Origin of the sequence: Micromonospora sp. HNM0581, from assembly GCF_012726175.1 — a bacterium.
Classification (GTDB): domain Bacteria; phylum Actinomycetota; class Actinomycetes; order Mycobacteriales; family Micromonosporaceae; genus Micromonospora.
Genome location: NZ_JAASAD010000015.1, coordinates 1 through 57,167, shown reverse-complemented (window position 1 = coordinate 57,167; position 57,167 = coordinate 1). Strand labels below are relative to the sequence as shown.

Genomic DNA, 57,167 nt, shown 5'->3' with positions numbered 1-57,167 from the left:
GACCTGACGCTCACCGAGCGAAAAATCCAGGGCGCGGAAGTACTCCGCGAGGGTGCCGGCGTCGAACGGCTCCCACCGGGCCGCCGACTCGGCGACCTGGTCCAGCTCGGCCAGACACAGGTCACGTGAGCGTAGGAACGCCTCGTGCACCTCCTTGACCAGGCCGGGGTGGCTGGCGGCGAAGTCACGACGAACCGCCCAGACGGCGAAGACCATCGGCAGCCCGGTCCACTCCCGCCACGCCTGGCCCAGGTCCGTCACGGTCAGCCCTTGACGTGGTGCCTCGTACATCGCCCGCAGCGCCACGTCGCCGATCAGCACCGCAGCGTCGGCCTCCAGCAGCATCTGGGTCAGGTCCGGCGGACACCTGAAGTACTCCGGGTCGACGCCGTACCGCTCACGTAGCAACAGCCGGGCGAGAAGAACCCCGGTCCGCGAGGTGGAACCCAACGCCACCCGGGCACCGTCGAGGTCCGCCAGTGGCCTGGTGCTCACCACGTTCACCGACAGCACCGGCCCGTCGCTGCCCACCGCCAGGTCGGGCAGGAGCAGCAACTCGTCGGCGTGCTTCAGGTACTCGACGAACGTGATCGGCCCGATGTCCAGGTCACCGGCAATGAGCTGGGCGCTGAGCCGGTCCGGCGAGTCCTTGCGCAGGTCGACGTCGAGCAGGGCACCGGAGCGCATCAGCCCCCAGTAGATCGGCAGACAGTTGAGGAACTGAATGTGCCCGACGCGGGGGCGGGCGAGGCGCTCGACCATGTGCCGACCGTATCTCCGCCGCCGGTGACCTGCTCGGGCGGACGACCCGGAAGTGGTGAACCTTGCACCGCAGAACCGTCGCACCGCGGGTCCCCGGCCAGGCGGCGAAACCGGTTGTCCACGGCACGCCCTCCAGTAGGCTCATCGTTCCGCCCGACGGCCGCGGTGAGTAGCACCGCAGCGGACGTCCCCGCGCCGACCCACGAGTCGGAAACGCGAGCGGCAGCCTTCTTCCCGTGTCGAGGAGTCCGTGGATGAGCCTGCACGCCAAGAAATTCTCCCAGCGAACCGCGCTGGACGACGAACTGGCCGCCGAGCGGGCACACCTGACCCGCTCACGGGCGGCGCTGCACCGGATGCGGGAACGCGCCGAAGCACTCTTCGCCACCGGCGACAAGGTGGCCGGGGACGCGTACACCGCCGAGCAGCTCGGCCGGCATCTTGCCCGGCGGGTCGCCGAACTGGCCGACGACCCGCGTACCCCGCTCTTCTTCGGCCGGCTCGACTTCGGCAACACGGATGCCGAACACGCTGGCCACCGCTACCACGTCGGCCGCCGGCACGTCACCGACGAGCAGGGCGAACCATTGGTGCTGGACTGGCGGGCACCGATCTCCCGCACGTTCTACCGGGCCAGTGCCCGCGATCCGCAGGGCCTGTCGGTACGCCGCCGGTTCGGGTTCGGCGACGGGAAGCTGACCAGCTTCGAGGACGAGCACCTCGACCGGGGTGAGGAACTCGGCACGGCCAGCCGGATCCTCACCGCCGAGATCGAACGTCCCCGGGTCGGGCCGATGCGGGACATCGTCGCCACCATCCAACCCGAGCAGGACGAACTCGTCCGGGCCGACCTGGCCGACTCGATCTGTGTGCAGGGCGCCCCCGGTACCGGCAAGACCGCCGTCGGCTTGCACCGGGCGGCGTACCTGCTCTACCTGCACCGGGAGCGACTTCGGCGGTCGAAGGTGCTGGTCGTGGGCCCGAACCGGGCCTTCCTCGGCTACATCGCGGCGGTGCTGCCCGCACTCGGTGAGGTCGAGGTGGAGCAGGCCACCGTGGAGGACCTGCTCGACCAGGTGCCGGTCCGCGCTGCGGACCCGCCAGCAGTGGCCACGCTCAAACACGACGCGCGGATGGCCGAGGTACTGCGGCGGGCGGTCGACGGGTACGTCGGTGAACCGGCGGAGCCGGTGCTCGTCTCCGACGGTTCGTTCCGCTGGCGGATCGGGCTGGAGCCGCTGCACCAGCTGGTCCAGGACACCCGCGCGGAGCGTCTGCCGTACGCCGTCGGCCGGGACCGGGTCCGGGCCCGGGCGGTCGGCCTGCTGCAACGGCAGGCCGAGGCGCGGCGGGCGGAGTCACCGGGCGACGCGTGGCTGCGCCGGATGAGCCGGTCGAAACCGGTCGCCGGGTTCCTGGACACCGTGTGGCCCGCACTCACCCCGGACGGCGTGCTGCACGCGCTGTACACCGAACCGGACCGGCTCGCACTGGCCGCTGACGGCCTGCTCAGTGCCGGCGAGCAGCGCCTGCTGACCAGCGCCGGGTCCAGCCGTCCCACCACCGGGACCGGGTTGGGGCGGACGGCGAAGGCGACCCGATGGACGGCCGCCGACGCCGTGCTGATCGACGAGGCGGCCGGCCTGCTCCAACGACCGGCCGGCTACGGACATGTCGTGGTGGACGAGGCCCAGGACCTCTCCCCGATGCAGTGCCGGGTCATCGCCCGACGCAGCGAGCACGGCTCACTCACGCTCCTCGGCGACCTGGCTCAGGCCACCGCACCGTGGGCGGCGAGCGACTGGCGGGACAGCCTGCGCCACCTGGGCAAGCCGGACGCGACGGTGGTGCCGTTGACCATCGGGTTCCGGGTGCCCGCCGCCGTACTTGCCTTCGCCAACCGGCTGCTACCGGCGCTGGCTGTCGACGTGCCGCCAGCCGAGTCGCTGCGCAGCGACGGTGTGCTCGTGGTGCGTACCGTCAGCGATCTCACGGCCGCGACCGTGGCCGAGGTGCGGACGGCGCTTACGCACGAAGGGTCGACCGCCGTGATCGCCGCCGACGACGCCGTCGATGGGTTGCGGGCAGCGCTGGCCGAGGCGGGGGTGGGAATCGCCACCGCCGACGGGCCGGCAGCCGGAGCGCGCGTCACGGTGATACCCGCGACCCTGGTCAAGGGTCTGGAGTACGACCACGTCATCGCGGTCGAACCGGCAGCCATCGCGACCGCCGAGCCACGCGGCCTGAACCGGCTGTACGTGGTGCTCACCCGGGCGGTGTCCCGGCTGTCCGTGCTGCACGTCGCGCCGCTGCCCGCACCGCTCGGCTGACCTCGACCGGCCAGATCGGGGAGTCGCCGGTTCAGTTGACGTTCCCCGGTTTCCACCCCGAACAGCGACGGGCCGGTGCCACCATGCCGAGAAGGGCGACCGACCGGTGGTCGCCGCAGGTCGTAGAGGGGTGGCCGTGGTCAGCGTCGCACCGGGTACGCCCTGTTGGGCCGACCTGGCGACCCCGGGGCTCGACGCGGCCCGACGGTTCTATCCGGAACTGTTCGGCTGGACCGGCCGGGTCGACCCCGAGCCGGAGGCCGGCGGGTACACGGTCTTCCTGCTGGACGGCCGGGCGGTGGCCGGGGCCGGCCCACCGGCCGTGCCGGATCAGGTGCCGATCTGGTCGACGTACGTGGCCACCGACGACGCCGATCTGGTCGCGGGCCGGGTGGAGCGGGCCGGTGGACAGGTGGTGGTACCGCCGTTCGAGGTCTTCGACCGGGGTCGGATGGCGGTCTTCACCGATCCCGCCGGGGCCGCGTTCAGTGTCTGGCAGCCGATGGTCTTCGCCGGGGCCGAGGTGTTCGACGTGCCCGGTGCGATGAGCTGGACCGAACTGGTGACCCCCGATCCGGACGGGGCCCGGACCTTCTACGAGCTGGTCTTCGGCTGGCAGCCGGAGGAGGAGCCGATGGGTCAGGTCGCCTACACCGGTTGGCGGCTCGGCGACCGGTTGGTGGCGGGGATGATGCCGCCGCTGGGCAACGGGTTCACCGCGGACGGGCCGGCGTACTGGTCGGTGTACTTCGCGGTGGCCGACGCGGACGCCTGCGCGACGCGCGCCGCCGAGCTGGGCGGCACGATCCTGGTACCGCCCCGCGACATCCCGGCCGGGCGCTTCGCCGCGCTCCGCGACCCCCACGGTGCCCTGTTCCACGTCATCGCTCTCGCCGGGACCGGCTGAACCGTCAGCGTTCTTCTCCATCCTCGGCCCGGTTTCCGCCCCCGCCTGACCTGCCCGGCGGGCGGACTACTGTCGCCTGGGGCGTACCGGCACCACGAGCGGGCCGTGCTCACCGTCGACGACGCGGACGCTGGCCCGGTAGTGCTCGGCGAGCAGCCGGTCGGTGAGCACCTCCCGGGGGCTGCCGACCGCGACCACCCGACCGGCGGCGAGGAGCACCATGCGGTCGGCGTACTCGCCGGCGATGGACAGGTCGTGCATGGTGGCCAGCACCGTCAGCCCGTGCGTCCGACGGAGCTGGTCGACGAGTTCGAGCACCTCCTGCTGGTGGCCGATGTCGAGAGCGCTGGTGGGCTCGTCGAGCAGCAGCAGGGTGGCGCCCTGGGCCAGCGCCCGAGCCAGGAAGACCCGCTGACGCTCGCCGCCGGAGAGGGTGGCCAACTCCCGTGCTCGGAAGCCGGCGAGGTCGAGCCGGTCGAGCACCGCGTGCACCACGGCCAGGTCGGCGGCGGACTCCCGACCCAGCGGCGGGATGTACGGGGTACGGCCGAGCAGCACGTAGTCCAGCACCGCCATGCCGGGCGGTACGACCGGCGACTGCGCGACCGTCGCCACCACCCGGGCCCGTTCCCGGCGAGGCAGTCCACCTATCGGCGTACCGAAGAGCCGGACGGCGTCCGGCGCGGGGAGCAGGCCGCCGACGGCGCGCAGCAGTGTCGACTTGCCCGCGCCGTTGGGACCGATCACCGTGACCCACTCGCCGGCGGCGACGGTCAGGTCGACGCCCGCGAGGATCGACGTACCGTCCAGACTTATCCGCAGGTCCCGCAGTTCGACGGCGGGCGCGGCCGGCGAGCCGGTCATGTCAGCACCCGCCTGGCCGAGCGCAGCACCACCACGAAGAACGGGCCACCCAGCAGCGCGGTGACCACCCCGATCGGGATCTCCTGCGGCGCGGCGGCGGTCCGTGCCACCACGTCGGTCAGTGCCAGGAAGGCCCCACCGAACAGCAGCGACAGCGGCAGGATCACCCGGTAGCTCGCGCCGGCCAGCATGCGGATGGTGTGCGGCACGATGATGCCGACGAAGCCGATCAGGCCGGAGGCGGAGACGGCGGCGGCGGTGCCCAGCGAGGCGGCGGCGATCAGCAGGTAGCGGGACCGCTGCGGGTGCAGGCCGAGGCTGGTCGCCTCGTCGTCGCCCACCGACAGCACGTCCAGCTCCCGCCGGTGCAGCAGGATGACCACACTGGTCAGCAGGAAGTACGGCAGCACCAGCCGGACGTCCTGCCAGCCGGCGGTGGCCAGCCGCCCGAGCAGCCAGGAGTACACCTGCTGGATGCTCTCCGCGTGTCGTTGCAGCAGGTACGTCTGACCGGCGCTGAGGAACGCGGAGACGGCCACCCCGGCCAGGATCAGGGTCGCTGGGGAGCGGCTGCGGCCACCGGCGGAGCCGAGCAGGTAGGTCATCGCCACCGCACCGAGGGAGCCGACGAAGGCGGCCAGCGGGATGGTGGCCGGCAGGCCGCTCAACGTTCCGCCCGCTCCGACCCCCAGGGTCAGCATCACGGTGACCGCCAGCCCGGCCCCGGCCGCGACGCCGAGCAGGTACGGGTCGGCCAGCGGGTTACGGAACACCCCTTGGTAGGCGCCGCCGGCCAGGGCGAGCAACCCGCCGACCAGCAGACCCAGCACCGTCCGCGGCAGCCGCAGCTCGGTGACGATGGCGATCTCCCGCTCGGTCAGCCCGCTGTCCAGGCGTACCCCGGGCAGCAGGTTGAGCAGTTCGATCGCGACGCTGCCGGGCGGCAGGCTGACCGGGCCGAGCGAGACCCCGGCCACCAGCGCGACGAGCACCGCGAGCGCCCCGGCGGCGAGCCAGCGTTTCCGCAGGCCCGCCGGCCGGGGTGGGGTGACCGCCCCGACCGGCGTGCCGAATCGGGCACGCTTCAGCACGTCGTGCACGATCCGTTCAGCGCTCGACGGTCAGCGTCACTCGGAGGCCTTGGCGGTGGCGTCCACGATGGCCCGCAGCAGGTCCACCACCCGCGGTCCCCACCGGGAGGCGATGTCGTCGTCGAGTTCCACGACCTGGTCGTTCTGCACCGCGCTGAGCGACGCCCAGCCGCTCCGGGCCTTGACCTTGTCGGCGGTCTGACCGGCCTGCCGCACGTCGCCGAGGAAGATGAAGTCCGGGTCGGCGTCGATGATCACTTCCTGGGACAGCTGCGGGTAGCCGCCGTTCTTGCCGTCGGCGTCCGCCGCGTCGGCGATGTTCTCCAGCCCGGCCAGGCTGTAGATCGAACCGATGAAGGTCTTGCTGGTGGCGGTGTACAGCTCCGGGCCCAGCTCATGGAAGTAGGTCGGTGCCTCGGCCCGCTGCGGCACCTCGGCCGCGATTTTCGTGATGTCGTCCTTCATCCGCTGCACCACGTCGGCCGCCGCGTCGGTGTTGCCGGTGAGCGTGCCCAGCTCGGTGAGCTGCCGGTACGAGTCGTCGAGGGTTTGCGCGGCGGGAGCCTGGTAAACCGGGATCTTGAGCGCGGTGAGCTGCTCGACGATCTTGTTGGTGTCGTTGGCGAGCACCACCAGGTCGGGGTTCTTCGCGGCGACCGCCTCCGCGTTCGGCTGGTAGCCGGAAAGGTCGGTCTTCGGCGCGTCGACCGGATGGTTGGACTGGTCGTCGACTGCGGTGACCTGCGATCCGGCACCGATCGCGAAGAGCATCTCGGTGCCGGTCGGCGACAGCGAGACGATCTTCTCGGGGCGCTGCTCAAGGGTGAGCTCGCCGACGGTCACGGGGAAGGTGGCGGCGCTCGGGCTACCGCCACCGGCGGGTGTCTCGGTGGTCGTCTCGGCGCAGGCGCCGAGCGTCAGGGCGGCCACCGCGAGGCTGGCGGCAAAGACCCGGGGGGTGTGTCTGAACATCGGTCCTCCTGTCGGTCGAGGAGTGCGGTGCTTCGCCGACAGGGGACCTGGGGCACCCGTCCGCGAGGCGCCCTTCCTCGAGAGCGCGGTTCGCGACCGCGCCCCAGGCGACCTGGCTCGTCCCCGTTTCGGGGCATCTCAGTTGCGGGACAGCGCCGGTGTCTCACCGGCTTCGCTGGGAACGGGTCGGTACGACCGTAGCGCACCACCGTCCCGGGTCCGCTGCGCAGGCGGCCTGGCTGGTGGAAGCCGGCCTGCGCGCTGCGGGACAACAACCCTTTTGGCCGTTTTGGTCCCTGGGAGGGGGCCCCGCGCGAGGGGTTGCGGGGCCCCCTCCGATTCAGGAGGAGGTGATGGTGACGTTGTCCACAGCCGCCTCGACGAGGCTGGCGGTCGAGGCGTCCGCCGCCTCCACCAGGATCCGGACCGACTGTCCGGCGTACGGGGTGAGGTTGAGGTTCGACACCGTCCAGGCACCGTTGCGGTTGCTGGCCGCGCCGGTCTGGGTGAGCAGTGCAGTGGTACCGCCGTTGTGTACCACGCTGACCCGGAAGTAGTCCGCCGACGACGAGTTCGAGGCGTGTGCCAGATACCACGCCAGCGACAGGGTCAACGTGCCGGTCGAGGGCAGGGTGACCGCCGGCGAGCGGGCGCTGGTGACACCACCGTCGATGTCGTGGTCACCCGCGCCGCTGCCGGCGAGCCGGCCGGTCACCAGGTCGTTGCTGCCCGCGTACGGGGTGAGTTGCTTGTCTCCGCTGAAGCTGGTGGCCTGCGCGGCACCCCGCTCCCACTGGCCGGTGGTCGCGGTGTCGGTGCCGTTGGGGTTCGTCGTCCAGCCGGTCGCGGTCTCGAACGTGTCCGACCAGACCGTGGTCCCCCCGCCACCGCTGCCGCAGTACTGCGCCTGCTTACCGATCGCCCGGTACGGGCAGTCGGCGTACTCGGACAGCAGCAGCACCGCCTCCCGGTTGCGCGAGGTCTGTGCGGGGATCACCTCGTCGGGCGGGTAGAACCCACCGCCGGAGGCCGAGCCCGGATACAGCTCGAAGGTGTACGCCCAGATGCCGTGCTCCGCCCACATCCAGTCGATGCTGCTGCCGTCGGTGACGTACAGGTCGCTTGACTGCTGGGGGGTGTAGCCGTTGGTCGCCGCCATCTGCTGACCGATGGTGGCGAAGGTGTTGTACTGGTCGCTGGTCATCCCCGGGGCGGTGTTGTTGTACGTGTAGCCGAACGGCCAGAGCACCAGCTCGGAGTAGGTATGGAAGTCGATGTTCGCCTTGATCTGCTGCACCCCGCCGACGACACGGCTGTTGACGAAGTTCCGCAGCGCCTGCGTCTCGGGAGCGGAGAACGCCGACGGACCCCGGTAGGTGTCCGAGGAGGTGGAGCCGGACGAGCCGCCGCAGCAACCCCAGTTGTAGCTCCAGTTCCGGTTCAGGTCGGTGCCGACGTAGGACGAGCCGCTGTTGGGTTGGCGGTTCTTGCGCCACGACCGGTAGGAGCCGGTGGCGATGTCGTACTCGCTGCCGTCCGGGTTGACCGAGGGCACCACCCAGATCTCCCGGCCGTTGACCAGACTGGTGACGCGGGAGTCGGAGCCGTAGTTGTCGGTGAAAAGGTTGAGTAGGTAGATCGCCATCTCGACGGTCAGGTGCTCGCGGGCGTGCTGCTGGGAGTTGAACAGGATCTCCGGCTCGTTCTCGTCGGTAGCGACGTTGTCGGAGATCTTCACCGCGACCAGGTCGCGTCCCTCGTACGAGGTGCCGATGCTGACCTTCCGGGCGATCGTCGGGTGGTCGGCGACCACCTTGTTGACCGCCGCGATCATCTCCGGGTAGTCGTGGTAGTTGGCGTCCGCCGCCGGGAAGCCGAGGAGGCCGACGTCGCTGGTGGCCTGCCCCCGGTCGGTGGGTAGCGCGGCGATCGCCTCGAGTCCGAAGCCGAGCTTGGTGATGGCGGCAGCCTCGGCCCGGGTGGCCGATACGTGCAGCACACCGTGCTCGGAGTAGTCGATGGCGGCGCCCGTGCGGGCGACCGCGTCGCGATCGGCGAGGGTTTTCGGGCCGAGCACCCGGTAGGGCACGGCAGCCGGTTGGGTTTCCCGGTCGGGTGCCGGCTCGGCGGACACCGGTGGCGCGGCGATGGTGAGCAGACCCAGCCCGGCGGCGATGATGAGCGCCAGTGCCCGGCGGACGGGGATGGAACGGAAGTCCATGGACAACCTCCTGGAGGTGCGGGTTTCACCCGCTCGGTAGCGGACAGCCCACCACCGGTCACATGGTCATATCAACATTGATTGTTGTTTGGTCCATCCCAGCCGGATCCTCCTGTCGGCGACATGGTCGCGCGACCGGTCCGGCGTGGACGCCGCCCGCTCAGCTCTTCTCGTCGGCGGGACGGTCGTCCGGCGCGCTGTCGGACTGATCGTCACCGGCCAGCGCGGACCGCAGGCGCTCCTTCTCCACCCGGCGACGCTCGGCGGCGGCGGCCATCTCCTCGGCCATCTCGTCACGCCAGCCTTTGAGCAGGAAGAAGGAAACAGCAGCGGAGAACAACAGCGCCAGGATCAGTTTGAGGAAGATGTCCATGTCGACCGGCCAGAGGGCCGCCACCACGACCACGAACAGACCGATCCGGCCGAGCGTGTACTTGACCGCCGCACTCACGTTCGTTCGCTCCACTCGCTCATGTCGTCACCCTGTTCAGCTGGTCCGGTTGTCCAGCCAGCGCACACCGGGGAACCAGATCATCGCGTACACCACGGTGAAGGTGGTCGCGGCGAGCACGCCGGAGAGCAGCGGCGGCAGCACCGTCGCCACACCGGCCACCAGTAGCCCGGAGACCACCGCCGTCGCGACCGCCACCAGGGCGGCCACCACCCGGGGGGCACCGAACTCCCAGGCCCGGAAGTCCTCCCAGAACAGCCAGGCCGGCAGGATCACGGCGAGCCAACCGTTGGCCTGACCGAACTCCCCGACTCCGAGCCACGCGAAGGCCACGTCGAAGAGCACCAGCACCAGCAGCCCGATGACCACCCCGGCCAGGCCGACCCCCAGCAGGTCGCTCAAGGTCCGGATCCGCCCCTCGGCATCGCGACGGGGGAACGCACTCTGCTGCTCGGTCATCGTCGTGCCAGGGTACGCGTCGGGTCAGGCCCAGACCTGTTGCGGCTCGGCCCGGCGCTCGGCCAGTGCCAGAGGGGCATCGTACTCGCGGACCATCTCGTAGCGGGTGTTGCGCTCGACCGGGCGGAACCCGGCGTCCCAGATGAGGTGCAGCAGGTCGTCGCGGTGCATGGTGTTGGGTGTGCCGTACGAGTCGGCGTCGTGGGTGATCTTGTATTCCACGACCGAGCCGTCCAGGTCGTCCACACCGAAGTTCAGCGAGAGCTGGGCCACCGACAGGCCGTGCATCACCCAGAAGCACTTGACGTGCGGCACATTGTCCAGCAGGAGGCGGGACACGGCGAACGTCTTCAGCGACTCGGCCGGCGAGGCCATCGTCGTGCGGGCCTGGATCCGGTTACGGATCTTGCCGTCCGCAGAGTCGACGAAGTCGTGCTGGTACCGCAGCGGGATGAAGACGAGGAAGCCGCCGGTCTCGTCCTGCAACTCGCGGAGCCGTAGGACGTGGTCGACCCGGTGCCGGGGCTGCTCGATGTGGCCGTAGAGCATCGTCGACGGCGTCTTCATGCCCTTGCTGTGCGCCAGCCGGTGAATCCGCGACCAGTCCTCCCAGTGGCAGGCGTGGTCGACGATGTGCTGACGGACCTCCCAGTCGAAGATCTCCGCACCGCCACCGGTGAGCGACTCCAGACCGGCGTCCATCAACTCGTCGAGGATCTCGCTGGCACCGAGCCCGCTGATCTTTTCGAACCACTGCACCTCGGTGGCGGTGAACGCCTTCAGCTTGACGTTCGGCAGTGCGGCTTTCAGCTCCCGCAGCACCTTGGGGTAGTAGCGCCAGGGCAGTGTCGGGTGCAGGCCGTTGACGATGTGCAACTCGGTGAGCTGCTCGTCCTCCATCTCCTTGGCCTTGCGCACCGCCTCGTCGATGCGCATGGTGTACGCATCCTTCTCGCCCGGCTTGCGTTGGAAAGAGCAGTACGCGCAGCTCGCACTGCACACGTTCGTCAGGTTCAGGTGCCGGTTGACGTTGAACATCACCCGGTCGCCGTTCATCTCGGTGCGCCTGTGGTGGGCGAGCCGCCCCAACCAGGTCAGGTCGTCGCTGGCGTAGAGGGCCACCCCGTCCTCACGGGTCAACCGCTCCCCCGCGTACACCTTCGCTTCGAGCTCGCGCTTGAGTCCGGCGTCCATCGAAAGCCCGTCCCCTTCCACCTGCGGTCGCGACCGGAGCGCGGTCGCCACCCGAGCCTACGTCGGTCGTTGCGGCAACCCACACCGTGGTCGTCGGCAACAGACTCTCAGCCTCCCGTTACCCGGCCGGACATCGACACCGGTGCACCAGGTGGGGTAAGACGGAATGGGACACGACACACACACTGGTAGCGTCCCGAAACGCCGCGCCGACCGAGCGCGGCCGAGCAACGCCGGACGGGGAGCGCAATGATCGACAGTGTGGGCGGACGGCAGCGGCGACCGGCTCCGGTGGTCTCACCGGTGCTACGCCCGACGCTCTGGTCCGCCCTGCTCACCGCGGTCGCCAGCGCGGTCCTCGCGGCTCCGGCCTATGCCGAGCCCGGCATCCCGGTCACCGTCCCCGACACCGGCTCCCGCCCCACGACCAGTGCCCCTCTCCAACTACCCGGCATGCCCGCCAACGACACCTCGGGGCTGACGCTCCCGGCGTTCGGCACCCCGGGCGCCAGCGACCTGGAAACCCGGATCAACGCCGCCGAAGCCCGGGTCGCCGAGTTGGGCACCCGACTACTGGAGCTGGAGCAGCAGCGCAACGAGGTGCAGGCCCAGTTCCTCACCGCCGAACGGGACGTGGAGTTCGCCCGGGGCGCGGTTCAGCAGGCGCAGCAGCGTGCCGACCAGGCCGCCGCCGAGGCGATCAAAGCCGCGGCGGCCCTGCCACCGGGCGGCTTCGCCACCGACCTGCGCGACCTGGATCTGCTCAGTCGGGTCAACCGTGGTGAGAAGGCCGATCACGACACCGGACCGGCCAACGGGGAGCTGGCCCGCACCCGGCTCGTCGAGCAGGTGGCGACGCAGGCGTACACCGCGGCACAGTCCCGCTTCCAGGGCATCCAGCAGCAGTACACCGCGACCCGGCAGGCGCTGCGTGACGCCGAGGCGGAACTGGTCAGGCTGCGCGACGAGAACTCGGCGCAGCTGGTCGCCCTGGTCCGCCAGCAGGAGGCCGCCGAGCAGCAGCTCGGTGCCGACTATGTCGACCAGTCCGCAGACGGGCTGGTCGCCCACGCCACGGCGAAGGCCGCTGTCGAGTACGCCCGCAAGCAACTCGGCGACCCGTACGTCTGGGCGGCCGAGGGGCCGCATTCGTTCGACTGCTCGGGCCTGATGTGGGCGGCGTACCGGTCGGCGGGTTACCGGCAACTGCCACGGGTCTCCCGCGACCAGTACGCGGCAACCAGTTCACGGACGGTTCCCCGCACCGCTCTTCTCCCCGGCGATCTGCTCTTCTTCGCTTCCGGAAGTAACTGGCAGAGCATTCACCACGTCGGCATGTACGTCGGCGGCGGCAAGATGATCCACGCGCCGACCACAGGTGATGTGGTGAAGATCTCCACGGTGCGCTGGTCCCGGCTCTACGCCGCGACTCGGGTGGTGGGCGCTGTGCCGGCACCGACGTCCGCCCCCACCCCGTCGCAGCCAGCGACCCCCAAGCCGACGCCGACACCGACGCCGTCGAGGACGCCGAATCCCTCGACCACTCCGTCTGGCAGCACGTCGCCGTCACCGAGCCCGACGGGCACACCGACGGCGTCGGTAGCCCCGTCGGGCTCCACCACACCGTCGGCGAGTCCATCGCGGACCACCTCCCCGTCAGCGACCACCTCCCCGTCAGCGACCACCTCCCCGTCAGCGACCACCTCCCCGTCGGCCACCACCTCGGCGGCCAGGACGACCTCGCCGACCGTCGGGGCCAGCAGCGTCGCGCCGTCCACGGCCGGCCCGACGACGGCGGCAGCGAGCAGCACGGCACCACAGACAGGCGCCGCTGCCAGCCCGTCCCCGGTCGGCGGACGCTGACCTGCGGCGTCACCTCCGTCTGACGTTCGCAGGAGACGCGCCCAGAGGCTGAGAACACCACGACCTCGCCCCTGACCGGGGCAGGCCGATGTATGAACTACCAGGACGGCGACGACACCCACGAGGCGGCAGGCTCTCCGGGTGTGCCGCACGGGTGAGATGTGGCACGGTGTCAATCAGGCACTCCCGGCCCGACATCACGGGTCCGGGTGCGGGCCTGGCGCGGAGGCGACGATGACGCAGCAAGACGTTCCGGCGGTGGGTCCGGCCCCTGCTCCGGCCGAAGCCGGACCAGCGCGGGCAAGTGTGCGGGTACCCAACCTCAGCCCCGTGAGCGTGGACGAGGCGCACTCCGCCGGAGGTGGCGGCACGACCTCGGGTGTCTACCGCTCCGCGCCCGCCCAACCGGAGCCGAACAAGCCCGCCCAACCGGAGCCGAACAAGCCCGTCGAGCCGGAGCCGGTCGAGCCACCCGAGCCGGCCGCACCACCAACGCCGCCCGCGCCGGAACCTATACCTCGGCCCCCGGCCCCCGCGCCGGTCCCACCGGCCCCGGCACCGCCGCCACCCGGCCCGTACCCGCCGGGACCGGCCCCCGTCCCGCCGTCCGACCCGCGTCCCGCACCCCCGGACCCACCCACGCCGCCTGCCGGTCCACCCGTACCGGCACCGCCGCCGCCACCGGGCCCGATGCCAGCGCCGCCGTTCCCACCCCCACCGGCCGTCGTCGGCGCCGCCAGGGTCGCACCGGCGACAGCCGGCGTCGCCCGGGCCGCGTCGCCAGCCGTCGACGTCACACAGCGCACGCCTGCCGCCGCCGCGTCCCCGCCCATCTCGCCCGCCGGCCCTGCCGGTGCCGACACGGCTCCCGTCGTGCCGGCACCGTCCCTGCCCGTCTGGCCGCCGCCGACGAACCCCGGCGGACGCCGGAACGACCCCGCACCCGGAGCGTCGGGCGGGTCGGCCACCGCCGGTTCGACGCCACGCGTCCAGCCCCACACGGCTACGGAGCGTACGCACCGGCCGGCCGGACCGGAACAGACGCACCGCCCGACCGGGCCGGCGCCGGCGCAACGGCCCGGCGGCTCCGGACTGAGTGCGTACTACGCCGGGTCGGACAGTGCGGCGACCGTGGCCTTTCCCGCCGGAGACCAGGAGACCTCCGGCTCGCTGACCGGACACATCCTGGCGCAGGGCTGGGCGGACACGGCGGCCGAGAGGTCACGCGGCACAATGCGGGTCGTGGTCCTGATGGCTGTCGCGCTGGGGCTGCTGGTGGCGGTCAGCGTCCTCGTGGTGCTGTTCGCGAACGACGCGTTGGCGGGCACGAGCGGTGGCCCGGCCGACGGCCCGCGGCTCGCCGATCATTGGTGAGTCCGCCCACTACCCGGTCACGGTGCGGGTGGGCGGGCGCCATCCGCCGTACACTTGACGGCGATCACTGACCCGGCGCGTGACACGCGCCCATGGGCGATCTTGCGGAAGATCCGGCGACCACGGTCGCAGCGGGACATCGCGAAGATGCGCCCCGCTCGAAAGGCATTTCTTGACCACCTCCGCTGAACTCGGCGTACCCCCGTTCTCCCCCGACCTCCCCGCCGAAGCGCAACCGGCCGGGACGACCACTCCGGTCACCTTCGACTCACTCGGCCTTCCTCGGCAACTGGTCCGGGCGCTGGACCGGCAGGGCATCACCACTCCGTTCGAGATCCAACAGGCCACCGTGCCGGACGCGCTCGCCGGGCGCGATGTGCTGGGCCGCGGACAGACCGGCTCCGGCAAGACCCTCGCGTTCGGACTGCCGCTGCTGGCCCGGATGGCCGCCGGTGAGCGGGCCCGGCCCTGGCATCCCAGGGCACTCGTCCTGGTGCCCACCAGGGAACTGGCCATGCAGGTCAACGACGCACTGCTGCCGCTGGGTAAGGCCGTCGGCGTGTTCCTCAGGACCGCCGTCGGTGGTGTGCCGTACGACCGGCAGATCGACGCCCTGCGGCGCGGCGTCGAGGTGGTGGTGGCCACCCCGGGGCGGCTCGCCGACCTGATCGACCGGGGCGTCTGCCAGCTCGACGACGTCGAGATCACCGTGCTCGACGAGGCCGACCAGATGGCCGACATGGGCTTCCTGCCCGAGGTCACCGACCTGTTGGCGAAGACCCCGTCGGACACACAGCGACTGCTCTTCTCGGCCACTCTGGACGGCGACGTCGACGCGCTGGTGCGACGGTTCATGACCGACCCGGTCACCCACTCGACCGCACCGCCGACCGCGGCCGTCTCCACGATGGACCATCACCTGCTGCTCATTCCGCCGCAGGAGAAGTTCCCGGTCACCGCGTCGATCGCCGCGCGTGCGGGCCGGACCATCGTGTTCGCCCGTACCCAGTTGGGGGTGGATCGGCTGGTGACGCAGCTCGCAGCCGTGGGCGTACGTGCCGGCGGACTGCACGGCGGCAAGACCCAACGGATGCGTACCCGCACGCTCGCGGAGTTCCGTGAGGGGCGGACGAACGTCCTGGTCGCCACGGACGTCGCTGCCCGGGGCATCCACGTCGACGGGGTGTCGCTGGTGCTGCACGTCGACCCGCCGAAGGATCCGAAGGACTACCTGCACCGCGCGGGCCGCACCGCACGGGCCGGTGAGGCCGGCGCGGTGGCCACCCTGGTGCTGCCGAAGCAGCGCCGCACCACGCTGGCGATGCTGGAGAAGGCCGGTGTGGAGCCGGCCCAGTCCCGGGTGCGCCTCGGTGACCCTGTGCTGGCTGAGCTGACCGGGGCGCGGGAGCCGAGCGGCGTGCCGGTACGTGATGAGCCGGAGCAGCCGCCCCGGCGTGGCAGCCGGCCCGGCGCTCCCCGTCGCTTCGGCGACCGGCCGGGCGGTGAGCGCCGCTTCGGCGGTGACCGGGGCGGTCGGTCGGAAGGCTGGGGCACGCACGACAGGCCACGAGAGGACCGACGCGGTACGGGTGGCCGTCCGCGGGCTCGCAGCTACTGACGCTCGCGGTGCTGATCCTCGGCGCATACGCTGCCCGGCTCCGCCGGGTGGCGTAACGTCCGGATCATGCCCACCACGTCGAAGTCGCTGCTGTGGACCCGCACGGACACCGACGGTGCCGAGCACGCCCTGGTCGACGACGGTCACGGTCTGGCGGCGCAGGGCACCCAGCTGGCTGTCGATCCGGTGCCCTACACGTGCCGCTACCAGGTGACCACCGACGCCGACTGGGCGAGTGTCCGCCTTGAGGTCGAGGTCGAGGGGGCCGGGTGGCGGCGCAGTGTACGGCTCGAACGGGCCACTCAGCGGTGGCGGGTGACCGCCGCCGAGCAGGGTGACCTCGACGCGGTGTTGGCCGCTGCCGGGCACACCCCGGCCGGGCTGCCCGGCGTGGAGGACCCGGATCGGCTGGCCGACGCGCTCGACGTGGACCTGGGCGGCTCACCGTTGTTCAACACGCTGCCGCTGCGGCGGCTCGGTCTGAACACTGCGCCGCCCGACACCGCGTACACGATAAGCGTGGCCTGGGTGCTTGTGCCCAGCCTGGTCGTGCTTGCCACCGAGCAGGTGTACACCGGGCTGGGCCCGAGCCGCTTCCGGTACGCCAGCGGCGGTTTCGGCGCCGAGGTCGAGGTCGACCCGGGGGGCTACGTGTTGCGATACCCGGGGTTGGCCGAACGCGCCACCTCCCGCTGACGGTCAGGCCGGCCAGGAACCGTCGGTGAGGAACCGGTCGATGGTGGCCAGGTACGGCGCCAGGTCGAGACCCTGGGCGGTCACCCAGTCGTCGGCGTAGTAGGTGTCGGCGTACCGGTCACCCGCATCGCAGATGAGGGTGACCACCGAGCCGGCCCGACCGGCGGCGAGGAGTCCGGCGATCAGGCCGAAGGCACCCCACAGGTTGGTACCGGTGGAGCCGCCCACCCGCCGACCCAGTACCGCCGAGGCGGACCGCATCGCGGCCAGGGAGGCCGCGTCGGGTACCTGCACCATGCGGTCCACCACCGAGGGCAGGAACGACGCTTCGACGGTCGGGCGGCCGATGCCCTCGATCCGGGAACCCCGACCGGTGCGCACCGACCAGTCGGCTGCCTGCCACGCGGGGTAGAACGCGGAGTTCTCCGGATCGACCACGCAGAGCTTGGTGGGCAGCCGCCGGTAGCGGACGTACCGGCCGATGGTGGCGCTGGTGCCGCCGGTTCCGGCACCGACCACGATCCAGGTCGGTGTCGGATGCCGTTCCAGGGCGAGCTGCGCGTAGATCGACTCGGCGATGTTGTTGTTTCCCCGCCAGTCCGTGGCCCGTTCGGCGTAGGTGAACTGGTCCATGTAGTGCCCGCCGGAGTCCTCGGCGAGCCAACGCGCCTCGATGACCACCTTCGACGGGTCCTGGACCAGATGGCAGCGTCCGCCCTGGAACTCGATCTGGGTGATCTTCTCCGGCGAGGTGCTGGCCGGCATCACCGCGATGAAGGGCAACCCGAGCATCCGGGCGAAGTACGCCTCGGAAACCGCCGTGGAACCGGACGACGCCTCGACGATCGTGGTGTCCGGCCCGATCCAGCCGTTGCAGAGTCCGTACAGGAACAGCGAACGGGCCAACCGGTGCTTCAGCGAGCCGGTCGGATGCACCGACTCGTCCTTGAGATAGAGGTCGATCCCCCAGTGCCGGGGCAGCGGGAACGGCAGCAGGTGGGTGTCGGCGGACCGGTTCGCGTCCGCCTCCACTGCCGCGATCGCCTCGGTCACCCACCGTCGGCTGGTTTCGTCGCACCGGTCGAGATGAGTCACGCCGGGAAACCTAGCAAGCCGACCTGCGGCGTCGGGGTTCAGCCCGTCGACGGGGCGACCGGTTGTGGGCGGTTCTCCCACTTGGTCGACAGCGCGATGCCGGTGCGGGTGGAGGCGACCCCGGGTGTCCGGTTCAGCCGTACGATCAGCTGTTCCAGTTCGGCGATGGTGCCCACCCGGGCCTTGAGTAGGAAGGACTCGACGCCGGCCATGAAGTAGCAGGATTCGATCTCGGGCATGGCCCGGAATGCTTCCAGCACGTCGTCGGTGTCCGCCTCGGAGTCCTCCACGATGCCGATCAGGGCGGTCACGCCCAAACCGATGGTTTCCGGCTCGACCTCCGCCCGGTATGCCCGGATCACGCCGCCGGACTCCAACTTCCCGACCCTCTCGTGCACCGCCGGAGCGGAGAGGCCGACCTGGCGGGCCAGCTCGGCGTACGACAGGCGGGCGTTGCCGCGGAGCAGATCCACGAGGTTGAGGTCGATGGCGTCCACGGACTGTGACCCTAGTCGGCGCGGCGCGACACCCGGACTTCGGTATCCGATTGTTTCGGCAGCAAGTGACAGTTCGCATACCAAGGGTTCGGGGGGCGCGACGCCGGTACCATTTACTAACTTCCCACTCCGTGCGTTTTTCGCGTTTGGCGGACACGCCTGGTCGCTGGTGCTGTAATTGCCATACGTCCCTCATGACGGCTCTGGGCTCGCACCGGCCGGGGGCAGTGTGTTCAGCCGGGGGCTTCGTCGACGCGAGGAGGGGGCTGTGGACACTGGAGATCGCCTGCTGACACCGGGTGAAGTCGCCGCGTTGTTTCGGGTGGACCCGAAAACCGTGACGCGATGGGCGGCGGCGGGTCGGATCGGGAGCATCCGGACTCCAGGAGGGCATCGCCGGTTTCGGGAATCCGAGGTGCGGGCCCTGCTTGAAGGGGAAGGCATGCTGGACGAGGCGGACGAGATGGGTAGACCGCGTAATGCGGGCCCGACCGCTTCCACCGGCACTGCCGGCCCGGCAAACGCCGGCATGTACTGAGATTGCGGGTCGGGACGCGGGCCGGCCGTCAGGTCCGGTCCGCGTTCAACTTGCCGGACCACCGCCTGAACAGGGTGTGCGGCACGTCGAGGGCGTCGAGCACCTTTCCCGCCACGAAGTCCACCAACTGTGCGGCGGAGGCGGCGGCACCCGCACCGTAGAAGCCGGGGCTGGCCGGCAGTACGACCGCACCGGCGTCGTGCAACGCGATCAGGTGTTCCAGGTGGCTACGGGTCACCGGCGTCTCCCGGGGCACCATGACGACTCGGCGGCGTTCCTTGAGGTTCACTTCGGCGGCCCGCTGCAACAGGTCCTTGGACAGGCCGATGGCGATGCCGGCGCAGGCGGCCGTGCTGGCCGGCACCACGACCATTCCTCGTACCGGGTAGGAACCGCTGCTCGGTCCGGCGGCGAGGTCACCGGCGGGCCAGTGGCGCAGGTCCGCTCCGGCGACGTCGTGCCCCAGCCAGGCGGCCAGGTCCTCGGCCCAGTGCGCGTCCCGGAAGGGCCGTCCGGTCTCGTCGAGGACGGTCAGCCGGGCGGCCCGGGAGACGATCAGATCCACTGACTCCCCGGCGTCGAGCAACCCGCGTACGACTGCCGCCGCGTACGGCGTGCCGGATGCCCCGGACACCCCGACCACCCATGGTTCGCGCATGCCTTCAGCCTGCCTGGTCACCGCCGCCGGCGATCGGGTACCCCCTGCAGGCGTGTCCGAGGTGCCCATGATCGCCGCAGCCTGAACCGATACGCCGCCGATGCCCGACGGGTCTGCGGAGCGCACCGGCAGCTGGCATGCTGCGCGGGACTAGAGCATCGTGGGGCCGACCGGAAGGATGTGGGACCATCTCGTCGTCGGCCAATTCCGTGTACGACCTTCTGTCGTCCCTGCGTGCCGCCTGCCCGTTCGCGCCGCAGCTGTCTCCGTACGCTGACGACGTCCAGGCTTGGCTGGTGTCCGAGTTGCCGTTGGAACCGTCGACGCGGGAACGGCTGGGGCGTGCCGGTTTCGCCCGTTACGCGGGGCGGTTGTACCCCGACGCCACCGAAGCCGACCTGCGCGTCCTGACCGCACTGTTCACCTGGTTCTTCCTGGTCGACGACGCGTGCGACGGGCCCGACCGGGCCAGCCTGCACGATATTCGCGCCCTGCGAGACAGTGTCGCCACCCTGTTGGGCGGCGGTGTCGGGCTGCGGCTTCCGGGGCAGTTCGGTCCGCTCCGCCGGCTGCTGGTCGGTGCCTGGCGGGAGCCGCGCCGCCGGATGCCGGCCCGCTGGCGGCGGCGTTTCGCCGACGCGGTCGCCCACCACCTCGACGGCACCTGGCGGGAGGCGGTCAACAAGGCGACCGGGCACCTACCCGACGCCGAGGAGTACGTCGAGCTGCGGCGGGCCACCTCGGCCGCGTACGTGTCGTATCCGCTGGTGGAGTTCGTCGACGGCCGACCGCTGCCGGACCCGGTCTACCATCATCCACGGCTGGGCCAGCTCCGCGACATCGGTAACGATCTACTGTCCTGGTACAACGACATCGCCTCGCTGGACCGGGACGCGGCCACCTCCGGCGGGCACAACCTGGTGCTGGCGTTGGCTGCGGCGCACCGCGTGCCGGTGTCCGCCGCCGTGGAGTTGGCGGCGCAACGCTGGTACGCCTCGATGCACCGCTTCGTCGTCCTGCGCGCCGCGATGCCCTCGTTCGGTCCGGCACTGGACCCGGCTGTCGCCGCCCACCTCGACGGGGTGGCCCGAGCTGTTCGCGGCACCATCGACTGGACCATGGAGAGCGCCCGCTACGCCGTGCCGGGCAGGTGATGGGCTGACGGTTGGTCAGGCCCGTAGGCCGAGCCGGACAATCAGGTCGAGCAGGGCGAAAGCGAACAGCGCGATGCCGACGAAGCCGTTGGCGGTGAAGAACGCCCGGTTGACCCGGCTCAGGTCAGTGGGTGTCACCACCAGGTGCTGGTAGCCGAAGGCGGCGGCGGTGAGAGCCAACCCGATCCACCAGAGCGAACCGAAGCCGACGAGCATCCCGAACCAGCCGAACAGCACGAAGGTGATCACGTGCGCGACGGTGGAGGCGTGCAGGGCGAAACGCAGCCCGTAGCGGGCCGGCACGCTGTGCACGCCGATCTTCCGATCGACTTCGGCGTCCTGGCAGGCGTAGATCAGGTCGAATCCGCCGATCCACAGCCCGACGGCCGCACCCAGCAACCAGGCCGGTCCGGAGCCCGCGAAGGTGCCGGTCACTGCCAGCCAGGCGCCGACCGGGCCGACCATCTGGGCGGCGGCCAGGATGGCGTGCGGCCAGTTGGTGAACCGTTTGCCGTACGGGTAGACCACCAGGGGGACCACTGCCAGCGGTGCGAGCGCCAGGCAGAGCGGGTTGAGCAGGGCGGCGGCGGCGAGGAACACCACCAGGGCGACGCCCGCGCCGGTCCAGGCCGTCCGCAGGCTCACCGCCCCGGTCACCAGCTCCCGATTGGCGGTTCGCGGGTTCCGCGCATCGATCCGCCGGTCCAGGATCCGGTTGGCCGCCATGGCGAAGGTACGTGCCCCCACCATCGCCACCGTGATCAGCAGCAGATCCAGCCAGCGGACCCGCCCCCCGTTGACCTGCATCGCGGTCAACGCCGACAGGTACGCGAACGGCAGCGCGAACACCGAGTGCTCGATCGCCACGAGTCTGAGGAAGGACTTCACGCGCCCGGGACGCTCGGCGGGCTGCACGGCGGCGGTGTTCGCCATCAGATGCCGTACTCCTTCCAACGCTTCTCGACGAGGGAAACCACCTCGGGAGCCATGGTCATCTCCTCGGGCCAGCCCCGGTGGTAGCCCTCCTCGGGCAGCTTGCGGGTGGCGTCGATTCCGGCCTTACCGCCCCAGAACTGCTGGTAAGACGAGTGGTCCAGATGATCGACGGGGCCTTCGGTGAGCAGCAGGTCCCGGGCGTAGTCGACGTTGCCGAACGCGCGGAAGGCGACCTCGCGGTAGTCGTGCACGTCGCAGTCCTCGTCGACGACCACGATCAGCTTGGTCAGCGACATCATGTGCGCGCCCCAGATCGCGTTCATCACCTTCTGGGCGTGCTTCGGGTAGCGCTTGCGGATCGACACGATCGCGCAGTTGTGGAAGACACCGGCGGCCGGCAGGTCGTAGTCGACGATGTCCGGGATCAGGAACCGCAGCAGCGGCGCGAAGATCCGCTCGGTGGCCTTGCCGAGACCGTGGTCCTCCTGCGGTGGCTTCGAGGTGACGATCGAGTGGTAGACCGGGTCGCGTTGCATGGTCATCGTCTCGATGTGCAGCACCGGGAACGGTTCGACCGGGGTGTAGAAGCCGGTGTGGTCGCCGAAGGGGCCCTCCGGCAGCCGCTCGCCGGGCTCCAGGTAGCCCTCCAGCACCATCTGGGCGTGCGCCGGCACCTGCAACGGCACGGTCAGGCAGTCGACCATCTCCACCCGTTCGCCGCGCAGGAAGCCAGCGAAGAGGTACTCGTCGATGTCGGCGGGGAGCGGGGCGCTCGACGCGTAGGTGACCACCGGGTCGCACCCGATGGCGACGGCGACCGGCAGCCGTTGGCCGAGTCGCTCGGCGACGGCGTGGTGTGCGGTGGAGTTCTTGTGGATCTGCCAGTGCATGCCGAGGGTGTTGTGGCTGTGCTGCTGGAGTCGGTAGAGGCCCAGGTTCCGCTTGCCGGTCTCGGGATGTTTGGTGTGGGTCAGCCCGAAGTTGTGGAAGATCCCGCCGTCGCCGGGCCATACCTGGAGCCCGGGCAGCCGGTTCAGGTCGACGTCGTCACCCCGGTAGACCACCTGCTGACAGGGGGCGGTCCTGACCTTCTTCGGCGGCATCGACGTGAGCTGCATGACCTTGCCCAGGCCGCCCATCATGCCGGAGAAGCCCACCGGCAGCTCCGGCTTGAGCATCTCGCCGATCCGGTTGCCGATCTCGTCCAGCGACTCGACGCCGAGCGCCATCGCGGTGCGCTTCTCGGTGCCGAACAGGTTGATCGCGAGCGGCATCTCACCCCGGGTGGGCTGCTCGAACAGCAGCGCCGGCCCGTCGGCCCGGACCGTCCGGGTGACGATCTCGCTGATCTCCAGCGTCGGGTCGACCGGGACGCTGACGCGCCGCAGTTCACCCGCGCGTTCCAGCGCCGCGAGGAAGTCCTTCAGATCGGTGTACGGGAAGCCACGAGCCGCCATGCCAGCAAGTCTCCCGCACCGCCCGGCGGGCCGACGAAGCCGGGCGGGCTTTCTGGCGGGGATCACCTCTCACGGGGGCCTCCGATGTCACCCTCCGCATCTAAGCTCATCATTCCAGGCCGGCGTGCCCAACAGCCTCGACCTTGTCGCGCGGTGAGTTCGAACGCCCCCGGGCCGCACCCATCCTGGTGGGAAGACGACACCGACAACGACGAGGTCCCGGTCGTCGTGTACGCCCAGTCCTGATCACTGCCCGTTGGGGTGGCCGGCAACGGCCTGGCCAGCGATGCAAGCCACGAACATCTGCCAGGCCGCCGGGCCGAAGGTCAGCACCGCGCCGCCGCGTTCCTTGCTGTCCCGGACCGCGACCAGGCCGGGCAAATTGTCGGCCACCTCGACGCAGTTGCCGCCGTTGGTGCTGCTCCGGGTGCTGGTGCGCCACCGGGCGTCGGTCAGCTCCGCCATGACTCCGCCACCTCCGTCAACAATTCGATCGACTGCCGGGGCGGCAACGCCTCACCCTGGATCGCCTCCCAGGAGGCCCGGATCGCCAGCACGTCCTCGGTGTGGTCGATCACCTGACCCTTGAGCTGATCGTCCAGATAGGCCACATCCTCCCCACCGGGAAGGGTAGCCAGCACGAACGCCCCGGCGACACCCGGATACGCACCCACCGAGGCGGGCACCACGTGCAGCCGCACCCGGGCATGCTCGGTGGCCAGCTTGACCAGCCGCCACAGTTGCTCACGCATCACCACCGGCCCACCGACCGGCCGGCGCAGCACGTGCTCGTCCAACACCGTCACGAGCTGCGGCGGTCGCTCGCCGGTGAGCACCGCTTGCCGGGCCAGCCGCGCCTCCACCCGCCGCTCCACCTCCGCGTCGTCGTAGAGGCCGACGCTGCGGAACAGCGCACGGGCGTACGCCGAGGTTTGCAACAACCCCGGCACCACCGTGTTCTCGAACGAGCGCAGCACGGTGGCCTGCCGCTCGTTGGCCTCCCACTCCCGCATCCACTGCGGCGCACCGAGCCGGGCCAGCATCCGGACGAACGCGCCACCGGTGTCGAGCGCACCGTCCACCAGCTCCCAGAAGTTGGGCGGCGGCTTGCGCGCCTCGGTCTCCACCATGGCCACCGTGGACGGCGAATAGTTGATCGCCCGAGCCAGCTCCTCCTGCGTCACCCTGCGCGCCGTCCGCATGTGCCGCAGCTCCTCGATCAGCACCCGCGACCGCTCATCCACCCCGCACCACTCCTCACCAGCACGTCCTGAGTCCTCACCGCCCTCACCGACCGAAACGTCAAACACACAGGGCGATCGATCACCTTCCGACAGTAGTCGCGTGGTGGTCAAACTGTCCCCATCGGAACCGCCCGGATCCGACCCGAAAAGAACGGGCGCAACCGAAGCGGGGCCGTCCGGCACGTCGGCGACGGACGGCCTCGCCTCCAGGAGAGGGTGGGCAGATGACCGCGCGGTTCCACGTACCGCTCCGGCCGCTCTGGCTGTGTCGAGCCTGCGCCGCGCCGTGGCCCTGCGCCACCGCCCGGCTCGCTCTGCTCGCCGAGTACCGGGACAGCCACGTGGCCCTGTCGATCTACCTGGCCGGGATGCTGTACGACGCCGTCGACGACCTGTACCGCCTCAACCCGCACGACGCACCGAAGCCGGCCGCGCTGCACGACCGCTTCCTCGGCTGGGCCGCACCCCGCGCACCCCGCCCACAGCCCACCGACTGACCGCCCGGCCACCCGGTCCGCTCGGCCACCGGGCCGTCGGGCGGTCGGCGGCGACCTGCCGGGCACCCGGCGGGGCGACTGGTCGCCGCTGCGCCAGGGCGACGAGGTGCTGGGTCGGGTGCTGCGTGCACAGACCGACGTCAAGCCGGTGTTCGTCTCGGTCGGCCACCGCACCAGCCTCGACCTGGCGACCACGATCACGCTCGGCCTGAGCCGCCACTACCGCCTTCCCGAGGCGATCCGCCGAGCCGATTTCCTCTCCCGCCAAGCCCTGCGCCGACCGCCAAGCTGAGACGGCAGCATGGTGCCCACGGGTGCGGGCCTCACCGCAGCATCGGGCGGAACATCGACAGATCCGGGTGACGGGTCAGTCGGCGGTGTAGAGACGCGTGGGGTCGACGAGGAGCACGTCGGACCGGTAGCGGCTGGCCGCCCACAGGTCATCGGTGAACCCCGCGCCACTGGCCAGCAGCAACCGGGTGTCCCGGGCGTCCAGACCGGGACGAGCGACGAGCAGGTCTCGCGCCCGGGCGAGCCGGTCCAGGTCAGCCAGGCCCAACGTCCGCCCCCACTTGACTTCGCCGACGGCGAGCAGCGGGCGTGGCCCGTCGCCGAATGGCGGCTCGCCGAGCGCGACGAGGTCCAGTTCCAGACTGGTCCGGCTGACCGGATCGACGAGAACGGCGGGACTCGCCTCGGCGGCGATGCCGCCGAGCGTCTCGGGAGCGGCGAAACGTACTGCCCACTGCCGGACGACCTCTTCGAACGACGGACCGAGCACCGCGCTGGCGTACCGCCGCTGGGAACGTCGCCAGACCTCCGGGCCCCGCCGCTGCTCCAAGGCCGTCCAGGCCGGCCGCATGACCGCCTGATAAAAGGTGATCAAGGGCTCGTTGATGCGGTAGCGGCTACGGCCCCCCCGAACCGCCGAAGCGATTCCGTCGAAGTCGCCTCGGTAGCCCCGAAGTAGAAGCCGCCCGTGGCGCGAGCCAACTCGTACAGCAGGAGGGTCTTCCCTTGCCGGCGGCGTCCGCTGACCACGCCCAACGTGGCGCCGGGCCGTTCGTCGGTGGCGAACCGGGCCAACTCGGCCCACTCGACGTCTCGATCGAAGATCTCCGGAGGCTTGATGAGGTTCACGACCACCATCCCGCAAGATGTATAACCACAGTTATTATAAGTGCAGTTATACATCTTGCGGGTCAGAGGCCGCCGTAGGAGTGCAGGCCCTCGAAGAAGATGTTCACGCCGAAGAGGTTCATCAGCACGGTCAGGAAACCGAGGATGGCCAGCCAGGTCACCACGTTCCGGCGCACGCTCGGCGTGGCGCGGGCGTGCAGGTAGCCCGCGTACACCACCCAGGAGATGAACGCCCAGGTCTCCTTCGGGTCCCAGCCCCACGGGCGACCCCAGGCCGCCTCCGCCCAGATCGCCCCGGCGATCACCGCGAAGGTGAAGATCGGGAACGAGAAAGCGTGCAGCACGAAGGTCAGCCGTTCCAGCCCGGCCGCCGCCGGCAGCCGCCTCGCCAGGGTGTACGGGAAACTGCGTTTGCCGTTCTCGTAACCGGCCCGCATCAGGTACGCCACCGCCGGCACCACCCCCAGCAGGAACAGCCCCGAGGCGAAAACGATCGTCGACACGTGCACGACGAACCAGTACGAGTTGAGCGCCGGCACGAGCGGCACGATCGGCGTGTAGAGCACCAGCTCGGCGGTGGCCACCAACAGCACCATCACCAGCGTCAGGAACAGCCCGAGACGACGCAGGAAAGGCCACTTCACGAGTACGACAAGCCAGGCCGCGACCCCGATGAACGACACCGTGAGCACGAACTCGTACATGTTGCCCCACGGCATCCGCTCCGCGGCGACGCCACGGGCCACCAACGCCACCAGGTGCAGCACAGCGGCCACGGCGGTCAACCCGACGGCGATCCGGCCGCCCAGACTCGCACGCCGCGCGGTACGCCCGGCCCGGCCCGCCGCCACCGTGCTCACCACCGCACCACCGCCCGTGCGACCAGCCACCGGAGTGTCGCCGGCCACCGCCGCGCCGACCAGTTCGCGGGCCGGTGCCGCGACCGCCCCGGCCCGCGAACTGCCGAGGGCGTACTCGACGGCGTGACTGATCATCGCCAGCAGATACACCAGAGTGGCGATCGACACCAGCTGATCGGAGAGTGCGGACATCACTCGGCTCCTTCCCGCGCCCGGACCGGCGCGTCCGGGTCGGTGCCGGCATCACCGGATCGTCCACCGATCGCGGCGACCAGCTGGGCGAACTCGGCCGCGAATCCGGGATGCTCGGTACGCGGCAGACCAGCCACCTCGACCAAGCTACTACCGTCCGTCGGAGATCCTCTGTCGGGGTCAGCTGGGCCGACAGGCAGCAGCCGGACGAACACCCGCCGACGCCTGACGAACAGCGAACCCATCAGCCCCAGCACCAACCCGATGGAGCTGACCAGCAGCAGCATCATGCCCGGGTCGTGACGGACCGACAACACGATGTACCGCTCCGTACCCACGAACTCGACGATGCTCCCGTCGTCGAGTGTCCAGCTCTCGCCGATCCGCAGCTGCTTCGCACCGACCTCGGCGAGCCGGCCGTTTCGTACCTGACGCTCGTCGAGCTGGTAGACCGAACCGGGGATACCGGCGTCGAGGCCCAGATTCCCCCGGTACGCGACCAGATCGAGCAGGGGATTCTGCTCGGTCGGATGCTCGGAACGGACAAACGGCGGCTCCTGCGGCGCGGTCGGCAGGTAGAGCCCGGAAAAGGCGACCTGAAGGTCCGGGTTGCGCACGCCCGTCTCCGGATCGACGTTGGCGTCCGGGAACGCCGCCAAGCCCTCACTGGTCAGCCCGATGTCACCGGTGGTGAGGAACGGCACGGTGCTGGTCTGAATGCCACCGAAACGGTCGGTGTACCTGATCAGCGGAACGTAGCCGTGCCCGAGCAGGTAGACGTTCGCACCATCGAGACGCAGCGGCGAGTTGACCGAAAACTCCTCCTGGCGGGCGGCGCCGCCGTTCTCGTCCACGGTCACCTTCGCGTTGAACGACGACGCCTGCCCGTTCGGTAGGAACCGCGCGTCGAACTCGTCCAGCTGCAGGCAAAACCGGGGCAGGTCGTCACCGACGCGCGGGCCGAGCCGGAACTCGGCGTACTGCTGGCGGGTGTTGCAGAAGACCTGATCCGCCCCGGCCACCAGCAGTCGGTTACCGTGCCAGCCGTACCAGGAGCCGAGCGCCACACCGATCAGCACCAACACCATCGACGTGTGGAAGATCAGGTTGCCGGTCTCCTTCAGATAGCCCTTCTCGGCGGACACCTCGTCACCGCGTACCGCCACCCGCCACCGCCGACGCCGCAGCATCTCGGCCACCGCCGCTGTCCCGCCCTCGGACGCGGGCAGCACCACATGCTGAGGCAGCCGCTCCAGTCGCTTCGGCACGGCCGGCGGGCGGGCCCGCAGCGCCCGCACGTGATCACGCAACCGCGGCGTGATGCACCCGATCAACGAGGTGAACAGCAGCAGGTAGATCGCGGAGAACCAGACCGAACTGAACGCCTCGAACGCGCCCACCCGGTCGAGCAGCGGAGCCAGATCAGGGTTGGCGGTGTAGAAGTCGCGTACGTCCTCCGGGTTGACCCCACGCTGCGGCAGCACCGACCCAGGGATCGCGGCGACCGCGAGCAGGAAAAGCAGCACCAGCGCCGTACGCATGCTGGTCAGCTGCCGCCACGAGTTGCGCAGCAGGGCGAGCAGCGGGTTGCCCCGACGCCGGGGCAACCCGGCCGGAGTAGCGGGCCGGTCGTCGACGGCGGTCATCAGATGCCCACCTCGAAGTTGCCCACGCCGACAGTGGTCTGCAACCAGATCACCACATTGGTCCAGCCGCCGGTGACCAGCGCCAACCCGATCAGGATCAACAGCGCCCCGCCGACCCGGGTCACCCAGCGGCTGTGCCGGCGCACCGTGCGGAAAACCCCGAGCAGCCGGTTGAACCCCAGCCCGAAGACGACGAACGGCAACCCCAACCCGAGGCAGTACGCCACGGCAAGCACCACCGCCCGGTCGGTCTGCCCGCTGGTGGTGGCCATGCCGAGTACCGCGGCCAGGGTCGGTCCGGTGCACGGCACCCAACTCAACGCGAACACGGCACCGAGAACCGGCGCACCGAGCAGACCGGCTGCGGGCAGCCGGTTGATCCGGAACTCCCGCTGGAACCCGGGCAGCACCCCGACGTAGCCCAGCCCGAGAACGACGATGAACCCACCGACAATGATCTCCAGTGTCCGCTCGTGGTCGAAGAAGACCCGGCCGACCCCGCTGAACAGGACCGCGGTGGCCGTGAACACGACGGTGAAGCCGGCGATGAACAACAACGTCCCCGCCAGCACCCGGCCCTGCACCGCCGGAGCAACCCCGGCGCGGCCCCGTACGGCGGTGCCGGTTCCGCCACCCCCCGCACCCGAGGCGTCAGGAAGGTGCCCCACCTCCACCGCAGACGTCGACCGGGTGCCCTTCCCGGCATTTCCGCCTTCGAGGTCGGCGCCGGCCAGGCCGGTGACGTACGACAGGTAACCGGGCATCAACGGCAGCACGCACGGCGACAGGAAACTGACCAGGCCGGCCAGCGCCGCCGCACCCAACGCCAGCAGCAACGGGCCGGACTCGGCGAGTTGACCGAATGTCCCGCCCATCAGCGCTGGCCGGCTGACGCGGACGCCTCGGCGGCGATCCGCTCGACGATGGGTTGCAGCCCCTCCTGCCGGACGGCCGCCCGGATCACAGTGGCGATTCGGCCCTGCCGGTCCAGCACGACCGTGGCCGGGATGGTGTTCGGCGGAATGTCCATGTCGAGGGCGAGCCGGCTACCCGGGTCGAAGATGCTCGGGTAACTGACCCGGCCCTCCTCGAAGGCGATGGCCTTGTCCCGGCTGTCCTGCACATTGATGCCGAGGAAGGTCACCCCGGAGTCCCTCGTCGCCTGGTAGGTGTTCTCCAGGTCGTCCGCCTCGGCGCGGCACGGCGCGCACCAGGAGCCCCAGAAGTTGACAACCACCACGTTGCCCCGCTGCTCAGCCACGTCGTAGGCGCCGCCCCCCAACAGCTCACCGGCGATCGTCGGAGCGGCGGACCGCTGCCCCGGGGCGCACTCGACGATGCCGCCGACGCTGTCACAGTCGGCCGCTCGTACGCCAGTGCAGCCGGTCAAGAGCAACACGGTGGCGAGCAGGCCGGCAGCGAGCCTCCGGAGGCCCATCTCAGGCTCCCTTGGCTGTCCGCGCCGTCGGCGACATCGCCACCAGATGTGCGGCCGGTTCGGAGTAGCCGATACCGACGATCTTGGCGCCGTCGAAGTGGAAGGTGGTGAGCGAGGCCAGCGAACACTGACGACGACGTGGATCGTGCCACAGCCGCTTGCGCTCCACATGGCGACGCAGCGTCCAGATCGGCAACTGGTGCGAGACCAGGACAGCCTCGCGGCCCTCCGCAGCGACCCGGGCTGCGTGCAGCGCGGCGAACATCCGCTCGGCGATCACCCGGTACGCCTCGCCCCACGAGGGGGTGACCGGGTCACGCAGCACCCACCAGTTGCGCGGATCCCGGAAGGACCCGTCGCCCGGTGACACCTTCTTGCCCTCGAACCAGTTGGCGCTCTCAATCAGACGCTCGTCCACGCCGACAGGCAGCCGGAACTGGGCAGCGATCGGCTCGGCGGTCTGCTGGGCGCGTTCCAACGGGCTGGCAGCAACATGCACGACCTCACGTTCAGCGAGCCCCTGTGCAGCGGCCTTGGCCATCTGGACACCGAGTTCGCTGAGGCGGAAACCGGGCAGACGGCCGTAGAGGATACCGCCCGGGTTGTACACCTCACCATGCCGCAGCACATGAACCACAGTCCTGCTCACCGCTGCGCTCCCTGTGTCCGCGACTGCGGGGCTCGCAGAACCGGCTCACTCCTCGCGCTCACGCTACCCCCCGTGACCTGCTGCTGCCGCCGCGTTGGCCGCTGCCGGCAGCGCGCGGGTGATCTGCTCCAGTGCGGCGTCGTCGATCGCCGCCGAGACGAACCAGGACTCGAACGCGCTCGGCGGCAGGTAGACCCCGGCGGCGAGCATCGCGTGGAAGAACGCCTTGAACGCCGGCACCTGCTGAGTGCGGGCACTGTCGTAGTCGACCACGTCAGCATCGGTAAAGAAGATCGAAAACATGTTGCCGGCGTACGACAGGCGGTGTGCGACTCCGGCGGCGGCCAATGCGTCGCTGGCGAGCCTGCCCACCAGGACGGCGGTGTCGTCCAACCTCCGGTAGAGCGCGTCGTCGGCGAGCCTCAGTGTGGTCAGCCCCGCCGCGCAGGCGAGCGGATTTCCGGAGAGGGTGCCGGCCTGGTAGACGGGGCCGGCGGGAGCCAACCGGGACATGATCTCCGCACGCCCGCCGAAGGCCGCCGCAGGCAGGCCACCACCCATGACCTTGCCGTACGTCCACAGGTCCGCCTCGACCGGGTCGAGGCCGTGCCAGCCAGTGCGGGACACCCGGAACCCGGTCATCACCTCGTCGATGATCAGCAGCGCTCCGTGTGCGTGCGCGATCCGGGCCAGCTGGGCGTTGAACCCGTCACGGGGGGCGACCACACCCATGTTGCCCGGCGCGGCCTCGGTTACGACGGCGGCGATGTGCTGGCCCTCGGCAGCGAAGGCGGCCTCGACCGCGGTCACGTCGTTGTAGGGCAGCACGATCGTCTCGCTGGCCGCCGCGCCGGTGACCCCCGGCGAATCGGGCAGGCCGAGAGTGGCCACGCCGGAGCCGGCGGCGGCGAGCAGCGCGTCGACGTGCCCGTGATAGCAGCCGGCGAACTTGATGATCTTCGAGCGGCCGGTGTAGCCGCGGGCCAGGCGAATCGCCGACATGGTCGCCTCGGTACCCGAGTTGACCAGCCGGACCTGCTCGACCGGGGTACGCGCGACTATCTCGCCGGCCAGCTCCACCTCACCAGGGGTGGGCGTACCGAAACTGGTGCCGTGTGCGGCGGCGGCCTGCACGGCGGCGACCACCTCGGGGTGGGCGTGCCCCAGGATCAGCGGCCCCCAGGAGCAGACCAGGTCGACGTAGCGGCGACCGTCCGCGTCGTGGAGCCACGGACCCTCACCTCTGACCATGAAGCGTGGTGTGCCGCCGACCGCCCGGAAGGCACGCACAGGGGAGTTCACCCCGCCCGGCACGATGGCGCAGGCGCGGTCGAACAGGGCCGCTGAGGCCGGTGCTCCGACCGGGTATCGGTCGGATCCGGCGGGGAACACCTCAGTCACGATGTCGCCATTGTGTCAGCGCCCGACGGCGGATCGGCAGCGACCCCGGACCAGGGTTACCAGGCTCACCCCCGGCACGCTGCGCGGGGACCGGCACGCCTCGACAGGCCGGGCGACCGAGATCGCGATAGGCTGGCCCGGTGGATCGTGCCGAACTGTCGATCACCGTACACCGAACAGGCGACGAAGCAGTGCTCCGTCTGGCCGGTGAGATCGACATGCAGACGGCCGCCCAACTGTCGACGGTCGTCAACGAGGTCCTGACCGAGCCCCCGCCCAGGATCGTCCTCGATCTCGGCGGTGTGACGTTCTGCGACTCGCAGGGGCTGGGCACCCTGGTCGTCCTCAGCCGCAAGGCCAGTCACGCCCAGAGCCTGCTCCTCCTGACGAACGTGGGCGACTTCCTGCTCCGTGTCCTGGACATCACCGGCCTTCGCAGCGCCCTGATGATCCGCAACGACACCCCCACCACCTGACCCGTCCCACCCCGTCGACGCCCGTCGATCATGAGTTTGGCGGCCTCGCGAAGATCGTCTACAGCCGCCAAGTCCATGATCAACGGGAGGTGTGGGGTCATTCGGGGGTGGTGCCCCAGCGGGCCTGTTCCAGGAGAGCCACAGCACGGATGCGGGAATCCGGGTCGTCGACACCGCGCAGCAAAGTGGTGGCCTCGTCGACCGCATCGGTGAGCACCCGCCACTGGGCGTCCCGCTCACGCACCATCGCGGACTGCGCCGCCAGTTGGCGGGTCTTGGTCCACAACTCCACGAAGACGGAAACCTTGGCCCGCAGCACCCACGGGTCGAACGGCTTGGTGAGGTAGTCCACCGCGCCTGCCGCATAGCCCCGCAGGGCCAGTTGGGCGTCCCGGTCGGCCGCGGTCAGGAAGATGATCGGAACGTGCCGGGTACGCTCGCGCCGCTTGATGTGGCTGGCCGTCTCGAAACCGTCCATGTCCGGCATCTGGGCGTCCAGCAGGATCACCGCGAAGTCGTCCACGAGCAACTGCTTCAGTGCCGCCTCACCGCTCTCCACGGCAACCGACTGCACCGGCAGTCCCTGGAGGATCGCCTCCAGGGCCATCAGGTTCTCCCGGCGGTCATCGACCAGCAGCGCCTTCGCCATCTGCGTCACGAGCCCTCCTCGGTGCGGCTGCCACTGATCCAGGTACCCATCAGCTCGATCAGCTGGTCCAGGTCGACCGGTTTGGTGATGTAGTCGCTGGCCCCGGCAGTGATCGCGGACTCCCGGTCCCCCGGCATCGCCTTCGCGGTCAGGAACACGATCGGCAGATCCGCGAACCGGTGGTTGCGCCTGATCTGCTTCGTCGTCTCATACCCGTCCTGATCGGGCATCATTGCATCCATCAGGACGATATCGACTTCTGGGTGTTCGGCCAACAGGCGGACCCCGTCGGCGCCGTTGTCGGCGTACAGCACGGTCATCCCGTGCAGTTCGAGTGCGCTGGTCAACGCGAAGACGTTACGCACGTCGTCGTCGACGATCAGCACGGTCGCCCCGTCGAGTTGGCGGGTCCTCGGCGCCTCACGCACCTCAGGCAGCAACTCCATCGGCGGCATCAGCAGCGACGACGGAAGCCCCGCCCGCTGCGGTGACGGTGGGGCCGGTGCCACCACCGCGTCCGGCGCCAACACGTCGGGCAGGTAGAGCGTGAACGTCGAGCCCTGACCGGGCGCCGAGGTGACCGTGATCGTACCTCCGATCAGCCGGGCCAGGTCACGGCTGATCGACAGGCCGAGCCCGGTACCGCCGTAGCGGCGGCTGGTCGTCCCGTCCGCCTGCTGGAAGGCCTCGAAGATCAGCGAAAGCTTGTCGTCGGAGATGCCGATACCGGTGTCGATCACCGTGAAGGCGATGACCTGCCGGGCGTTCGTCAACGCCGGCACGTCGAACACCGCGTGCTCCGGCGCCCGGGAGATGCGCAGGGTCACCGCACCGTTGTCGGTGAACTTGACCGCGTTCGACAGCAGGTTACGCAGGACCTGCTGCAGCCGCTGCGCGTCGGTGACCACGGCCGCCGGCAGATCCCTACCAGTGCGCACCTGGAAGTCGAGGCCCTTCTCCTCCGCCTGCGGGGCGAACGCCTGCTCCACGTAGTTGCAGATCTCGGTGAACCGGACCTCGGTCGGTTCGACGTCCATCCGCCCAGCCTCGATCTTGGACAGGTCCAGAATGTCGTCGATCAGGCGCAACAGGTCCGAGCCGGAGCCATGGATAGTACGGGCGAACTCGATCTGCTTCGGCGTGAGGTTCTGCTCGGAATTCTCCATCAGCAGCCGGGCCAGCAGCAGCAACGAGTTCAACGGCGTACGCAGTTCGTGGCTCATATTCGCCAGGAACTCCGACTTGTACGCCGAGGCGCGCGTGAGCTGCTGCGCCTTGTCCTCCAAACCCAGCCGGGCCAGTTCGATCTCCCGGTTCTGAGTCTCGATGTTCGCCTTCTGCTCCGACAGCAGCTTGGCCTTGTCCTCCAACTCGGCATTCGTCCGTTGCAGCTCCGCAGACTGCTCCTGCAACTCGTGCGCCAGCCGCTGCGACTGGGCGAGCAGTTCCTCCGTACGCCGATTGGCCTGGATGGTGTTGACCGCGACCCCGATGGTGGAGACCAGCCGTTCGAGGAACGACAGGTGCAGTTCGGAGAAGGGCGTGACAGTGGCGAACTCGATCACGCCGAGTAGTTCGCCCTCGAAGAGGACCGGGAGGATCACCAGATCCGCCGGGGGCATGTCGGCCAGCCCGGAGCGCAGCGTGATCCGGCCGTCCGGTACGGCCCCGACCCGGATGGTGCGCCGGGACAGCGCGGCCTGACCGACCAGCCCCTCACCCGGCCCGAAGGTCACGTCATGCCCCCGGGACACGTAGCCGTACGAGGCGGTCAACCGCAGCCGCATCACTCCCTCGGAGTTGTCCACGAGGAAGAAGGCGCCAAGCTGCGCGTCGACGAGTGGAGTGACCTCCTGCATGATCATCCGACAGACCTCGCCGAGGTCCCGCTGACCCTGCAACAGACCGCCGATGCGGGCAAGGTTGGAGTCGAGCCACCCCTGCTCGGCGTTCTTGTGGGTCGTCTCCCGCAGGGTGACGATCATCTGGTTGATGTTGTCCTTCAGCTCGGCGACCTCACCCTGCGCCTTCACCGCGATCCGCTGGGTGAGATCACCCCGGGTCACCGAGGTCGACACCCGGGCGATCGCCCGCAGCTGGGTGGTGAGCGTCGAGGCGAGCTGGTTGACGTTCTCGGTGAGGTCCCGCCAGGTCCCGGAGACCCCCTTGACCTGCGCCTGACCACCGAGCTTGCCCTCGGTACCCACTTCACGGGCGACCCGGGTCACCTCGTCGGCGAACGACGACAACTGGTCCACCATCGTGTTGACGGTGTTCTTCAGCTCCAGGATCTCGCCCTGCGCATCGACCGTGATCTTCTGGGACAGGTCGCCGTTGGCCACCGCCGTGGTGACTGAGGCGATGTTGCGCACCTGGCTGGTCAGGTTCGACGCCATCGAGTTCACATTGTCGGTCAGATCCCGCCAGGTACCGGCGACGCCGCGCACCTGAGCCTGACCACCCAACTTGCCCTCGGTGCCCACCTCGCGGGCCACCCGGGTCACCTCGTCGGCGAACGACGACAACTGATCCACCATCGTGTTCACCGTCGACTTCAACTCCAGGATCTCACCCCGAGCATCCACCGTGATCTTCTGCGAAAGGTCACCCCGGGCCACCGCCGTGGTGACCGGAGCGATGTTGCGCACCTGGGCGGTCAGGTTCGACGCCATCGAGTTCACATTGTCGGTCAGATCCCGCCACGTACCACTGACGCCCTTGACCTGCGCCTGACCACCGAGGTTCCCCTCGGTGCCGACCTCACGCGCCACCCGCGTCACCTCGTCGGCAAACGACGACAACTGATCCACCATCGTGTTCACCGTCGACTTCAACTCCAGGATCTCACCCCGAGCATCCACCGTGATCTTCTGCGAAAGGTCACCCCGAGCCACCGCGGTGGAGACCTGGGAGATGTTGCGGACCTGGCTGGTCAGGTTGCCGGCGAGCTGGTTGACGTTCTCGGTCAGGTCACGCCAGGTGCCGGAGACGCCGCGTACCTGGGCCTGACCGCCGAGCTTGCCCTCGGTGCCGACCTCACGCGCCACCCGCGTCACCTCGTCGGCGAACGACGACAACTGATCCACCATCGTGTTGACGGTGTCCTTGAGTTCGAGGATCTCGCCCTGCGCGGCCACGGTGATCTTCTGGCTCAGGTCACCCCGGGCGACCGCCGTGGAGACCTGAGCGATGTTGCGCACCTGGGCGGTCAGGTTCGACGCCATCGAGTTGACGCTGTCGGTCAGGTCCTTCCAGGTGCCCGCGACACCCGGCACCTCCGCCTGACCGCCCAACTTGCCCTCGGTACCCACCTCACGCGCCACCCGCGTCACCTGTTCGGCGAAGAGGCGCAGCGTGTCGGTGAGCGAGTTCATCGTGTCGGCCAGCTCGGCGACCTCGCCGCGAGCACTGACAGTGATCTTCTGTGAGAGGTCACCCTTGGCCACCGCGGTCGCCACCTGCGAGATCGACCGGACCTGGCCGGTCAGGTTCGACGCCATGGTGTTCACCGAGTCGGTGAGGTCCTTCCAGGTGCCGGCGACCCCGCGGACGTCGGCCTGGCCGCCCAGCTTGCCCTCGGTGCCCACCTCGCGGGCCACCCGGGTCACCTCGTTGGAGAACGACGAAAGCTGGTCGACCATCGTGTTCACCGTGCGGCCGATACGCAGGTACTCACCGCGCAGCGGACGACCGTCGATCTCCAACGCCATGTGCTGGCTCAGGTCGCCGTCGGCGACGGCCACGATGACCCGGGCGATCTCGGTGGTGGGCCGGCCCAGGTCGTCGATGAGCGAGTTGACCGCCCGTTGACCCTCCGCCCAGGAACCGTCCAGCCCCTCCTCGTCCAGGCGCTCGGTGAGTCGACCGTCGCGTCCCACGACCCGACTGATCCGGCGCAGGTCCAGGTGCTGCCGCTCCTGGAGCGACACCACGTCGTTGAAGGCGTCCGCCACCTCACCGGCCGCGCCCGAGCGCCGGGGCAACCGCACCTTGAGGTCACCGACACGGACCCGCCGTAGCGCCTCCGCCAGCTCGGTGAGGACCGCCTCGTGGTCGGCGGCGGAAGTCTCCGCGGTCACCGACTGTTTCGCCGTGGTCATCATTCCTCGCTCACCTCGGGGTCCACCGGCTCCCACCGGCCACTCCATCATTGTCCCCGTGACCTCGAAAACGCCACGGCACGGCGCCGCCCGACGGCAAACATCCGGTGGTGATCAGCTTGGCACCGGCGGCGTGTCGGTGGAGGATACGAGGGTGTCAGCGGAGGTAGGGCCCGCGGCGAAGACGGGCCCAGACGAGCACGTTCGGCGCGTCCGGCTTCCCGCCGACCGCCGTACGCCGGCTGCCGCGCGTGCGGTCGTCCGGTCGGTGCTCGCGGAGGCAGACCTCGACGAACTGCTCAACGAGGCACTTCTGTTGACCACCGAGCTGTCCACGAACGCGGTAGAACACGCCCGCACCGAACTGGACATCGAGGTCACCGCGGACGAGACCGGCCTGACCGTGACGGTCTCCGACTTCGCCGCCGGCCCGGTCGACGAGCTGACCGTCGGTGTACGCAACCAGGCCACCGACATCGCCGAGGTCGCCGAACGAGGGCGCGGACTGCTGCTCGTCGACCACTTCGCCAATCGCTGGGGCACCACCTACCTGCGCACCGGCAAGGGCGTGTGGTTCCGGCTGGACCGCACGAAGCCCGAGACGACCGGACCGGCGACGTCCGCGCCGCCGCCGAGCATGGTCCCTACGGGCAACACCGGGCAGACCGCCGTACCCAGCGCCGGTGCGATGAGCGCCCTGATGCAGACCACCCCCGACCCGTACGCCGAGGATCCGCTGCCGGATTTCGCGGCCGGCCTGCTGACCCGGGTGGCGGAAATGATCGGTGCTGCCGGTGGGGTGGTGCGCCTGGATCGCGGTGACGGTCAGGGTGCCCAGATCCTCGCCCGGTACGGCCGCAAACCCCGGGCCGGCAACGATCTGCTTCGGGTGCCGCTCGCGGTGCACCGCCCGTACTCCGGTGAGCTGGAGTTGGACGCCGCGCCCACCGCGTACGCGCAGCCACTCGCGGTGCTTACCGCCGAAAGGCTCTCGCTGCATCTGGAGAACGACCGGCTGCGCCGCGCCGACGTGCGCCGGCAGGCGTGGCTGACGTTCCTCGCCGAGGCCAGCGAACTGCTCGCCCAGTCGCTGGACGTGGAACTGACCATGGCGCTCGTCCCGCAGTTGGTGGTGCCCCGGCTCGGCCAGTGGTGCGCGGTGCACACCACCGACGAGTGGGGGCGGCTCCGGCTCGCAGCGGCCAGTCACGCCGACGAGTCGACTCTTCCGCAGCTGCACGCCACGCTCCGCGAGGCCGGGCCCGACTCCATCCAGGCCCGGCTACGCGAGGCGAGCCGCAACGGCACCCGGACCCCGCTCGGTGCACCGATGGAAGGCTTCGCCGTGCCGTTGATCGCCCGTGGGCAGCGTCTCGGCACGCTGGCAGTCGGCCGGCACCAGCGGCACCGGCAGGATCCGGACGAGATCGCGGTACTGGAGGACGTGGCCCGGCGGGCCGCCCTCGCCATCGAGAACGCCCGCATCCACGCCGAGCGTCGCCGGGTCGCCCACACCCTGCAACAGTCGTTGCTGCCCCCGGTCCTGCCGGTGGTGGAGGGCATCGGCTTCGCCGCCGAGTACGTGCCGACCGGCGGGGACGTCGACGTCGGTGGCGACTTCTACGATGTGGTGCCGCTGCCGGACGGGCGCTGGCTGGTGGTGATCGGCGACGTCTCCGGCAAGGGGGTGCAGGCGGCTGCGGTCACCGGGCTGGTGCGGGACGTGATCCGGGTGCTGGCCGGCGACGGCAAACCACTGCCCGAGGTGCTGGCCCGGCTCAACCAGACGCTTGTCGAGCGGGGTGCGGGCCGCTACTGCACGTTGGCGTTGGCGGCGGTCGGGCCGGGCGACGGTGACCAACTCGACGTCGGGCTGCACCTGGCCGGGCACGACCGGCCGGTGCTGCTGCGCTCCAGCGGCAGCCCGGCGGCCTTCGTCGGCACCGGTGGCACCGCCCTCGGGCTGCTCGACGCGATCGCCTCGCCTACCGCGCAACTCGTCCTCGACCCGGGCGACTGCCTGGTTTTCTACACGGACGGGGTGACCGAGCGACGCCGGGGGCGGGAGCTGTTCGGCACCGGACGCCTGCGTGACGCCGCCGCGCCGCTGGCCGGCTATTCGGCGGATGTGGTGGCGGCCCGGCTGCGATCGACCGCGATCAACTTCTCGGTCGAGGCGCCCCGAGACGACATCGCCATTCTCGTCCTCCGCAACGACGCGATGCCGGACTGAAGCGGTGGCTACAGGCCGCCGGGGAGGCGGCCCGGGGCGAGACGGTGGGTCGGGTCGAGGTGTTGTTTGACGGCGCGTAGCTGGGCAAGGTCGGCTCGCTCGCCCCACAGGTCGACGGTGCGGCGGACGGCCGGCGGGGCGGCCAGCACCACACACCGGCCCTGTCGGGCGAGCAGCACACCACGCACTGCGGCCAGGATCGAGGCGACCCGGCTCGGTGCCGTCGCCCCGGGCAGGGCGGCGTGCACCACGCCGAGCCCGGCCGAGCCGCGTACCGGCACCGGCCCGCCGGCTGCGTCGCGTAGGGCGTAGACGGCCGCGTGCAGGTCGGTGGCCGGCACCTCCAACCGCAGTGCCGTGTCGCCGGGGGCAAAGGGGTAGCTGCGCCACCACGAGGGCGCCGTCCTGGCGACCGTCGACCGGGGACCGAGCAGGGCGACCGACCGGTCGGTACGCTCCGCAACCTCTACCGGACCACCCTCCAGCAGCACCGAAAGTGAGCCGGTGCTCGACCCGGGAGGTGTACGCCCGACCATGGACGGGTGCGACGTCATCGACTCGGCGCGACGGTCCCGGGGGCGGCTGCCGGTGCTGGCCGGCAGATCCAACTCGATCGCGGCCGGGTCGAGCCGGGCGGCGAGCACCGTCCGGATCAGATCGTGCACCTCCAGCGGGGTCCACACCGGTCGGGTCACCCAGACCCGGACCGCCGGCACCGCCTGTACCCGCAGCGTCGCGCTCACCAGTACGGCGAGTGCTCCCTCCGAGCCGCACAACAGCCGCGCCTCGGCCAGCCCGGCCGCCCCGCCGCCCGCCTCGGCTAGCTCACCGTCAGCCGTCAGGTAGCGCAGGCCGACAAGCTGGTCGCAGGCGCTTCCGTGCCGGTGACGCAGCGGGCCGGCCTCGTCCGCCGCGAGCACCCCACCGAGGGTCGCGCCCGGTGAGGGTGCGTCCACCGCGAGCCGCCGACCGGTGCGCTCCAGAGTGGCCTGCACCGCACGCAGCGGGGTACCGGAACCGATCTCGGCCGTGCCCCAGTCTGGCGGCTGGTGACCGATGCCGGCCAGTCTCCCGGTGTCGAGCATGATGTCGACCCGTTCGGGCGGCGCACCCCAGTCGATCTTCGTGCCCGCTCCTCGGGGCACCACGCTCAGGTCGTGCCGGGCGGCCAGCCGGAGGATCTGTGCGGCGGCGTGCGGACCACCGGGCACCGCCACCCAACGGGCCGTGCTTCCGGCCACCTCGTCGGCGGGGCCGGCGAGGCGGGCGAAGCGCGGCCCGCAGATCTCGGTCAGCCGACGGGTGATGTCGCGGGCACCGGACGTGCCGGCGGAAGGGGGTGCCACCATACCCGTGATCGTACATGTGTTCGAAGGATCGGGTGGGAAGTGCGCCACACCCTCCCCCGCCTTGGCCGGTAACGTGGCGCCGTGACCACCGAGACCCCCGTTCCCGCGGCCAGGCGGATACCGACCGAACGCGTCCACCACGGCGACACCGTCGTCGACGAGTACGCCTGGCTGGCCACCAAGGACGACCCGGAGACGATCGACTACCTGAACGCCGAGAACGCCTGGACGGAGGCCCGCACAGCGCATCTGTCCGGGTTGCGGACGGAGTTGTTCGAGGAGATCCGGCGACGCACCCAGGAGACCGACCTGTCGGTGCCGACCCGCAAGGGTGGGCACTGGTACTACACCCGCACCGTCGAGGGCCAGCAGTACGGCGTGCACTGCCGCCGGCCGGTCCGCCCCACCGAGACCACCCCACCGGTCAGCACCGACGGCGCACCGCTGGACGGCGAGCAGGTGCTGCTCGACGGCAACCAGCTGGCCGAAGGGCACGACTTCTTCTCCATCGGCGCCTTCGACGTCAGCCCGGACGGGCGCTACCTGGCCTACTCCACCGACTTCTCCGGCGACGAACGGTTCACCCTGCGGGTGAAGGATCTGCGTACCGGCGAACTGTTGCCCGACGAGATCCCCGGCACGTTCTACGGCACCGCGTGGTCCGCCGACGCCTCGGTGCTGTTCTACGTCACCGTGGACGACGCGTGGCGGCCCAACCGCGTCTGGCGACACGTCATCGGCACCGCCGCCGCCGAAGACGTGGTGGTGCACGCCGAGGACGACGAGCGGTTCTGGGTCGGTGTCGAGCTGACCCGCTCGGAGCGGTTCATCCTCATCGAGATCGCCAGCAAGCTCACCAGCGAGGTGCGGGTGATCCCGGCCGGTGATCCGACCAGCGAGCCGGCGCTGATCGCGCCTCGCCGGCAGGGCGTCGAATACTCGGTGGAGCACCACGGTCACCGGTTCCTGATCCTGCACAACGACGGTGCCGAGGACTTCGCCCTCGCGTACACCTCGGCCGACATTCCTGGTGACTGGGTGCCGCTGATCGAGCACTGTCCGGGCACCCGACTGGAGTCGGTCGACGCCTTCGCCGACCACCTGGTCGTCTCGTTACGCAGCAACGGCCTGACCGGGCTGCGGATACTGCCCGTCGGGGGCGGTGACGCCCACGACGTCGAGTTCCCCGAGCCGTTGCACGCCGTCGGCCTCGACGCCAACCCGGAATACCACGCCGCACGGCTACGGCTGCGCTACACCTCTCTCGTCACCCCGGACTCGGTGTACGACTACGACCTGACCACCCGCGAGTTGACGCTGCTGCGGCAGCGGCCGGTGCTGCCCGGGCCGGACGGTCAGCCGTACCGGCCGGAGGACTACGAACAGCAGCGCGACTGGGCACTCGCCGACGACGGCACCAGGGTGCCGATCTCCCTGGTCTACCGGCGCGGCACTCCCCGGGACGGTTCGGCGCCCTGTGTCATCTACGGCTACGGCTCGTACGAGATGAGCATGGACCCGTGGTTCTCGCTCGGCCGTCTGTCCCTGCTGGACCGTGGGGTGATCTTCGCGGTGGCGCACATCCGGGGCGGCGGTGAACTGGGCCGCCGGTGGTACGACGACGGCAAGATGCTGGCCAAGAAGAACACCTTCACCGATTTCGTGGCCTGCGCCCGACACCTGGCCAAGGCGGGCTGGACGGCATCGGACCGGCTGGTCGCCCGGGGTGGTTCAGCCGGCGGGTTGCTGATGGGAGCGGTGGCCAACGTGGCGCCGGACGCCTTCGCCGGCATCGTCGCGCAGGTGCCGTTCGTGGACGCGCTCAACACGATCCTGGACCCGTCGTTGCCGCTGACCGTCACCGAGTGGGAGGAGTGGGGCAACCCGCTGGCCGACCCGGAGGTGTACACGTACATGAAGTCGTACACGCCGTACGAGAACGTCACTGCCCTGGACTATCCCGCGATCCTGGCGATGACCAGCCTCAACGACACGCGGGTGCTCTACCACGAGCCGGCGAAGTGGATCGCGCGGTTGCGGGCGGTCGCACCGCAGGGTGACTACCTGCTGAAGATTGAGATGGAGGCGGGTCACGGCGGCCCCAGCGGGCGCTACGACGCCTGGCGGGAGGAGGCCTTCATCAACGCGTGGACGCTGGACCGGCTCGGACTCGCCTGACCGGCAGCCGTGCTCGCGGAGTGCGGCATCTCGCGGTCTCCCAGACTCGGGAAGGCCCGACATGCCGCACTCCGCGAGCGCCACCGGCCGGTCAGGTGCCCCTCAGTGGCGACGGAGGACGAGGACGGCCACGTCGTCCTGAATCTCCTCCGGGGCCAGCTCGACGAGCAGCCGCTCACAGAAGCGGTCGAGGTCGTCGTCTACCTCGGCGGCACACGTCGCGAGCGCGGCCAGCCCGTCGTCGATGGTGACGTCCCGCCGTTCGATCAGCCCGTCGGTGTAGAAGACCATCGTCGCCCCGGCCGGCAGCACAAACTCCAAATCGGCGGGGCGGGGCGCGCGTACCCCGAGCAGCGGGGCGGCGTGCTGCACGTACTCGGCCTTACCATCCTGGACCAGCAACGGAGGCAGGTGACCGGCGCTGGCCATACGGATACGACCGGTGGTCGGCTCCAGCAGCAGCACGCAGATCGTCGCCAGCTCGCTGGGCAGCAGCGTACGCATCAGCTCGTTGACCCGGTGCAGAATCTCACCCGGCTGATGCCCCTCGACCGCGTACGCCCGCAGGGCGTGCCGCAGCTCAGCCATGATGGTGGCGGCGTGCAGGGAGTGACCGGCCACGTCCCCGATAGCCACCAGCAGGTGACCGTCGAGCATCACCAGTTCGTAGAAGTCACCGCCGACCTCGGTCTGAGCGCTAGCCGGCTCGTAGCGTACGGCCAGGTCGAGACCGGTGATCTGCGGGATCTGACGCGGCAGCAGGCTGCGTTGCAGCGTCACCGCGATCCGGTGCTCCTCGTCGAAGGAACGTTGCGCCTCCACGGCGGAGGCCACCGCCTGCGCCAACTGCACCAGCACAGGGGTTCGGGCAGTCTGGGTCGAGGTCGGTACCACCACGTAGAGCGGCGCGCGGTCCTCGCGTAGCCGGGCCGCCGCGACGGTGACGGTGTCGCCGGCCGGCCAGTCGACGAGCGCCCAAGCGGCCGGCTCCTCCACCCGGACCGTTCCTCCGGTCGGCACCCCGGTGTCGTCGACGATCCACGGGACGACCCGCGGCTCGCCGCCCGGACCGGCGCAGACACCAGCCAGGCAGTCACCGTCGAAGGTCTCGGCGACCACCGCGGCGGGACTTTTGAAGATCTCTGCCGCGCCGGCCGCCGCCACCTGAAGCAACCTGGTGAAGCTCGGTGCGGCATGCACCGCCACGGTGGTGTCCGCCAGCCCGGTGAGCCGCTCGGCGAGCAGTTCGGCGCGACGTCGGGCCTGGTAGTACCGCAGCACCGACTGGGCTGTGGCGACCAGTTCGTCCGGCTCGATCGGCTCCGCCAGGTACGCGTCGGCTCCTCGGTTCAGCCCCTGGGTGCGGTCGGCGGTGTCGATAGCGTGCGCGGACACGTGGATCACCGGCATCGCCGGTTGCGCGGACTTGATCCGCTCGCACACCTCGAAGCCACTCAGATCCGGCAACCGGACGTCGAGCACCACGAGATCGATCGGGTCGACACCGACCCGATCGAGTGCCTCGCCGCCGGTCTCCGCCTCCAGCACGGTGAAGCCCGCACGGGAGAGCCAGTTCACCAGGAGGTAGCGCTTGGTCCGACTGTCGTCGACCACCAGCACTGTCGCCGCGCCGTCCACGTCACGTTCCGTCCGAGGGGAGCCAGACTGTGAAGGTACTGCCGAGCCCCGGCTCGCTGGCCAGTTCGAGAGTGCCGCCGAGCAGGTTCACCAGCCGCCGGGCGTACGGCAGACCGAGACCGGTGCCACCGACCCGCGACGAGCCCGGCACCTGGTAGAACTCTTCGAACACCCGATCGTGCAGCTGCGGTGGGATGCCCGGGCCGGTGTCGGAGACGGTCAACCGCCATCCGTCGGGACGTTGTTCGGCCCGCAACCGGACCTCACCCCGGGTGGTGAACTTCATGCCGTTGTGCAGCAGGTTACGCAGCACCTGGGCGAGCAACACCTCGTCGGTACGCACCGTGGCGGGCGCTGCCGGCTCCTCCACCACCAGGTCGACCTCCTCCGCGGCGGGCAACGCCCTGAGCGTGCCCCGCAGTTGACCGAACAGGGCCCGCAGGTCCACCTCGGCCCACTCCGGCTCGATCCGGCCCGACTCCGCCTTCGCCAGGTCGAGCAGCTCGTTCACCAGGGTAAGCAGATCCGAGGCGGAGGAGCGAATGAGCCCCACCTGTTGTTCCTGTTCGGTGGTGAGTGGGTCGGAAGCGGAGTCGGCGAGCAGACGGGCCAGCCCGATGATCGCGGTCACCGGTGCCCGCAGTTCGTGGCTGACGTTGGCCAGGAACCGGCTCTTGGACTCGCTCGCCGTCCGCAGCTGCGCCGACTTCTCGTCAAGCTCCGCGTAGAGGGCGACGACACCCCGGTTGGTCGCCTCCAGCTCGTCGGTGAGCTGCTGGTAGAGCGCCATCACGCCCCGGTTGGTCTGTTCCAGTTCCTCGTTGAGCCGGGCCAGTTCGTCGCGCTGACTGCGCACCTCGTCGAGCGCGCTGACGAGTTGCAGGTTCTGGGTGGCGAGTTCGTCCTCGACGGTGCTCGGTGCGCTCTCGACGAGCTGGGCACGCAGCTCGGCCAGGCGCTCGGCGGTGAGCGCCCGCGCGGTGGCCGGGACTCGTCGTGACATCCTGACGACGGTATCCCGCTGGACCGTCAACACGCTCAATGTGTCCACCAGGCGTGCCACCGCACCGGACTCCGGTTCGTATCGCCCGCCCGGCAGAGGAGTCACCGGGGTGAGATCGACGCGCAGGTGGCGACGGCCGTCCGCTGACTCGACGATGGCGAACGCGACATCGGCGCCGCCGACCGCCCGCAGCAGGTCCCGGGCGACCTCACTGAGCGCGGTGGCGATGCGGACCTGGTCCTGCCGTTCGAGTCCGACCGCGACGGCAACTTCGCGGCCTCGCTGGCGGACCACGAAGATGTCCTGCTCGACCCGCAGGGTCATCTGGAGCAGCAGCGTCGTGGTCACGACCAGCCCCTCGCCACCAATACTCCGGCGTCGTCGCGTCGGATACCGGCGTCACGCAGCAGAGTCGTGGCCACCACCAGAGGCGACCGCACGGCCAGCCCTGGATAGTCGACGAGCTGCCACCGATCGACCACACCGTCGGTGTGCATGACCAGCAGGTTGTCGGCCTCGAAGGGGTAGTCGTACTGCCGGATCACCGGGCGCTGGTGCCCGGCGATGCCGGGCAGGGAGACCAGCCCTCGGCGCCGGCCGTCGTCGGCGACGACAGCGCCGGCGATGTTGCCCAACCCCGCGTAGCGCAGCACTCCGGTGGCCGGGTCCGGTTCGGCCACCGCGACCGCCGCACCACGGGTGTGCGACATCGACCGGTGGAGATGGCCGACCACCTCTGCCGGCGGTGCGGCCGGAGCGCTCCGGAAGGCGGCGAGTGCCGCCTCGGTCGCCGCAGCGGCCAACGGCCCGTGCCCGAGCCCGTCGGTGACCATCACCTGCCGGCGGTCACCCACGACCCGGGCAGCGTAACCATCCCCGCTGACCGTCTCACCACTCAACGGCCGGGTCAGACCATCAGCCCAGGACATTTCGGTGTCCGGCTCCGCGAAGATCCGCACCGCGATGACCGTCCCCCGGCCCGGCCGCGAGTACGCGTCGAACCAGCTGGCCTGTCGGACGATGGCACCCAGACCGATGCCGAGGGTACCGACGGTCGAGTGCCCGTCGCGGGCGGAGTCGGCGAGGTCGACCATGCCGGGGCCGCTGTCGACCGCGATCATCTCCACACCGGCGTCCATTTCACGGCGTACCGGCCGGAGCAGCAGCAACCCGTCGTCGGCATGCTTGATGAGGTTGCTTGTCAGTTCGGCGGCGACGATGGCCAGGTCGGCGACCCGCCCCTCGGCTAGTCCCAACTGGTCGCCCAGCCGCTCTGCGGCCCGTCGTACGGCGCTGCCTGCGCTGCCGTTCTCCACCCGGAACCAGCTGCCTCGGTCGGCGACGGGCTCGGCTGTCACCGGGACCACTTGGTGATCGTGATCCGGGTGCCCTGACCGGGTGCGGTCTGTATGTCGAACTCGTCGACGAGCCGGCGGGCACCGCTGAGTCCGAGGCCGAGGCCGCCACCTGTGGTGTAACCGTCGGTCAACGCCAGGTCCAGATCGGCGATGCCGGGACCGGAGTCGGCGAAGACGATCTGGATACCGGCCCGGCGGCCGTTGTCGACCGCGATCACCTCGACCGTGCCGCCGCCGCCGTAGACGAGCGTGTTACGAGCGAGTTCGCTGGCCGCGGTGACCACCTTGGTCTGGTCGACCAGGGAGAGCCGGACCGCCACGGCCACCGTACGCACGAGCTGCCGGACGCGTACGACATCCTCGTCGCTGCCGACTGTCTGCGCCTGGGGGCGGCCCAGGTCGGCCCCGCTCGTCACGGTGAGGCCGTCGGCTCTGGGATCGGATCGTCGCCCGTTTCGTCGTGGTCGTAGTCGGCCCGGTCGATCGCGATGAGCTCCATGCCCCGCTCGACGTTGAGCGCGGTACGGATGCCGTTGAGCGACAACCCCAGCTCGACCAGGGTGATGGCGACGGCCGGGCGCATTCCCACGACCACCGTCTCCGCGTCGAGTACCCGGGAGATCGAGGCGATGGTGGAGAGCATCCGCCCGACGAAGGAGTCGACGATGTCCAACGCGGTGATGTCGATGATCACGCCATGGCAGCCGGTGGCGACGATCCGCTCGGCCAGGTCCTCCTGGAGTGCGACGGCCGTCTGATCGGACATGTCGACCTGGATGGAGACCAGCAGGATTTCGCCGATCTTGAGAATCGGCACCCGCTCCATCATGCCTCCCGGCGTGGCTGGCGACGGGAGGTCTCGACCCCGGTGAGCCGCAGTACGTGCCGCAGCGCGTCGGCCAGGCTCGCCTTGGTGGCGATATCGCCGAACTCGATGCCGAGCGCGACGATGGTCTGCGCGATCTGCGGTCGGATGCCGGAGATGATGCAGTCGGCACCCATCAGCCGGGCGGCCACCACGGTCTTCAGGATGTGCTGGGCCACCTGCGTGTCGACCGCCGGTACGCCGGTGATGTCGATGATCGCGTACGGCGAGCCGGTGTCGACCAGGGTCTGCAGCAGCCGTTCCATCACCACCTGGGCGCGGGCCGAGTCGAGGGTGCCGACCAGGGGCACCGCCACCACGCCCTCCCAGAGCTTGACCACCGGCGTCGAAAGCTCCAGCAGCTGCTCCGCCTGGTCGGCGATCAGGCTCTCGCGGGCCCGGACGAAGGTCTCGAAGGTGAACAGGCCCATCTGGTCGACAAGTGCGGAGAAGGCGACGTAGTCACGCAGCGTCTCGACACTCTGGTCGGCCTCCAGTGCGGCGAGCAACGCCTCCTTGAGGGCGAACACCCCGGTGGCGGTCTCGGTGGCGGAGAGACCCTGCCGTGCCTGCCCACGGGAGAACTCCGCGAGCACGGCCCGCAACTCGGTGGATTCCTCGGCCTGCAGGTCGACGGTGCCCTTGCCGAGCGCGTCGAGCAGGGCGCGATGCAGCTCCTGCACCTGCCGGACCAGCTCGGCCTGGCTGAGCCGGCCCCGCAACTGCCCGACCATGATCTCGGTCCACCGCTGGGTGACCTGTTCGGCCCGGCTGGTCAGCAGCTCACCCAGCCGGCCACTTTCGTCAGCGCTGAGCGCCATGGCAATACCCCCTAGACCTGGACCGGCCGGACTCTATCACCGGGGCCCGTCGAACTACTTGACGCAGAGCAACGGAATGATGGTCGACACCTGATCCTGCTCCCGTTCTGCGTACCACGGCCTGAGTGGGATACCGTTCCTCCGATAAACAGGAGGTCTGGCGAATGTCCTTGACGGTACACACGGAACAACGCGGTGACGTGGTCGTCGTGTCGGTCGCAGGCGAGCTGGACATGGCCACCGCACCGCAGTTGCAGGACCAGATCACCGATCTGCTCGACAAGGGGCGCAGTCGCCTCGTGTTCGACCTGTCGGACGTCTCGTTCTGCGACTCCACCGGCCTGTCGGTCTTCGTCCGCGCGAAGAACAGCTGCGACGAGGCCGGCGGTGTGGTCCGACTCGCCGCGCCACAGCGCGGGGTGCTGCGGATCTTGGAGGTGAGTGGCCTGGTCGAGGTGCTGCACACCTATCCCACGGTCGAGCAGGCGGTCGCCGGCGATCCGACGCCGGCCTCGTCCTGAGCGCGACGGCTCAGCGCTCGTCCTCGATGTAGCGGGGGCGGGCGATCAGCACACCTGCGCAGGTCTGCACGGTGAGAGCCACGAGTAGGAAGCCGATCGGCGCCAGCCATGCCCCGGTCGCGTCGTGGAGGATGCCCACCAGCAGCGGGCCGAGCGCCGCGATCAGGTAACCCGTGCTCTGCGCGAAGGCCGAGAGCGCCACCGTCCCGTCGGCGGTGCGGGCCCGCAGCCCGATGGTGGCCAGGATGAGCGGAAACGCGCCCTGCCCGAAGGCCAGCAGTACCACCCACAGCACCGCCCCACCGCGCGGCGCGAACGCCAGACCCAGGTAGGCCAGGCTGGAGGCGGCGGCCAGCGCGAAGATCAACGGCCGCAGGTTTCCCAACCGGCCGGCAAGAGTCGGCATCAGCAGTGCGATCGGCACCCCGAGCGCGGTCACTCCGGCGAGTAGCAGCCCGGCGTCCTGCGGGCGGAAACCCGCGTCCCGGAACAGCTGGGCCAACCAGCCCATGATCGCATACCCGCTCAGCGACTGCGCCCCGAAATAGACAGCCATCGCCCAGCCGAGTCGGGTACGTCCGGGCCGAACCACCGAGCGCGGGACGCCGCCGATCCGTCGCGCGACGGTGCGATTGCGTAGCGCCGCCGGCAGCCACGGCAACACGGCCACCGCCGCCATGCCGGCCCAGACACCCAGCCCGGCCCGCCAGCTGCCGAAGGCGTGCGCCACCGGCACGGCGGAGGCGGCGGCCACCGTCGTGCCCACGGTCAGTGCCATCGTGTACGCCCCGGTGACCAGGCCGGTGCGATGTGGGAAGTGCTGTTTGACGAGCATCGGCAGCAGAATGTTCGCCACCGCGATCCCGGCCAGCGCGAGCGCGCTGGTGAACAGGAACACCACGGCGGAACCGGTCGCCGCCCGCAGCACCTGCCCGACGGTGAGGGCCAGCATCGCCAGCGCCAGCAGCCTGGCCGGGGAGATCCGGCGGACCAGCCACGGGGTGGCCGCGCCGAGGCCGGCGAACGCGATGGTGGGCAGGGTGGTGACGAAGCCGGCCATGGTGCCGGAGAGCGCCAGGCCGACGCGTACCTCGTCGAGCAGGGGGCCGAGGCTGGTGACGGCGGCCCGTAGGTTGAGCGCCACCAGCAGCATCCCGGCCAGCACCAGCCATCCGGAGGTGGGGGCGGCGCCGGTCACGCCGGGTGGCTGCTGCTCGGTCACCGTCACGGCAGCCGGGGCGCCCTGCGGGTCGACCGGAATGGCGGGGGTACCGGCGGGTGACGGGGGCATGATGTGGACACTACAATCATGGGATGAATTTCGGCGAGAGGGTGTAACCGGTGCCACCTCCAGTCGATGCCGCCCCGATACCGCCGCGCGGCCGGCGGGTCCGGGAAACGATCACCCAGCTCCGGCAACGGATCATGGACGGCGAGTGGCCGGTGGGTACCCGGATCCCCACCGAACCGCAACTGGTCGAGGCGCTCGGCGTGGGACGCAACACGGTACGCGAGGCGGTACGGGCCCTTGCGCACGCCGGGGTCCTCGAGTGCCGCCAAGGCTCCGGCACCTACGTGCTCTCCACCGACGAGATCGCCCCGGTGGTGGCCCGCCGACTCGCCGACGACAGGACGGCCGAGGTGATCGAGGTGCGCCGCGCCTTCGAGGTGGAGGCCGCGCGCCTCGCCGCGCGGCGGCGTACCCCTGAGGATCTGGCCGCCCTCGACGACGCGCTCGCCACCCGTGAGGCAGCCTGGCACCGGGGCCAGGTGGCCGAGTTCGTGGCGGCTGACGCCGCGCTGCACACCGCGGTGGTCGCGGCGGCACACAACGCCATGCTCGCCGAGTTGTACGCCTCCGTCGGCACCGCGATGCGCAGCACGCTCACCCAGGCGATGGGCGAGGCACTGACCCCGGAACAGCATGTCGACCACGCCAGGTTGGTGGCTGCGATCCGGGCCGGAGACGCCGAATCGGCAGCCCGGGAGGCCGGCGCTTTTCTGGAGCTCCCGAACGGGGCATAGGTTGTCCCCGACGATCACGGGACACCTCGGGAGTACGAATGATCAAGGGATTCAAAGACTTCATCCTGCGCGGCAACGTCGTCGACCTCGCGGTCGGCATCGTGATCGGCGCCGCGTTCACGGCCGTGGTCACACAGCTCACCACCTCCTTCCTCAAGCCCCTGATCGCCCTGTTCACCGTCACCATCACGGGCAGCAAAGACGGCCTGGAGGGGACGCCATGGACGATCAACAACGTCGAGTTCGACTGGATCAGCTTCGTCAACGCGGTGATCACGTTCCTGCTCACCGCCGCCGCGTTGTACTTCCTCGTGGTGTTCCCGATGAACCGGCTCGCCGAGCGGCGCCAACGCGGTGAGGAGCCGCCGCCGGCCGCGCCGAGCGAGGAAATCAAGCTCCTCACCGAGATCCGGGACGCGCTCGTCGCCTCCGGCCGCAGCACCCCGGCCCAGCAGCGCGGCGCCCTGGACGACGTACTCGGCCACCGGGACGAACCGCCCACCGCCCGCTGAAACCGGCAGCTGTACATCTGGCCCCTGCGGGAATCCCGCAGGGGCCAGATCATGTCGAACAGATGTTCGATAGAGTCCCGCCATGGAGCAGCGAAAACACCTGTGGAACGGGAAGTGGGGGCGACTGGCCCGGCGGGATGTCTTCCTCCGGTCGGATGCCGACCGGTGGTTCGTCGAGCAGCGTGCCGGTGGCGCCGAGGGTGTCTCCCGGTTCTACGAGTACGACACCGTCGACGAAGCCGAGGACACCATCCGCGCGCTGCTCCACGGCACCGACACCTGGCGTGAACTCACCCCCCGCCCCCCGACACCCTGACACCCGCCCGCACCGGGTCCCGTCGATCAGGAAACTCTCTGTCGGTTCGCCGGATCCACCAGATCCACTGATCGACGGGACCAGCGGACGGCAGCCGGGTTTAGCAAGCCTTAAGGGTGGGAACCGCGCGGTGATGGAGCAGCAGGGCATCGATCAACGGACCACCCTCTCGCGGGTCACCACCGGCATGCGGGTGGTCGACTCGGCCGGCGTCGACGTGGGCACCGTGGACCTCGTCCAACGCGGCGACCCGAACGCGGTGACCGTGCAGGCACCCACCACGGACCCCGGCAGCAGCCTCGACGAACTGATCGAATCCGCGGCCGCCGAGGAACCGGACGTACCAGCGGACCTCGCCGCCCGACTGCTGCGGACCGGCTACCTGAAGGTCTCCACCGACCTGGTGCCCACCGGAGCCGTCTATGTCCTCGCCGACCAGATCTCCACAGTCACCCCCACCGAGGTAACCCTCAACGCCCCCGCCACCACCCTCCCCCCAGAGGAGTGACCCCACCCACCGGAACGCCCGACCATGCAGACCGGCAACATTCCTCGACCTACGCAGCAGTGCGTAGAGACGCGGGGAGGGTGTTCTTGGCAAGCTTGTCCCCATGACGCTGATCCTCCGCTCGGCCATCCTCAACGACATCGGTCTGGTGCGGACCAACAACGAGGACTCCGCCCTCGCCGGCGAGCGCCTCATCGCGGTGGCTGACGGCATGGGTGGACTGCCCGCCGGCGAGGTGGCCAGTGAGATAGTCATTCGGATCCTCGACGAGATGGTCCCGCCGACCGCGCCGGACGCCGCCACTGAGGCGCTGCGCGCCGTGGTGAGCACCGCCAACCAGCGCATCCACGCCGCGATCGCCGCCGACCCCGCCCGCGACGGCATGGGTACCACACTCACCGCGGCCCTGCTCGCCGGGGAGACGCTGGTACTGGCCCAGGTCGGTGACTCCCGCTGCTATCTGCTCCGCGACGGCGAACTGCGCCAGCTGACCCGGGACGACACCTTCGTACAGGCACTTGTCGACCAGGGTGCGCTCTCCCCCGACCAGGCCCGCCACCATCCGCAGCGTTCCCTGGTGACCCGGGCGGTCCAGGGTGCCGATGCGCCGCCGACGATGGGCACGGTGACCCTCGCCGCCGGTGACCGGCTGCTGCTGTGCAGCGACGGGCTCTCCGACTACGTGGCCGATGAGGCGATCGCCACCACGTTGGGTCTGCACGCCGACCGCCAGCAGTGCGGCGAGCAGTTGGTGAAGCTGGCCCACCAGGCCGGCGCGCCGGACAACGTCACCGTGGTGATCTCCGACGTCGTCACGGGCTAAGAAGTCGGTCAGTACGGGTTTCCCTGGCCGGCGGGGAACCCAGGCGGGATGGCGAGGGGCGGGCTGCCCGTTCGGGCCCGCGCCGCCATGCCGTCGAAGAGTTCCCGCAGCGCGGTGACGGAATCGACGGTCGGGCGCCAGCCGAGCTCGGTCTCGGCCCGTTCACTCGACATCAACGGCGCGTTGAGGGCCAGGTCGATCCAGCCGGCGTCGACCGGTTGCAACCGGGCCCACCAGGTGAGTGTCGCGGCGGCACGCAGCACCGGGGCGGCCACCGGCACCGTCCAGCCATGGAAGTGCCGGGCCACCAGCTCCGGGGTCAGCACCGGGTCAGCGGCGATGTTGAACGCGCCGCGGGCATCGCCCATGGCCGCTCGGGCGTACGCGTCAGCCACGTCGTCGGCGTGCACCACCTGCATCCGTAGCCGCCGGTTGGTCGGCACCAGGGGCAGCCGACCGAACCTCAGCAGCCGCACCGGCACCAGCGGCCCGAGAAAGTACCGGCTGATTTCGGTGCCGGCGTCCCGCTGGAAGATCAGCCCCGGGCGTATCCGCACCAGTCGCAGCTCCGGATGGCTCCGCTCGATCCCGTCGAGCATCTCCTCCACCGTCGCCTTGTCCCGGCTGTACGACGACCCGGCCACCCCGGTGGTCGGCCAACGCTCGCTGATCGGCGCGTTCTTCGGACCGGGCGCGTAGGCGCCTACCGACGAGGCGAACACCAGGGCTGGAACCCGGGCCCGCAGCACCGCGTCGACCACCGCCCGGCTGCCACCGACATTGGTCCGGTGCAGCACGTGCTGGTCGTGGCTGGGCTGGATCTGCCAGGCCAGGTGCACCACCACATCGGCGCCGGCAAATACACCTGCCAGTTCATCCGCCGCGCCGGTCAGGCCGATGTCGCAGGAGTGCCACCGCACCCCGTCGTACGGTTCACCCGCACCCGGCGGCGGTAACCGCCGAGCCACCCCGACGATCTCCACGTCGCACTCGCGCCGCAACCGGCGCAGCACCGCCGAACCGACGTTCCCACTAGCCCCCACGACCACGATCCGCATGCCCGGTCCCTACCCGGTCCACCGCTTTTCAAGCGACCTCGGTGGGCACAGCGCGGCGTCCAGCCGCCCACCCACCGTCGCGCTGTCGTACCTGTCGGCCGGCCCGAGGGCGTCAGGCCGATGGTCCTCGGGCGGCCACCGTCAGGACACCGCGAGCAGTCGGAACTCGCAGCGGACGCCGCTGACCTTGGCGAGCCGACCATCACCGGTCACGAGTGGGCAGGCCAACAACTCCACTGCCGCGGCGTAAGCCGAGTCGTACGCCGCGACATTGCCCCGCAACTGCCACATCCGGTCAAGCAGCATGGCGACGCCGACGTCATCGATGACCAACGAGGGCAGGGTGTCTATCGCCTCCTGAGCCCGAGCAAGGCCGAGCTTCCCGCCGAGGACTTTGCCTCTGATCACGGACATGACCTCGACCAGAAGGTGCGGCGTCGGATCCGGCCAGCGGACAGCCCGGCAGTGAATCGGTCAGGCCATGCTGCCGATCCACGCCTGCAAGTGACGGATCTGGTCCGTGAGCAGATCCGGATCCCGTAACGCATTCGCCAACAGCGAGGAACCCTGAATACCGGCGAGCAGGGTGGCTGCGGCCTGCTCCGGATCGGCGTGACCGAGTTCGCGGAACTGGCCGGTCGCCCATCGCAGGATCAGGGTCAGCGGCACGGCCGCTTCCCTGTCAAGCCCGTCAGCGCGACGGTCGAGCTCGCTGACGAGGCTTCCGAACGGGCAGCCATGCCGAGCCACCACGTCGCGCATCAGATCCCAGCGCGCGGCGAGCGCGGCGAGCCGCTCGGCGGGTCGGGACATCTCGTCGAGGCCGGCGAGCATGACGGCCACCTGGCTGGCCTGTGCGTCGACAACGGCGCGCACCAGGTCGTCCTTCGTCCGGTAGTAGTAGTAGATGTTCCCCAGCGGCACCTTGGAGTGCTCGGCGATGTCGGCGAGCGCGGTTGCCCCGAATCCCTTGTGGTGGAACAGCTCAGCAGCACTCGCCACCAGACGCTCCCTTTTGCCGGCTTTGGCGCCCGACGAAGGCCGGGCATTCGAGGAGGACCGCCCGTTGTGCGGCTCACGGCGAAAGTTTGAGTTAGTCATCTCACCAACACTCTACCGCCGGGCGATGCGTCCTGCTAGCGTCCTTGTTAGTTGTTCAACTAACTAAAGGCTGATCGAGGAGATGCTCATGCGAAACCTGTCCGAGTTCGGGCCCTGGGCCCTCATCACCGGCGCCTCCTCCGGGATCGGCGAGGCCTTCGCCCGCCGCTGTGCCGCTGACGGCGTGAACGTCGTGCTCGCCGCCCGTTCCACCGAGCGGATGGAGGCGCTCGGCCGGGAACTCCACCGCGTACGGCATCGGGTCGTAACCGTCGATCTCAGTCAGCCCACCGGAGCGATCGAGCTGGCCGCCGCCGTCGCTGACCTCGACGTCGGCCTGTTCGTCTCCAATGCTGGCGACGGCAGGCCCGGGAAGTTCCTGGACCAGGAACCGGAGAAACTTCACAGACGGCTCGTCCTCAACACGATCAGCCACCTCGACCTGACACACTCCCTCGGTCGCCGAATGGTGGAGCGCGGTGGTGGCGGCATGGTGTTGGTCTCGGCCCTCGGCGCGGTGAACGGACTGCCCAACATGGCGCACGAAAGCGCGTCCAAGGCCTACGTGCACAGTCTCGGCGCGGCGCTCAACCGGGAACTCGCGACGGCCGGCGTGAAGGTCACCGTGATGCTGCCTGGCAATGTGAACACCCCGATCATCGATCGGTTCGGCATCGACCGGGCCCGCCTGCCGTTCGGACCGTTCCCAGCCGCCAGAGCGGTCGACCAGACCGTGCAGGCACTGCTAGCGGGCCGCCCGACGATCGTGCCGGACCGCCGGATGCGCGCCATCATGCGACTCGTACCGACCGGCACCACGGTCCGAATGAATGGGCGAATGCTCGGCGAGGCAGCCGACAATCTCGCCCGGGCGAGCACGACCACCGGCAAGCACTGACGGGCTTGCGGCCCGCGACCGATACGGGCCGCAGGCCGGACCTCGGGCCCAGCGGCTGCTCGGCTACGGCCACTACGAGTGAACCGGCCGGCACCCCGGAAACTCCGCTCCGTGCACCCCCGCGTCACTCTCCGGACCGGGGCACCTCGAAGGGACGCGCCCTCATCGCCACCGCCCCGGCCGAGATTCCTGGACGTCGGTGAACATCGGCTTTCGCCGCCAACATCAATACACCGCCCCCGAACCCGGACGACCGCGGACGGTCGCTCGCCAGTGCTCCAGCGTCCATGGCCACAGCGAACCGTCGGCCCGTCATCCGGGTCGACGGTTCGCATGAAAGATCAACGTGGGCCGGAGGTACCGCCATGCGAACCACACCGCCACGATCGCCGGTTATCTGCTGATTGCTGCGGGTCTGTCAAGTTAACGGCTGATCTTGGTTGTTGAGGTGGTCAGTCGTTGGCCGGGGTGAGTCGGCCCTCGAAGGCGACCTGGAAGGCGTTCAGGGGTGCCTTCCAGCGCATGGTCCAT

54 protein-coding genes and 2 pseudogenes (1 of these 56 running past the window's edge) are annotated in these 57,167 nt (G+C 70.0%); 20 read left to right on the top strand and 36 right to left on the bottom strand.

Going from position 1 to position 57,167, the window contains the following annotated elements; translation table 11 throughout:
• Positions 1–762: the 5' portion of a menaquinone biosynthesis protein gene (locus HCA58_RS17765; RefSeq protein WP_169598966.1), read on the bottom strand. Its footprint begins 90 nt before the window's first position; only the first 762 of its 852 coding nucleotides appear in the window; the start codon lies at positions 760–762; its stop codon lies off the left edge, out of view.
• 254 nt (positions 763–1,016) lie between these two features.
• Here HCA58_RS17765 and HCA58_RS17760 point away from each other — a divergent pair, with 254 nt between their 5' ends.
• The gene (locus HCA58_RS17760; RefSeq protein WP_169598965.1) at positions 1,017–3,092 is read left to right on the top strand and encodes an AAA family ATPase; all 2,076 of its coding nucleotides are present in this window, start codon (positions 1,017–1,019) and stop codon (positions 3,090–3,092) included.
• Positions 3,093–3,228: 136 nt separating this feature from the next.
• Entirely contained in the window at positions 3,229–3,999 is a 771-nt protein-coding gene (locus HCA58_RS17755; RefSeq protein WP_169598964.1) for a VOC family protein, read from the top strand.
• 66 nt (positions 4,000–4,065) lie between these two features.
• Here the strand turns inward: HCA58_RS17755 and HCA58_RS17750 are convergent, their stop codons facing one another.
• The 7 genes from HCA58_RS17750 to mqnE form a co-directional block, all read right to left on the bottom strand.
• Entirely contained in the window at positions 4,066–4,863 is a 798-nt protein-coding gene (locus HCA58_RS17750) for an ABC transporter ATP-binding protein (protein ID WP_169598963.1), read from the bottom strand.
• Positions 4,860–5,951: an iron ABC transporter permease gene (locus HCA58_RS17745; protein WP_169599029.1), complete on the bottom strand. Its 1,092-nt coding sequence runs from the start codon at positions 5,949–5,951 to the stop codon at positions 4,860–4,862. Before HCA58_RS17745 ends, HCA58_RS17750 begins: the two co-directional genes overlap by 4 nt.
• A gap of 39 nt (positions 5,952–5,990) precedes the next feature.
• Positions 5,991–6,926 (bottom strand): ABC transporter substrate-binding protein, encoded by a 936-nt coding sequence (locus HCA58_RS17740; protein WP_169598962.1) that lies wholly within the window; start codon positions 6,924–6,926, stop codon positions 5,991–5,993.
• Positions 6,927–7,266: 340 nt separating this feature from the next.
• Positions 7,267–9,147, bottom strand: coding sequence for a M14 family zinc carboxypeptidase (locus tag HCA58_RS17735; protein WP_169598961.1), 1,881 nt, complete (start codon positions 9,145–9,147; stop codon positions 7,267–7,269).
• A gap of 160 nt (positions 9,148–9,307) precedes the next feature.
• Positions 9,308–9,598 (bottom strand): DUF4229 domain-containing protein, encoded by a 291-nt coding sequence (locus HCA58_RS17730; RefSeq protein WP_169598960.1) that lies wholly within the window; start codon positions 9,596–9,598, stop codon positions 9,308–9,310.
• A gap of 36 nt (positions 9,599–9,634) precedes the next feature.
• Complete coding sequence (locus tag HCA58_RS17725) at positions 9,635–10,057, bottom strand: hypothetical protein (protein ID WP_169598959.1); 423 nt, start codon at positions 10,055–10,057, stop codon at positions 9,635–9,637.
• A gap of 24 nt (positions 10,058–10,081) precedes the next feature.
• Complete coding sequence (mqnE, locus tag HCA58_RS17720; RefSeq protein WP_169598958.1) at positions 10,082–11,251, bottom strand: aminofutalosine synthase MqnE; 1,170 nt, start codon at positions 11,249–11,251, stop codon at positions 10,082–10,084.
• A 249-nt stretch (positions 11,252–11,500) separates the two neighbouring features.
• Between mqnE and HCA58_RS17715 the strand changes: the two genes are divergently transcribed.
• The 4 genes from HCA58_RS17715 (at position 11,501) to HCA58_RS17700 (ending at position 16,802) form a co-directional block, all read left to right on the top strand.
• A complete protein-coding gene (locus HCA58_RS17715; RefSeq protein ID WP_169598957.1) occupies positions 11,501–13,114 on the top strand; it encodes a C40 family peptidase in 1,614 nt (537 codons plus the stop codon).
• Positions 13,115–14,245: 1,131 nt separating this feature from the next.
• Entirely contained in the window at positions 14,246–14,488 is a 243-nt protein-coding gene (locus HCA58_RS17710; protein ID WP_169598956.1) for a hypothetical protein, read from the top strand.
• A gap of 172 nt (positions 14,489–14,660) precedes the next feature.
• A complete protein-coding gene (locus HCA58_RS17705; RefSeq protein ID WP_169598955.1) occupies positions 14,661–16,106 on the top strand; it encodes a DEAD/DEAH box helicase in 1,446 nt (481 codons plus the stop codon).
• A 66-nt stretch (positions 16,107–16,172) separates the two neighbouring features.
• Positions 16,173–16,802, top strand: coding sequence for a putative glycolipid-binding domain-containing protein (locus HCA58_RS17700; protein WP_169598954.1), 630 nt, complete (start codon positions 16,173–16,175; stop codon positions 16,800–16,802).
• A gap of 3 nt (positions 16,803–16,805) precedes the next feature.
• Here the strand turns inward: HCA58_RS17700 and HCA58_RS17695 are convergent, their stop codons facing one another.
• A complete protein-coding gene (locus HCA58_RS17695; RefSeq protein WP_169598953.1) occupies positions 16,806–17,897 on the bottom strand; it encodes a PLP-dependent cysteine synthase family protein in 1,092 nt (363 codons plus the stop codon).
• A gap of 38 nt (positions 17,898–17,935) precedes the next feature.
• Complete coding sequence (locus HCA58_RS17690) at positions 17,936–18,394, bottom strand: Lrp/AsnC family transcriptional regulator (RefSeq protein WP_169598952.1); 459 nt, start codon at positions 18,392–18,394, stop codon at positions 17,936–17,938.
• 268 nt (positions 18,395–18,662) lie between these two features.
• On the opposite strand from HCA58_RS17690, the gene HCA58_RS17685 reads away from it, so the two are divergent.
• Positions 18,663–18,932: a BldC family transcriptional regulator gene (locus HCA58_RS17685; protein ID WP_169598951.1), complete on the top strand. Its 270-nt coding sequence runs from the start codon at positions 18,663–18,665 to the stop codon at positions 18,930–18,932.
• Between the two features lie 28 nt (positions 18,933–18,960).
• Here the strand turns inward: HCA58_RS17685 and HCA58_RS17680 are convergent, their stop codons facing one another.
• Positions 18,961–19,590 carry a UbiX family flavin prenyltransferase gene (locus HCA58_RS17680; RefSeq protein WP_169598950.1) on the bottom strand — a complete coding sequence of 210 codons (630 nt, stop codon included), beginning with the start codon at positions 19,588–19,590 and terminating at the stop codon, positions 18,961–18,963.
• Positions 19,591–19,799: 209 nt separating this feature from the next.
• Here HCA58_RS17680 and HCA58_RS17675 point away from each other — a divergent pair, with 209 nt between their 5' ends.
• Positions 19,800–20,744: a terpene synthase gene (locus HCA58_RS17675; protein ID WP_169598949.1), complete on the top strand. Its 945-nt coding sequence runs from the start codon at positions 19,800–19,802 to the stop codon at positions 20,742–20,744.
• 15 nt (positions 20,745–20,759) lie between these two features.
• On the opposite strand, the gene mqnP is transcribed toward HCA58_RS17675, so the two are convergent.
• The 4 genes from mqnP to HCA58_RS17655 all read right to left on the bottom strand — a co-directional run bounded on the left by mqnP (position 20,760) and on the right by HCA58_RS17655 (position 24,381).
• Positions 20,760–21,677 (bottom strand): menaquinone biosynthesis prenyltransferase MqnP, encoded by a 918-nt coding sequence (gene mqnP / locus HCA58_RS17670; RefSeq protein WP_169598948.1) that lies wholly within the window; start codon positions 21,675–21,677, stop codon positions 20,760–20,762.
• A complete protein-coding gene (locus HCA58_RS17665) occupies positions 21,677–23,137 on the bottom strand; it encodes a menaquinone biosynthesis decarboxylase (RefSeq protein WP_169598947.1) in 1,461 nt (486 codons plus the stop codon). Before HCA58_RS17665 ends, mqnP begins: the two co-directional genes overlap by 1 nt.
• Before the next feature lie 246 nt (positions 23,138–23,383).
• On the bottom strand, positions 23,384–23,602 hold the full coding sequence (locus HCA58_RS17660; protein ID WP_169598946.1) for a DUF397 domain-containing protein: 219 nt from the start codon (positions 23,600–23,602) through the stop codon (positions 23,384–23,386).
• Complete coding sequence (locus HCA58_RS17655) at positions 23,590–24,381, bottom strand: helix-turn-helix transcriptional regulator (RefSeq protein WP_346776031.1); 792 nt, start codon at positions 24,379–24,381, stop codon at positions 23,590–23,592. The genes HCA58_RS17660 and HCA58_RS17655 overlap by 13 nt, the downstream gene beginning before the upstream one ends.
• A gap of 224 nt (positions 24,382–24,605) precedes the next feature.
• Here HCA58_RS17655 and HCA58_RS17650 point away from each other — a divergent pair, with 224 nt between their 5' ends.
• Positions 24,606–24,878: a hypothetical protein gene (locus HCA58_RS17650; RefSeq protein ID WP_164446552.1), complete on the top strand. Its 273-nt coding sequence runs from the start codon at positions 24,606–24,608 to the stop codon at positions 24,876–24,878.
• Between the two features lie 58 nt (positions 24,879–24,936).
• Positions 24,937–25,170: pseudogene (locus HCA58_RS17645) on the top strand (endonuclease V); the annotation flags it as partial.
• A 75-nt stretch (positions 25,171–25,245) separates the two neighbouring features.
• Here HCA58_RS17645 and HCA58_RS17640 read toward each other — a convergent pair.
• The 8 genes from HCA58_RS17640 to hemL all read right to left on the bottom strand — a co-directional run bounded on the left by HCA58_RS17640 (position 25,246) and on the right by hemL (position 32,204).
• Positions 25,246–25,764: a hypothetical protein gene (locus HCA58_RS17640; RefSeq protein WP_240956421.1), complete on the bottom strand. Its 519-nt coding sequence runs from the start codon at positions 25,762–25,764 to the stop codon at positions 25,246–25,248.
• The gene (locus HCA58_RS23625; protein ID WP_240956419.1) at positions 25,761–26,018 is read right to left on the bottom strand and encodes a hypothetical protein; all 258 of its coding nucleotides are present in this window, start codon (positions 26,016–26,018) and stop codon (positions 25,761–25,763) included. Before HCA58_RS23625 ends, HCA58_RS17640 begins: the two co-directional genes overlap by 4 nt.
• Before the next feature lie 62 nt (positions 26,019–26,080).
• Positions 26,081–27,070, bottom strand: a complete 990-nt coding sequence (gene ccsB / locus HCA58_RS17635; protein ID WP_169598945.1) for a c-type cytochrome biogenesis protein CcsB — start codon at positions 27,068–27,070, stop codon at positions 26,081–26,083.
• Complete coding sequence (locus HCA58_RS17630) at positions 27,070–28,716, bottom strand: cytochrome c biogenesis protein ResB (RefSeq protein WP_169598944.1); 1,647 nt, start codon at positions 28,714–28,716, stop codon at positions 27,070–27,072. Before HCA58_RS17630 ends, ccsB begins: the two co-directional genes overlap by 1 nt.
• On the bottom strand, positions 28,716–29,591 hold the full coding sequence (locus HCA58_RS17625; protein ID WP_169598943.1) for a cytochrome c biogenesis protein CcdA: 876 nt from the start codon (positions 29,589–29,591) through the stop codon (positions 28,716–28,718). The genes HCA58_RS17630 and HCA58_RS17625 overlap by 1 nt, the downstream gene beginning before the upstream one ends.
• Complete coding sequence (locus HCA58_RS17620) at positions 29,591–30,154, bottom strand: TlpA disulfide reductase family protein (protein ID WP_169598942.1); 564 nt, start codon at positions 30,152–30,154, stop codon at positions 29,591–29,593. Before HCA58_RS17620 ends, HCA58_RS17625 begins: the two co-directional genes overlap by 1 nt.
• A 1-nt stretch (position 30,155) precedes the next feature.
• Positions 30,156–30,803 (bottom strand): histidine phosphatase family protein, encoded by a 648-nt coding sequence (locus HCA58_RS17615; RefSeq protein ID WP_169598941.1) that lies wholly within the window; start codon positions 30,801–30,803, stop codon positions 30,156–30,158.
• 63 nt (positions 30,804–30,866) lie between these two features.
• Positions 30,867–32,204, bottom strand: coding sequence for a glutamate-1-semialdehyde 2,1-aminomutase (gene hemL, locus HCA58_RS17610; protein WP_169598940.1), 1,338 nt, complete (start codon positions 32,202–32,204; stop codon positions 30,867–30,869).
• 140 nt (positions 32,205–32,344) lie between these two features.
• Here hemL and HCA58_RS17605 point away from each other — a divergent pair, with 140 nt between their 5' ends.
• Positions 32,345–32,680: an STAS domain-containing protein gene (locus HCA58_RS17605; RefSeq protein WP_169598939.1), complete on the top strand. Its 336-nt coding sequence runs from the start codon at positions 32,345–32,347 to the stop codon at positions 32,678–32,680.
• A gap of 97 nt (positions 32,681–32,777) precedes the next feature.
• Here HCA58_RS17605 and HCA58_RS17600 read toward each other — a convergent pair whose 3' ends face one another.
• Both HCA58_RS17600 and HCA58_RS17595 read right to left on the bottom strand, forming a co-directional pair.
• Positions 32,778–33,338: a response regulator gene (locus tag HCA58_RS17600; protein WP_169598938.1), complete on the bottom strand. Its 561-nt coding sequence runs from the start codon at positions 33,336–33,338 to the stop codon at positions 32,778–32,780.
• Complete coding sequence (locus HCA58_RS17595; protein ID WP_169598937.1) at positions 33,335–37,429, bottom strand: HAMP domain-containing protein; 4,095 nt, start codon at positions 37,427–37,429, stop codon at positions 33,335–33,337. Before HCA58_RS17595 ends, HCA58_RS17600 begins: the two co-directional genes overlap by 4 nt.
• Before the next feature lie 154 nt (positions 37,430–37,583).
• On the opposite strand from HCA58_RS17595, the gene HCA58_RS17590 reads away from it, so the two are divergent.
• The gene (locus tag HCA58_RS17590; protein ID WP_169598936.1) at positions 37,584–39,662 is read left to right on the top strand and encodes a SpoIIE family protein phosphatase; all 2,079 of its coding nucleotides are present in this window, start codon (positions 37,584–37,586) and stop codon (positions 39,660–39,662) included.
• Positions 39,663–39,670: 8 nt separating this feature from the next.
• Here the strand turns inward: HCA58_RS17590 and HCA58_RS17585 are convergent, their stop codons facing one another.
• Entirely contained in the window at positions 39,671–41,011 is a 1,341-nt protein-coding gene (locus HCA58_RS17585; protein ID WP_169598935.1) for an FAD-binding oxidoreductase, read from the bottom strand.
• 81 nt (positions 41,012–41,092) lie between these two features.
• On the opposite strand from HCA58_RS17585, the gene HCA58_RS17580 reads away from it, so the two are divergent.
• A complete protein-coding gene (locus HCA58_RS17580) occupies positions 41,093–43,189 on the top strand; it encodes a S9 family peptidase (protein ID WP_169598934.1) in 2,097 nt (698 codons plus the stop codon).
• A 102-nt stretch (positions 43,190–43,291) separates the two neighbouring features.
• On the opposite strand, the gene HCA58_RS17575 is transcribed toward HCA58_RS17580, so the two are convergent.
• The 6 genes from HCA58_RS17575 to HCA58_RS17550 are packed head-to-tail and all read right to left on the bottom strand — an operon-like array spanning position 43,292 to position 48,874.
• On the bottom strand, positions 43,292–44,827 hold the full coding sequence (locus HCA58_RS17575) for a SpoIIE family protein phosphatase (protein ID WP_169598933.1): 1,536 nt from the start codon (positions 44,825–44,827) through the stop codon (positions 43,292–43,294).
• A 1-nt stretch (position 44,828) separates the two neighbouring features.
• Positions 44,829–46,154, bottom strand: coding sequence for a sensor histidine kinase (locus HCA58_RS17570; RefSeq protein ID WP_169599026.1), 1,326 nt, complete (start codon positions 46,152–46,154; stop codon positions 44,829–44,831).
• Between the two features lie 20 nt (positions 46,155–46,174).
• Entirely contained in the window at positions 46,175–47,188 is a 1,014-nt protein-coding gene (locus tag HCA58_RS17565) for a SpoIIE family protein phosphatase (RefSeq protein ID WP_169598932.1), read from the bottom strand.
• Entirely contained in the window at positions 47,185–47,604 is a 420-nt protein-coding gene (locus HCA58_RS17560) for an ATP-binding protein (protein ID WP_169598931.1), read from the bottom strand. The genes HCA58_RS17565 and HCA58_RS17560 overlap by 4 nt, the downstream gene beginning before the upstream one ends.
• Positions 47,601–48,014, bottom strand: a complete 414-nt coding sequence (locus HCA58_RS17555) for an STAS domain-containing protein (protein ID WP_169598930.1) — start codon at positions 48,012–48,014, stop codon at positions 47,601–47,603. Before HCA58_RS17555 ends, HCA58_RS17560 begins: the two co-directional genes overlap by 4 nt.
• A complete protein-coding gene (locus HCA58_RS17550; RefSeq protein ID WP_169598929.1) occupies positions 48,014–48,874 on the bottom strand; it encodes an STAS domain-containing protein in 861 nt (286 codons plus the stop codon). The genes HCA58_RS17555 and HCA58_RS17550 overlap by 1 nt, the downstream gene beginning before the upstream one ends.
• A gap of 164 nt (positions 48,875–49,038) precedes the next feature.
• Here HCA58_RS17550 and HCA58_RS17545 point away from each other — a divergent pair, with 164 nt between their 5' ends.
• A complete protein-coding gene (locus HCA58_RS17545) occupies positions 49,039–49,395 on the top strand; it encodes an STAS domain-containing protein (RefSeq protein ID WP_093403921.1) in 357 nt (118 codons plus the stop codon).
• 10 nt (positions 49,396–49,405) lie between these two features.
• Here the strand turns inward: HCA58_RS17545 and HCA58_RS17540 are convergent, their stop codons facing one another.
• On the bottom strand, positions 49,406–50,686 hold the full coding sequence (locus HCA58_RS17540) for an MFS transporter (RefSeq protein ID WP_169598928.1): 1,281 nt from the start codon (positions 50,684–50,686) through the stop codon (positions 49,406–49,408).
• A gap of 50 nt (positions 50,687–50,736) precedes the next feature.
• On the opposite strand from HCA58_RS17540, the gene HCA58_RS17535 reads away from it, so the two are divergent.
• The 5 genes from HCA58_RS17535 to HCA58_RS17515 all read left to right on the top strand — a co-directional run bounded on the left by HCA58_RS17535 (position 50,737) and on the right by HCA58_RS17515 (position 53,579).
• Positions 50,737–51,420, top strand: a complete 684-nt coding sequence (locus tag HCA58_RS17535) for an FCD domain-containing protein (RefSeq protein WP_169598927.1) — start codon at positions 50,737–50,739, stop codon at positions 51,418–51,420.
• Positions 51,421–51,458: 38 nt separating this feature from the next.
• Positions 51,459–51,932: a large conductance mechanosensitive channel protein MscL gene (mscL, locus tag HCA58_RS17530; protein WP_169598926.1), complete on the top strand. Its 474-nt coding sequence runs from the start codon at positions 51,459–51,461 to the stop codon at positions 51,930–51,932.
• A gap of 82 nt (positions 51,933–52,014) precedes the next feature.
• The gene (locus HCA58_RS17525) at positions 52,015–52,248 is read left to right on the top strand and encodes a hypothetical protein (protein WP_169598925.1); all 234 of its coding nucleotides are present in this window, start codon (positions 52,015–52,017) and stop codon (positions 52,246–52,248) included.
• A gap of 148 nt (positions 52,249–52,396) precedes the next feature.
• Positions 52,397–52,756: a hypothetical protein gene (locus HCA58_RS17520; protein WP_169599025.1), complete on the top strand. Its 360-nt coding sequence runs from the start codon at positions 52,397–52,399 to the stop codon at positions 52,754–52,756.
• Positions 52,757–52,859: 103 nt separating this feature from the next.
• Positions 52,860–53,579 carry a PP2C family serine/threonine-protein phosphatase gene (locus HCA58_RS17515; protein WP_169598924.1) on the top strand — a complete coding sequence of 240 codons (720 nt, stop codon included), beginning with the start codon at positions 52,860–52,862 and terminating at the stop codon, positions 53,577–53,579.
• A gap of 8 nt (positions 53,580–53,587) precedes the next feature.
• On the opposite strand, the gene HCA58_RS17510 is transcribed toward HCA58_RS17515, so the two are convergent.
• The 3 genes and pseudogenes from HCA58_RS17510 to HCA58_RS17500 all read right to left on the bottom strand — a co-directional run bounded on the left by HCA58_RS17510 (position 53,588) and on the right by HCA58_RS17500 (position 55,639).
• Positions 53,588–54,637, bottom strand: coding sequence for an NAD-dependent epimerase/dehydratase family protein (locus HCA58_RS17510; protein ID WP_169598923.1), 1,050 nt, complete (start codon positions 54,635–54,637; stop codon positions 53,588–53,590).
• Positions 54,638–54,778: 141 nt separating this feature from the next.
• Positions 54,779–55,078, bottom strand: a pseudogene (locus HCA58_RS17505) (VapC toxin family PIN domain ribonuclease); the annotation flags it as partial.
• A 33-nt stretch (positions 55,079–55,111) separates the two neighbouring features.
• A complete protein-coding gene (locus HCA58_RS17500) occupies positions 55,112–55,639 on the bottom strand; it encodes a TetR/AcrR family transcriptional regulator (protein WP_205808933.1) in 528 nt (175 codons plus the stop codon).
• A 187-nt stretch (positions 55,640–55,826) separates the two neighbouring features.
• Here HCA58_RS17500 and HCA58_RS17495 point away from each other — a divergent pair, with 187 nt between their 5' ends.
• On the top strand, positions 55,827–56,636 hold the full coding sequence (locus tag HCA58_RS17495) for an SDR family NAD(P)-dependent oxidoreductase (protein ID WP_169598921.1): 810 nt from the start codon (positions 55,827–55,829) through the stop codon (positions 56,634–56,636).
• The last annotated feature ends 531 nt before the right edge of the window (positions 56,637–57,167 follow it).

Bases quoted from the DNA above. Each gene is read 5' to 3' on its own strand.
- HCA58_RS17760 (WP_169598965.1), top strand. From the start codon at position 1,017: ATGAGCCTGCACGCCAAGAAATTCTCCCAGCGAACCGCGCTGGACGAC.
- HCA58_RS17750 (WP_169598963.1), bottom strand. From the start codon at position 4,863: ATGACCGGCTCGCCGGCCGCGCCCGCCGTCGAACTGCGGGACCTGCGG.
- HCA58_RS17740 (WP_169598962.1), bottom strand. From the start codon at position 6,926: ATGTTCAGACACACCCCCCGGGTCTTTGCCGCCAGCCTCGCGGTGGCC.
- HCA58_RS17735 (WP_169598961.1), bottom strand. From the start codon at position 9,147: ATGGACTTCCGTTCCATCCCCGTCCGCCGGGCACTGGCGCTCATCATC.
- HCA58_RS17725 (WP_169598959.1), bottom strand. From the start codon at position 10,057: ATGACCGAGCAGCAGAGTGCGTTCCCCCGTCGCGATGCCGAGGGGCGG.
- mqnE (WP_169598958.1), bottom strand. From the start codon at position 11,251: ATGGACGCCGGACTCAAGCGCGAGCTCGAAGCGAAGGTGTACGCGGGG.
- HCA58_RS17715 (WP_169598957.1), top strand. From the start codon at position 11,501: ATGATCGACAGTGTGGGCGGACGGCAGCGGCGACCGGCTCCGGTGGTC.
- HCA58_RS17700 (WP_169598954.1), top strand. From the start codon at position 16,173: ATGCCCACCACGTCGAAGTCGCTGCTGTGGACCCGCACGGACACCGAC.
- HCA58_RS17680 (WP_169598950.1), bottom strand. From the start codon at position 19,590: ATGCGCGAACCATGGGTGGTCGGGGTGTCCGGGGCATCCGGCACGCCG.
- mqnP (WP_169598948.1), bottom strand. From the start codon at position 21,677: ATGGCGAACACCGCCGCCGTGCAGCCCGCCGAGCGTCCCGGGCGCGTG.
- HCA58_RS17665 (WP_169598947.1), bottom strand. From the start codon at position 23,137: ATGGCGGCTCGTGGCTTCCCGTACACCGATCTGAAGGACTTCCTCGCG.
- HCA58_RS17660 (WP_169598946.1), bottom strand. From the start codon at position 23,602: ATGGCGGAGCTGACCGACGCCCGGTGGCGCACCAGCACCCGGAGCAGC.
- HCA58_RS17650 (WP_164446552.1), top strand. From the start codon at position 24,606: ATGACCGCGCGGTTCCACGTACCGCTCCGGCCGCTCTGGCTGTGTCGA.
- ccsB (WP_169598945.1), bottom strand. From the start codon at position 27,070: ATGTCCGCACTCTCCGATCAGCTGGTGTCGATCGCCACTCTGGTGTAT.
- HCA58_RS17630 (WP_169598944.1), bottom strand. From the start codon at position 28,716: ATGACCGCCGTCGACGACCGGCCCGCTACTCCGGCCGGGTTGCCCCGG.
- HCA58_RS17625 (WP_169598943.1), bottom strand. From the start codon at position 29,591: ATGGGCGGGACATTCGGTCAACTCGCCGAGTCCGGCCCGTTGCTGCTG.
- HCA58_RS17620 (WP_169598942.1), bottom strand. From the start codon at position 30,154: ATGGGCCTCCGGAGGCTCGCTGCCGGCCTGCTCGCCACCGTGTTGCTC.
- HCA58_RS17595 (WP_169598937.1), bottom strand. From the start codon at position 37,429: ATGACCACGGCGAAACAGTCGGTGACCGCGGAGACTTCCGCCGCCGAC.
- HCA58_RS17585 (WP_169598935.1), bottom strand. From the start codon at position 41,011: ATGGTGGCACCCCCTTCCGCCGGCACGTCCGGTGCCCGCGACATCACC.
- HCA58_RS17570 (WP_169599026.1), bottom strand. From the start codon at position 46,154: ATGACCCTGCGGGTCGAGCAGGACATCTTCGTGGTCCGCCAGCGAGGC.
- HCA58_RS17555 (WP_169598930.1), bottom strand. From the start codon at position 48,014: ATGGAGCGGGTGCCGATTCTCAAGATCGGCGAAATCCTGCTGGTCTCC.
- HCA58_RS17550 (WP_169598929.1), bottom strand. From the start codon at position 48,874: ATGGCGCTCAGCGCTGACGAAAGTGGCCGGCTGGGTGAGCTGCTGACC.
- HCA58_RS17545 (WP_093403921.1), top strand. From the start codon at position 49,039: ATGTCCTTGACGGTACACACGGAACAACGCGGTGACGTGGTCGTCGTG.
- HCA58_RS17540 (WP_169598928.1), bottom strand. From the start codon at position 50,686: ATGCCCCCGTCACCCGCCGGTACCCCCGCCATTCCGGTCGACCCGCAG.
- mscL (WP_169598926.1), top strand. From the start codon at position 51,459: ATGATCAAGGGATTCAAAGACTTCATCCTGCGCGGCAACGTCGTCGAC.
- HCA58_RS17525 (WP_169598925.1), top strand. From the start codon at position 52,015: ATGGAGCAGCGAAAACACCTGTGGAACGGGAAGTGGGGGCGACTGGCC.
- HCA58_RS17515 (WP_169598924.1), top strand. From the start codon at position 52,860: ATGACGCTGATCCTCCGCTCGGCCATCCTCAACGACATCGGTCTGGTG.
- HCA58_RS17510 (WP_169598923.1), bottom strand. From the start codon at position 54,637: ATGCGGATCGTGGTCGTGGGGGCTAGTGGGAACGTCGGTTCGGCGGTG.
- HCA58_RS17495 (WP_169598921.1), top strand. From the start codon at position 55,827: ATGCGAAACCTGTCCGAGTTCGGGCCCTGGGCCCTCATCACCGGCGCC.